This window comes from Haloarcula japonica DSM 6131, from assembly GCF_000336635.1.
In the GTDB taxonomy this organism is placed as follows: domain Archaea; phylum Halobacteriota; class Halobacteria; order Halobacteriales; family Haloarculaceae; genus Haloarcula; species Haloarcula japonica.
In genome coordinates this window covers 56,173-104,232 of the sequence record NZ_AOLY01000002.1, presented here as the reverse complement: position 1 = coordinate 104,232, position 48,060 = coordinate 56,173, and the positions used below count along the sequence as shown (strand labels likewise).

Below are 48,060 nucleotides of genomic sequence, written 5' to 3'. Positions count from 1 at the left end.
CTCCCTCGCGCCATCAGAGATGTGTATAAGAGACAGGTAGAACTCGTGGTCCACTTCGGGGAGCCCCTCCTTCGGCTCGACGAGGATCATCCCGAACATCCCCGAGGAGATGTGCATATCGAGGTTCGGGACGGCACAGTGGTAGATGAACGCGCCGGGGTAGGTGGCCTTGAAGCGGAACGTCTTGGTCTGGCCCGGCGTGACCATCGACGCCTCTGCACCGCCACCGGGGCCGCGGACGGCGTGGAGGTCGATGTTGTGGGGCATCGAGTTCCCCTCCTCGTTCGTGATGGTGAGTTCGACGGTGTCGCCCCGGCGGACCCGGATCATCGGACCGGGAATCTGGTCGCCGAACGTCATGTACGTGTAGGTGACGCCCGGCTCGACCTCTGCGACCTGCTCTTTGGTGGTCATCTCGACCGACACAGTCTTTGGCTCCGACCGGTCGATAGGGTCTGGGATTGCGGTCGGGTCGGCGGCAATGCGGTCGACGTCGGTCTGTTGTGCGGCGTTCATAGCTGGCTCCTGAGGGGTCGTCTCCGCTTCGGTCGCTTGCTCTTTTGCGCCCGGTGCGCTGGCACAGCCCGCAAGTGCGGCCGTGCCGACGCCCAAGGCTTCTAACACCCGCCTCCGCGTCGCCGTCGGAATGGTTGACATTGGGAGGTCACTTCCTACAGATAGAAGTCGGAACGGGAACGATATATACCGGCCTGCGTACTCTCAGCCTATGAGATGGGTTCTCAATCGGTAGGAACGCCGATAACATGTTCGGACAGATGCTAATATGGCCCCACTGGATACGTACGAAACCCGGGCCAGCGGGGCTGATGTCGTGGCGGTCGCCGAATGCTTTCGCCCCATTCATGGCTTGATTCAGACAGGCCCCTGGTGCTACTGGGTCTGGACACGACCCCGAGTCGGCATCCATTTCAGCGCTGACCGCCTTTCTCTCACTATGACTGCAATTTCGCCGCCTTTCGGCGTTCGAGACATACGCGGTGTGAGGTAACTATGTCGGGCAAAGACGACTACTACAACAGAGCGAAGCAAGAGGGGTATCGCGCGCGGTCGGCCTACAAGCTCCAGCAGCTGGACGATACGGCCGGTCTGCTCGGTGAGGGCCGTACCGTCGTCGACCTTGGCGCGGCACCCGGCGGCTGGATGCAGGTCGCGGCCGAGCGAATCGGTGAGCGCGGGACGCTGGTCGGCGTCGACCGCCAGACAATCGATGACTTGGAAGACCCCGAGCCGACCGTCGAATACGTCCGCGGCGACATGACCGAGGACAGCACGAAAGACGAGATCCGTGAGATTGTCGGGGAGAGCGACGGCAGCGGGGGTCCGGTCGATGTGGTCATCTCCGATATGGCCCCGAACATGACCGGCCAGTACGATCTCGACCATGCTCGGTCGGTCCATCTGGTCCGGCAGGCCTTCGAGGTCGCGACGGACCTGCTCGACGCTGGTGGGGACTTCTGTGCGAAAGTGTTCGACGGCCAGGACCTTGACGACCTCATCGCCGACATCGAACCGGAGTTCGAGTACGTCCGCGAGGTCCGGCCCGACGCCTCCCGTGACTCTTCCTCGGAGCTGTATCTGGTGGCGAAACACCGCCTGACCGGGCCGGTCCGCGAGGGTGACATCGTGGAGGTCACCATTGACGACATCGGCGAGGAGGGCGACGGTATCGCCAAAGTCGAAAACTTCACTGTGTTCGTCAGTGGTGTCGAAGCGGGCGAGACCGTCGAGGTCCGAATCGACGACGTGAAGCCCCGGTACGCGTTCGCCGAACCGGTCGAGTAAGCCGCTCGCAGTCGTTTTTCAGTCGGCGCTCACCGGGGTCGTAACGACGTCGTTTCGCCGGGCGAAGCCGACGACGGCGTAAACAAAGGGCGTATCCACGACGGCGATAGCGAGTTTCAGCAGGTACTGGCCGACGATGAGCGCCAGCGCCTCGGCCGGCGGGACTCCCTGAAACAGGACGAAGCCGACGCCGACGAAGATGATCGTATCGATGAGCTGGCTGGTGGCTGTCGAGCCGATGTTTCGGAGCCAGAGCTTCTCACCGTCCGTTCGGTCCCTGAGCCAGTGGAAGACGAACACGTCCAAGTTCTGGCTCACGACGTAGGCCGACAGGCTGGCGACGACGATTGCCGTGCTGGCCCCGAGCACATTGCGGAACGCCGCGAGGTCGACGGGCTGAGCAGCCTGCGGGAGCCCGGGGGCGAAGATGGTACTCCAGACCAAGGCCAGCAGGACGAAGTTCATCGTGAAGCCGACGTTGACGACAACCGTCGCGGCCCGGCGGCCGTACAGTTCGGCGTAACAGTCGGAGGCGAAGAACGTCAGCGCGTACGCCAGCGCGGCCCCGGGAAGGACGAGCGTCGACCCGGCGAGCGGGAGCGAGAACGGCAGCGAGAACGCGAGTAGCTTCGAGGCGGTCACTTGCGAGGTGACCAGCGCTGTCACGAACAGCGCGACGAGCCCGACGCGCACCGCCTCCGACCGCTCACTGCTCATCGTCGAGTCGTCCCTGCCGTTCATCGATGTCGTCGAGCATGTCAAGCGTCTTTCGTACTGAGGCCCGAATGGCCTCGCTTCGGTTGACGAACTTCCCGTCCTCGCCGACGTGCTTGTCGATGTCGTTCAGCAGTTCAGCAGGGACTTCGACGCTTATCTTGGGCATATCTGGGGAATATATCGAGCATATGCTTAGCCACTGCGGTTTGCCGACCGGACGTATCAGCTCGCAGGCGGTCTCCGGGCATCACGAGAGCTACTGCACTCACGACAGGCCGGATGGAGAAAATCCCAGATTTCGGCCAGTAGAGAAGCGTCTCGCGGGGTTGTTATCGAGGTTACGGGCCGTTACGAGTATCACTGCGCGTTCCACGACCGGGACGGTGGCGCGATCATCGTCGAATAACACTCCCCGACTCGTCTCCGCGAACAGCTATCAGTCGGCCGGTTCGCTGCGCCGGTTCGTCGTCCGCCGGCCGCCGAGCGTGTACACCCAGAGGATGCCGAGACCGAGCATGTACGAAAACGCCGTCGGAATGCCGACGATGAACATCGTGAAGATGCCGCTCGGTGAGAGAATTGCCGAGAGGGCGACGATGGCGATGACGACCTCTCGCCAGCGCTCGTACATCAGGCGGAACGGGATGATGCCGCCCTTGTGGAAGAGGAACATCGTCACCGGGATCTCCGCCAGCAGGCCAATTCCGATAGTGAGGAAGAACACGAGCCAGCCGAACTTGCTCACCCGGTAGGCGATAACCATGTTCGAGTTCAGTTGGTCGTAGGCGATCCAGGAGATGGTCATCGGGGCCACGTAGAGGAACCCGAGCAGGCTCCCGCCGATGAGCGCGGCGAACAGCGTCCCGCCCCAGATGCCCAGGATGTTGCGGTTGCCGATGACGAGGCCGCGCTCGCGCATTGCCGGCCACGCGAAGTACAGCACCACGGGGATGACCGAGACGGCCCCGAGTATCGTCGAGAACTTGACGATGAACACCAGGTGCTCGACGGGGTGGAGCGTGACGATGCTCACGTCGGCGGCCATCTCCGGCGGGAGCCGGCTGACGAACGTCCGCTGTATCGATCCGATGCCGCCCTGATAGAGGAACAGGAATCCGGCGGCCAGCACCGCGCCGAAGATGCCCAGAATCACGAACGCCCGGGAGGCCAGCGCGCTGAGGATGAACTGGATGTCGTAGTAGTAGCCGCCGATCTCGTCTTCAGTGGTCTCGTCCTCGGTGAACGCGTCGACCATGCCGGCGGTCGTCGAGGTGAACACGCCGGTCTCTTCTTCGGGGTCCCCCTCGGGGGCCCCGTCCGCGCCATCGCCGGTCTCGCCCGCCGTGTCGTCCTCGTGGGCCATGTCCCAGCGGTCGAGGACGGCCTGGGCCTTCTCCTTGTCGTCGTTTGCCAGCGCGGTGTCGGCGTGGGCCAAGGCCTCGTGTTCGGCCATCTCCTCGAACACTTCAGGGGGCGCGACCTCGACGGCCGAGGCGTTGAGTTCATCGATGTCGATGGCCGTCGGGTCGCCGACCTGACCGGGGCCGGCCTTCTCCGAGAGGGCGGTCAGGACGTGATAGTAGAGGACGACGACAGCACCGATGACACCGAACACGGTGGCGAGAAGCAATGCCGTGCTCTCGACGGGGAGCCCGAACAGCGCCGGCGGCTGGATGTCGCCGGTGAGCCGGTCGGAGGGGAACACCTCGGCGAACCGCTGAATGTACTGGAACGCCGGCGTCGCCAGGAAGTAGTACACCATGCCGCCGCCCAGTACTGCACCACCGAGAATCGTGTTCCAGTGCCCACGGGCGACAGTACTGGTACTGACGAGGTCACCGGAGCGCCTGACCAGCATCGCGAGCTTCGCCAGCGCGAGGCTGATACCGTAGAGGCCACACAGCGGCGCGGCCCACATAATCTGCGTAAAGGGGTCCGGCGGCGAGAACAGCGCACCGAAGGCGAAAATCCCCATCACCGCGTAGCGCCACTTGTCCCGGAACGTCTCGTAGGGGACAATTTCGGTGTAGGAAAGCACCGTCATCACGAGCGGCAACTGGGCGGCGAGCCCGAAGGAGACGGCCAGCAGGAACACGAACTGGAACCACTTGACGATGGAGTACTGCGGCGTGAAGCCGGCCTTGAACGCGTCCCCGGCCAGGAAGTTGAACATCAGCGGGAAGAACAGCTCGTAGGCGTAGGCGACGCCGCCGAAAAACAGCCCCAGACTTATGCTGACGAACAGCGCGCCCTTCCAGGTCGGGATGTGTTCGGCCGGCCACCAGCCGCGCTGGCGGAGCCCGTCGCGGCCGAAGTAAATCAGCAGCGGAAGCGACATGAGAATCCCGATAACGGCTCCGATTTTCACCTGCAGGAGGATGACGTCGAACGGCGTGACCGCGACGATGCTCGTGGCCTCCTGCGTGGTGAGGTCCATCTGCGAGTACAGGAGATCGGCACGCAGCGTGTCCCAGACGCCGTACTGCAGTCCCATGATCGTGCCGATCATCCCGATGACGAAGACGATGAACACCTTCTGAAGGTGCACCTGTGCCGAGCGGAGCATCGCGCCGAGCGTGGCGCGCCCGCTCTGGACCGTCTGGACGGTGTCCTCGTCGATAGCACTCGCCATCTTCTCTGTGCCTAGCCCAGTGGGCGTTATCAATTTATTCATCCCGGTGACGGCCACTGCTCGAAAAGAAAGTTTACAACACCCACCGTCTAAGCCCGGGACAGATGGAGGACGGTGACGCAGACGACGAGCGGCGCGGGCCCGATGAGCCGCCACTACCGTCCGACGACGAGTCCGATGATTCGTCACTCCCTACCGACCCCGTGGCCGAAGCCGATGCCAATCGGGAGACGGACGATGTGACGGGTCCCGGACCCGCACCGGCCGGCGGCGACGAGCATACTATTGGCTCACACGCCGGGCCGACTGAAGCCGAATCCAGCGACGGGCTGTTCGACCGCGACGCGTCGGAGGTCACCGCGGCTGTGCCGGCGGACGTTCCGACCGACTGGGGCAAGTCGACGCCGTCACCGGCCGGTGCCGGTGGTGCTGCGCCGACGACCGGCGGCGGGAACGCACCGACATACGACCCGGACGACGACATCGTCGACCAGGGCGCGCCCGACGACGAGGAGATGCCCCTGGCCGACCACGTCGAGGAGATGGCGATGCGGCTGTTCGTCGTCGTCGGCGTGATGGCCGTCGTCGCCGTTATCGCCTTGCCGTACTCCGACGAACTCATCAACTTCCTGTGGTACTCCTTCCTCGACGGACCGGCCGAGGCCTGCGGCCAGGTCGCGACGAACGTCGACGGTAGCGTCGTTGAGGGCGCTGACTGTCCGAACGTCTACAACCCGCTCGCGCTCATTCTGGCACGGCTCAAGGTGTCCTCGCTAGTCGGCTTTATCGCTGCCTTGCCGGTGTTCGTTTACCAGACGTACCTGTTCATGCGGCCGGGGCTGTACCCCCGCGAGCGGCGCTACTACCTCGCCGCGGTGCCGACGAGCCTCGTGCTCGCAGCCGTCGGCGTCGGCTTCGCGTACTTCGCCGTGCTGCGGGCGATGTTCGATTACTTCATCACCTACTCCGACCGCGCGGCCGACCTGGCCTTCGGCCTGAGCGAGACGTTCAATCTCATTATCCTGATGCTCGGGCTGTTCGCGCTCATTTTCCAGATCCCGCTGTTCGTGATGCTCGCGGTGATGATGGGCGTGACGACCCGCCAGTGGCTGCAGGACCGGCGGCTGTACTTCTGGGGCGGCTTCGCCGCCGTGGCGTTCCTGTTCAGCCCGGACCCGACTGGGATGGCCCCGCTCATGGTCGCCGTGACGATGATCGGGCTATTCGAGGGCACCCTGTTGCTCCTTCGCTGGACCGGCAGCACGTCGCCGGTCCCGACGGCCGATGACCTCGCCGCACGCCGTCCCGCAGCGTGGGCGGTGTTCGGCATCGCCGGCTACGTCCTCAGCCCCGCGCCGGTGCCCACGGGCTACTACGAGCAGCTCCCGGCCGCAGTGACGGAGACGCTCGCAGCCGTCGGCCTCGGCAACGCCACGCCGATGCTCGTCGGCGGCGGGATGATCGTCCTGTTTGAGGCGCTGGCGTACGTGAACAAGAACTACTACGGCTCGGTCAAACTCTGGCGCGGGTTCCGGGCCGCCCGCCTGCCGGTGTGGGCCGTCGCCATCGTCGTCGGCTACCTCGGCAGCCCCGACCCGACGCTGTTCCGCCTCGTCAACCAGTTCAGTCTCCCGAGAAACGCCGCAATCGCCGTCGCCGTCGGCCTCGTCCTCCTCTACGAGGGGACCATCGCCGTCGCGCGCTGGCGAAGTGGGGAGGAGGCCTAGCATGGGGACGCTGCTCGTGGCCCGGCACGGCGAGACGACGTGGAACCGCGACGGGCGCATCCAGGGGTGGGCCCCGAGTCGGCTGACCGAACAAGGACAGACGCAGGCCACAGCTCTCGGAACATGGCTCGGTGAGCGCTACGGCATTGACCGCGTCTTCGCGTCGGACCTCCGGCGCACACGCGAGACGGCCGCCGCGGTCGGCGACGGCTACGGTGGGTTACCCGACCCCGAGTTCGATACCGACTGGCGCGAGCGCGGCTTCGGCGTCGTGCAGGGCCTGTACGCCGAGGAACTGCTCGATGAGTTCCCCGACCACGACCGGGACGCGAGCGTCATCTCGCTCGATGCGGCCCCGGAGGGCGGCGAGGGTATCCCGACCTTCCGCGGGCGGGTCGAGTCGGCGTGGGACCGGGCGATCACGGCCACCGACGCCGGCGAGACGACGCTGGTGGTCACCCACGGCGGCGTCATCAAGGTCCTGCTGGCGAAGCTCACGGACAGCGACCCCGACGCGGCGCTGGCCGAGGACTCACAGCCGAACTGCGCCGTCAACGAGATTCGGCTCGGCGGGGACGAACCGGAACTGGTCGGCGAGGAACTGACCGGTTGGCGCGCGCTGTTGGACTGAGCGGGTACCGAGAACCTTGTTACTGTGCGGCCGGACAACTGTCGTTTCGCGGCCTCAGTCGACGGACGGATAGTCGGCGTCGAAAACGTTGCTGACAACATCTTCAGTCTCTTCTTCGGCCCCCTCCTCTGTCTCCGGGCTCACACTGCCGGTTTCGTACCCGTGGAGGTCGAGCGTCACGTGGTCGAAGCCACAGTCCTCGATGTGGTCGCGGGCGGTGCGGACGAAGTCAGGGTCGAGCGCGGTTTCGAGTTCCGCCTCGCCGACCTCGATGCGGGCGAGGCCGTCGTGGTCGCGCACGCGGAACTGCTCGAAGCCCCACGTCCGCAGGAGGCGTTCGGCCTTCTCGACGCGGGAGAGCCGTTCTTCGGTCACTTCGAGGCCGGTCGGAATCCGCGAGGAGAGACACGCCATCGAGGGCTTGTCGGCGACCGAAAGATCGTACTCGTGAGCGATTTCACGGACCTCGGATTTCTCGATGTTATGTTCCAGTAGCGGTGAGTAGGCGTCCAGTTCCTCGACGGCGCGCAGGCCGGGGCGGTGGCCCTCGCCCACGTCGGAGGCGTTCGTCCCATCACACACGACGTCTATGTCGAGTTCACGGGCACGGTCGTACATTGCGCCCAGCCGCATCGACCGGCAGTGGTAACACCGCATGTCGTCGTTCTGGATGAACTCGTCGCTGTCGAGCTCGGAGAACTCCACGATCTCGTGGCGGATGCCGATCTCCTCGGCGACGCGGGTGGCGTCCGTAAGCTCTGCGGCGGGGAGCGTCTCAGATTTGGCAGTACAGGCGATGGCGTCGTCGCCGAGGGCATCGTGGGCCAGCGCGGCGACGACACTCGAATCGACACCACCGGAGAAGGCGATCAGCACGCCGTCTCGCGATTCGAGGTCTTCGCGGGCGGCCGTTAGCTTCTCCGAAACAGCAGACATGGGACTTCCTTCTCGGCGGAGCGCAAAAACGCCTTCGCGTTCGGTGTTCGGCTGGGGGCGCTCCGGCGGCAGTGAACCGATGGTCGCGTCCGGCGCGGGCGACGGGTTTTTTCTCGCTGGCGTCGAATGAGCGGGCAGATGGAGCTCGAATCGGTTCCGGGGGTCGGGGCGAAGACAGCCGCGGCGCTCCGGGAGCTAGACGACCCGGAGGCGGCACTCCGGGACGGCGACGTGGCGTCGCTCGCGCGCGCACCGGGCATAAGCGAGGGTCGGGCCGCCCGCATCGCTCGCGGTGCGATCCGGGCCGAACATGACGACCCCGGTGGGTTCACCGCAACGAAACGCGCCCGGGAGATCCACGAGGACGCGCTGGCGCTGCTGACCGACCGGACGGTGACCGACTACGCCGCGAAGCGGCTGGAGACGATCTATCCCAGCGGCGTCCGTAGCCGTATCGAGGAAGTCCGCTCGTTCGCCGAGTCGGCGATGGCCCGCGAGCCCGACCCGGCAGTTCTCGACGCCCTCTCGGCTGTCGAACCACTGGCCCAACCCGGCGACGTGCGGGTCCGTGACCGCTGTCTGGCGACCCGCGACGCCGAGCGCTACGCCGACGCACAGGCCGCGATCCCGGAGGTCAGCGTCGAGGTCGTCGACGACGCCCGCCAGTTGGCTGAACTCGCACGTTCGTACTCGACGGTCGTCGCGCTGGACGAGGCCTTCGCCGGCGTCGACATCGAGGGCGACGTGCGGGTGGAACCGAACGCGTTGGAGGAGCCCGAATCTGTCGTGCCCGAGCGCGTGCTCACATTTTTCGCCCGCAACCGCGACCGGATACGGGCCGCCGCGGAGGTCCACTGCGTCGCCGACCTCGACGCGCCGTGTGACCTGGAGACGCTCCTATCGGCGCTGGACCAGCTCGACGAGGACGGCAGCGTCACCGGCGACGAGGAGCTCGACCGGCTCACCACCGCCGTCGACGACCTCGATGCGGCGGTGTCCACGGCCGAGAGCGTCGCCAACGACCACCTCCGCGAGGCCATCGAGGAGCAGGACGTGACCATCGAAGGGACGGACCTGCTGTCGCTGGTCGAACGCGGGGCGGGCGTCGACTCGTTGCTCCAGCGGGAACTGGCCGACGAGTACGCCGCGGCTGTCGAGAAGGCCCGCGACCACCTCGTCGACGCGCTGGCGCTCCGGGACATGGAGGCGACGGCGCGCCGGGCGTTTCCCGACGAGCCCGCCTATCCCGTCGAACACAGCGAAGACGTCGTCGCCCGCCTCCGCGAGGAACTCACCGCCGCACGCGATCAGCGAGCGACCCGCCGGAAGCAGGAGCTGGCCGACGACCTGGCCGAGATGCGCGAGGCTGCCGCGGCGCTGGTCGACGCCGCGCTGGAACTCGACGTGGAGCTGGCGATAGCCCGTTTCGCCGACGACTTCGACTGCACGATGCCCGAGGTGACCGAGTCCGAGGGCGTCGCCATCGAGGGCGGCCGCTCGCCGCTGCTGGATGTTCCCTTTGACGAAGTCGAGCCAGTCGACTACGCCGTCGAAGGCGTAACGGTCCTCTCAGGCGTCAACAGCGGTGGGAAGACCTCGACACTCGACCTCGTGGCGCTGGTGACGACGCTGGCGCACATGGGCCTGCCCGTTCCCGCGGCGTCGGCCCGTATCGGTCGGATTTCCGAATTCCACTACCACGCCAAGACCCAGGGGACGCTCGACGCCGGTGCGTTCGAAGCGACGTTGCGGGAGTTCGGGGACCTGGTCGCCGACGTGGACCATCGGTCAGCGGCGGCAGCGGACGGGGCACCTGCTGACGGCGATGCGACCGCGGACGGCGACGGGCCGGCGGCCGGGACCGACGACCGGCCGGTGATGGTACTGGTCGACGAACTCGAATCGATCACCGAGCCCGGTGCCAGCGCGAAGATCATGGCGGGCATCCTCGAAGCGCTGGGCGAACGGCAGGCCACGGCCATCTTCGTTTCACACCTCGCACGCGACATCCGCGAGGCCGCCGAAACCGACATCAGCATCGACGGCATCGAGGCGAAGGGGCTGAAAGACGGCGAGCTGCGCGTCGAGCGCTCCCCGGTCAAGGGAAAGCTCGCCCGCTCGACGCCGGAGCTCATCGTCGAGAAGCTCGCCGACGACGGTGCCGACGATGCCGATGGGTTCTATAGCGACCTGCTCGGGAAGTTCGAGTAGCGACGGCCAGCGAAACCGTGGGGCCTCGCGCACCTGTCACTGCTCGTGAAGCTGTGGCAAATGGTTAAGTGCGCCGCGAAGCTCGGTGAAAGTGATGAGCGACGATCCCGAGGACCGGATGCTCGGCTGGGACGAGTCCGTCTTTCGGGACGAACACGTCTTCGAGATCGACTGGCTCCCGGAGACGTTCAAACACCGGGACACCCAGATGGAGACGCTGAAGTACGCGCTCCGGCCGGCCGTCCGGGGGTCGCGCCCGCTCAACGTCATCGCCCGCGGGCCGCCCGGAACGGGGAAGACGACGGCCGCTCAGATCCTCTTCGACGAACTCACCGCCCAGACGGATGTCAAAACCGTTCGGGTGAACTGCCAGATGGACTCGACGCGCTATGCCGTCTTCTCCCGCCTGTTCGCCGAGATTTTCGACTACGAACCGCCCTCGTCTGGCATCTCCTTCAAGAAGCTGTTCTCCCAGATTACGGATAAACTGGTCGAGGAAGACGAGGTACTCGTCGTCGCCCTCGACGACGTGAACTACCTGTTCTACGAGAGCGAGGCCAGCGACACGCTGTATTCGCTGCTGCGCGCCCATGAGGCCCACTCCGGCGCGAAAATCGGCGTCATCTGCGTCTCCTCGGACCTCGAACTGGACGTCATCGACGCGCTCGACACACGCGTCCAGTCCGTGTTCCGGCCCGAGGAGGTGTATTTCAACCCGTACGGCCAGGCCGAAATCGCAGATATCCTGGGTGAGCGCGCCGACCGGGGGTTCAACGAGGGCGTGGTCGGCCCCACGGTGCTTGACCGCGTCGCCGAACTGACAGAAGAGCAGGGCGGTGACCTCCGGGTCGGTATCGACCTCCTGCGCCGGGCCGGGATGAACGCCGAGATGCGCGCCTCACGCTCCGTCGAAACCGAGGACGTCGAGGAAGCCTACGACAAGTCCAAATACGTCCACCTCTCCCGCCGGCTGCGGGAACTATCGGACTCAGAAACGGCGCTCGTGGAGGTCATCGCCGCCCACGATGGCCAGCAGGCCGGCGACATCTACGACGCCTTCTCAGAGCAGACGGACCTCGGATACACGCGCTACTCCGAGATCATCAACAAGCTCGATCAGCTCGACATCATCGACGCCGACTACACCAATGTTGAGGGTCGCGGTCGGTCCCGCGAGCTGACGCTCAACTACGACGCCGACGCGGTGCTTGAGCGGCTGTAAGACGCTGTATTCTGGCGTAAACGCAGAGAATCGCGGGGCCGAACGGTCTCAGGCGCGACCGTTCAGCGGACAGACGAAGAAGTTCGGCGGGCCGAAGCCGGGCCGACCGAGACTCGTCTCGATGTAGTCGGCGTCGAGGACGGCCGTGTCGTCCGTGACCGGGGCGTCCTCGTTGAACGCCTCGATGTCCGTCACCTCGGCACTGAAGTGGGTCCACTGGCCACCGTTCCAGTCACGGTCACCGGGGGCCGATTCAGAGACGAACGGGGACAGCTGGCCCGCGTTCACGTTCTCGTTGGCCGTAATCGGGTCGCTGCCGTCGTGGAGGAAATATATCCTGTCCTCGGGGTCCGGTCGCTCGTCGAGGACGTGCACGACGTTCGTGCGCCACAACACGTCGTCGGCGTAGACGCGACCGAACTGTTTGCCGTTGTCGTTGCCTGCACCGGCGGCCGCGGTGCCGGTGGCACCCACGCCGACCGCGGCCATCGTGAGGGCCCCGGTCGCGCGAAGGAGTCGTCGTCGGGTCGGAGTGGGCTCGTCCATGTGCTCTCGGGAGGGTGACCTCCCGACTGGGACGACGTGAGGCGGGTAAAAGGCCGTTTTTCGAAGTATCGACTGAGTTCGTTCCGGGTTCGAACCGACTCTCTTCCAATTTCGCCCCCTCAGTCCATCTTCTCGAAGGTTGTCTCGGCCCACTGGACAGCGTAGTCAGCGCCATGTTCTAGATAGGCGTCGGTGTCAAGCGCGTCGAAGGGCGCGGGCAGGCCAAGCCCGTGTTTGATACCGCTACAGGCGAGTTCGGCGGCCGCGGCGAATTCCGTCTGCCCCTGTGCAATCTCGCTCGGGAGGTCGCCGAGGCGGGGCTGCAGTCGCTCGCCCGCGTCCTCCCACGCCGCGTATAGGTCCGGGTAGTCGCCGGCCCAGCCGGTGAACTCTACCCGAGTCTGTCGTCCGAGATACGCGGTGTATAGGGCTGCTGCGAGCTGGTACCGTGCGTTCGCGTCGAGGTAGTCCTCGGTCGCGGTCACGAACGCCGGGTACTGATCGCGGAAAAAGCCAAGGAAATGCTCGGGTTCGTCGAGGCTGACCTCGACGAGCGCCTCGGCGACGAGAAACGAGACGAAGTCATCCGGCGAGGTCTCTAGCCGCGGCTTGACGAACACGCAGGGCGGCACCGTCTGGCGAGTCCAGGCGACGCCGCCGTCGCCCGGCATCCCGATGGTGAGATTCTTCCCGATGTACTCCTGTAGCACTTCTGGCGCTGTGGTCGGGAGCCACGCACCGTCGTAGGAAATCTGATCGAGGCTGTCGGTCACCAGCAGCAACTCTTCCGCGACTGCGGGGTCGAGCGTCTCGAAATCGCGGTCACAGTTCAGTACGAGCGCCTCCGGGGCGTAGGCCTCACGTACTGCCGGCAGCTCGCCGGTCAGTGAACGCTCGGTGAACATCTACGCCGAGAACAGGACGAGGTTGATGACGATGCCGATTGACAGCAGCGCTGACGCGCCGATGGTTCCGAGGACGATTTTCGTGGCCTTGCTCATGCCAATGGGTATCTCGGGCCGGACATTAAAACTTGAGAAACGACTTTCGGGCCCCGCTCCGACCCCTGGGTATGCGCCGCGAACGCGTCTCGACGGGTACATCCTGGGAACAGCAGGTCGGCTACTCACGGGCGATACGTGCGGGTGACACCGTCCGCGTCGCCGGCACCATCGCCACCGACGAGGACGGCGAGGTCGTCGCGCCGGGCGATCCCTACGAACAGACGAAACACGCCTTCGGCATCGCCGCGGACGCGCTGGCGGGCCTCGACGCCGCTATCGCGGACGTGGTCCAGACACGGATGTACGTTACCGACATCGACGACCAGGAGCGGGTCGGCGAGGCCCACAGCGAGTTCTTTGACGACGTGCGCCCTGTGGCGACGATGGTCGAAGTGAGCGGGCTGGCGACGCCGGACGCCGTCGTCGAGGTCGAAGCCGTCGCACAGGTCGAGTGAGCGGTCGTCGGCGGTCCGGAGACGGGCGGCAGCGTCAGTCGTCGGCCGTACCGACGCCCGACCGCCTGGCGACGTCGCGCCACCCGCCGGACCAGAACCGGCCCGCGTTGACCGCGGCCTTCAGGTAGAAGTCGCCCACGAGCGCGGCGAAGATCGCGGGCAGTCCGAGCCCGAGTCCCGGCGAGACGGCGATACCGAGGACCGGAACCGTCACGACGAACGACGACGGGAGGGCGAGGGCGGCCACCGGGAGCCGGTAGCAATAGCCGCCCAAGAACGTGCCGTACAGCGGCCAGCGTGTGTCGCCGGCCCCGCGAAGGCTGCCCCGCATTGTCCGGGAGATAGAGAAGCCGGCGACGAGCAGGCCGAACACCCGGACGAACGCCGCTGCCAGGTCGGGATAGGCGGTCCCGAACAGGGCGACGATGGGGCGGGCGAAGGCCACGAGCAGGACCGCCGCCACGATCTGGACGGCGAGCGCTACGCGAAGCGTCTGCCAGCCGTAGGCGGTCGCCTCTCCTTCGTCACCGGCCCCCAGCGACTGCCCGACCAGCGTCGACGCGGCGGTCGCGTACCCCCACGCTGGCATCAGCGCGAGCAGCATCACCCGGCGGCCGATGGCGTAGGCCGCGAGCGTCGGCGTTCCCAGCACGCCCAGGATGAACAGGAACGGGAAGCGGGCGAACGTCTGAAGCAGCCGCATCCCGGACAGCGGGAGAGCGACGCGGACGATTTCACGCATGAGGCCGGCGCTGAACTGCGTCCCGCCGGGGCGGAGCGTGACGACGTAGCGCCCGGACAGCAACAGTCCGAGGAAGATCGCCGCCGCGAGCGTGTTCGCGATGGTCGTCCCCCACGCCGCGCCGGCGATGCCGAGTTCTGGGAACGGGCCGACGCCGAAGATGAGGACGGCGTTGAGCAGGACGTTCGTCGGCAGCGTCAGCAGGCGGACGTACATCGGCGTTTTCGTGTCGGCGCTGCCGGCCAGCGCGCGGGCGGCGACCATGCTCCAGAACCGCGGGGCCAGCGACAACATCACGATGGCGAGATACGTCGCGCCCAGACGAATCGTCGTCGAGTCGTCTGTGAGGACTCCCACGAGTAGCTCCGGATAGCGCCAGCAGACCGCCGACAGCGGAACGGAGACGAGCAGTGCAATCCACAGCGACTGCTTGACGGCGAGGTTCGCCCGCTCGGGCCGGTCAGCCCCCTGGAGCCGTGAGACGACGCTGATCGTCCCGGAGGAGACCGCAAGCGAGAGCCCGAACCCGACGAAGTAGTACTGGAAGCCGAGTTCGAGGCCGGCGATGGCCGCGTCACCGAGCGCTAAACCGACCATCAGGAAGTCGGCGAGGCGCAGCAGGATGCGGAGGCCGCCCGTGACCATCACCGGTGCGGCGAGGTCGGTCGCAGTCGTTGCCTTCTCTCTATCGACGAGGCCTGCACTGGCTAGCAATGCGGGGAACGCAGTCAGAAGACGGCGGAGGGGACCACCAGTCGACATCGCTCTGACCTGAGGTGCCCAGCCTCCTGTGGGTTTCGGGACGAGGCCGTGGCTTTTTGCTGCAAAGCGCCGACAACCCAGCATATGCCTCCCGTCGAAGTCGGTGAGACGTTCACCGAGACGCGGACGTTCCGGCCCGAAGACGTCGACCAGTTCGCCGCCCTCTCCGGCGATGACCAGGCCCGCCACACGGAGCCCGACGCCGAAGGTCGGCGGATGGTCCAAGGGCTGCTCACCGCGTCACTGCTGACCAGCATCGGCGGCGACCTCGAAGTGCTCGCCTCACGGATGGAGCTGCAGTTCCAGCGTCCGGTGTACACCGGCGAGACACTGGTCTGTGAACTGGCGGTGGCAAGCGTCGACCCACGGACGGACGGCGGCGTCGATATCGTCGGTGACGTAACCGTCCAGCGCGTCGACCGCGGCGATGAAACCGAGCAGGCCGACACGGCGGCCGCGGACTCGGCTGTCGGCGACGCCGTCGGCACCGTTGTACTCGAAGCGACTGTCGAAGGACTAATCAGGGAATGAGCTGTTCGCCGTCGTCGTCGTAGATCGTGATGGCGTCGACCGGACAGGACCGGGCCGCGAACTTCGCGTCCAGTTCGGCGTCGTCGGGCACGTCTCGGACGAACACGTCCGCATCGGTTTCCTCGCTGTCCGCCAGCACCGCCTTGCCGGCGTCCTCGTCGCGCTCGAAGGCGTCCCACTCCGCGACACACTGGAACATGCCGATACAGGTGTCGTAGTCGTACTCGACTCGCATACCACGTCTTGGCCGCTCGCGGGCAAAGGCGTTCCCCTCGGCGATTGACCCGGGAGCGTGGCGAGGCGGTTGCAGTGCGACAGTTTAAATCGGGCCAGGACCCAAGCGAGGTGTAATGGACGTTGCGGACCTGCCGGGCGTGCCCGAGTGGCTCCCGGACCACCTGCGCGACGACGGTATCGAGGAGCTGTACCCGCCCCAGGCCGAGGCCGTCGAGGCCGGCGTCACCGAGGGGGAGAACCTGGTCGCGTCGATTCCGACGGCGAGCGGGAAGACCCTTATCGCCGAGCTAGCGATGCTCTCCTCGGTCGCCCGCGGCGGCACGGCGCTGTACATCGTTCCGCTGCGGGCGCTGGCCAGCGAGAAGCAGGCCGACTTCGAGGAGTTCGAACAGTACGGCCTCGACATCGGCGTCTCGACAGGGAACTACGAGTCGGAGGGGGGATGGCTCGCGGACAAAGATATCGTCGTCGCCACCAGTGAGAAGGTGGACTCGCTTGTCCGGAACGACGCCCCCTGGATAGAGGACCTCACCTGCGTCGTCACCGATGAGGTCCACCTGGTCGATGACGGCGAGCGGGGGCCGACATTGGAGGTGACGCTGGCGAAGCTCCGCCGGCTCAACCCCGACCTGCAGACCGTCGCGCTGTCGGCGACCATCGGCAACGCGGAGGCGCTGGCGACGTGGCTCGACGCGGGGCTCGTCGACTCGGACTGGCGGCCAATCGACCTCCAGAAGGGGGTCCACTACGGGCAGGCGCTGCATCTCGAAGACGGGAGTCAGCAGCGGCTCTCGGTGCAGAACAACGAGAAACAGACGGCGGCTATCGTCCGTGATACGCTGGAGGACGACGGCTCGACGCTGGTGTTCGTCAACTCCCGGCGCAACGCCGAGGCGGCGGCGGGCCGGCTTGCCAACACCGTCCGACCCCACCTCACCGACGAGGAGCGGGCCCAATTGGCCGATATCGCCGAGGAGATACGGGACGTGAGCGACACGGAGACAAGCGATGACCTCGCGGACGCCGTCGCGGACGGGGCGGCGTTTCACCACGCCGGCCTCTCGCGGGGCCATCGCGAACTTGTCGAGGACGCCTTCCGGGACCGGCTCGTGAAGGTCGTCTGTGCGACGCCGACGCTCGCGGCCGGGGTCAACACGCCCTCCCGGCGCGTCGTGGTCCGCGACTGGCGGCGCTACGACGGTTCGGCCGGCGGGATGGCCCCGCTCTCGGTGCTCGAAGTCCACCAGATGATGGGGCGGGCCGGCCGCCCGGGACTCGATCCCTACGGCGAGGCGGTCCTCATCGCCTCCAGCCACGACGAGGTGGACGAGCTGTTTGAGCGCTATGTCTGGGCCGACCCGGAACCGGTCCGGTCGAAACTCGCGGCCGAGCCGGCGCTACGGACCCACATCCTCGCGACGGTCGCTTCCGGTTTCGCCCGTTCCCGCGAGGGACTGCTTGAGTTCCTCGAACAGACGCTGTACGCCAGCCAGACCGACGAGGGCGGCCAGCTCGAACGGGTCGTCGACGACGTGCTTACGTACCTTCAGCGGAACGACTTCCTCGAAATCGAGGGCGGCGAACTCGACGCCACTTCGCTGGGCCACACCGTCTCGCGGCTCTATCTGGATCCGATGAGCGCCGCCGAAATCGTCGACGGCCTCCGGGACTGGGAGCGGGGAGCCAGCGACAGTACGTCGGCAAGTGGAGCGCCGTCTGAGACGCCCCCGGAACCGCCGGCTGACAGCGGATTCACCACGGCAAGTGAACTGGCCGAGGACGCTGACGAGAGCGCCGACGCCGACAGGGACCCGGACGACATCTCCGCGCTGGGCCTGTACCACCTCGTCTCGCGGACGCCGGACATGTACCAGCTGTACCTCCGCTCGGGCGACCGGGAGGAATACGAGATGGAGCTGTTCGAGCGCGAGGACGAGCTGCTGGGCCCCACGCCCTCGGAATTCGAGGAGGGTCGCTTCGAGGACTGGCTCTCGGCGCTGAAGACCGCCCGCCTGCTCGAAGACTGGGCGACGGAGGTCGACGAGGCCACCATCACGGAGCGATACGGGGTCGGCCCGGGCGACATTCGTGGGAAAGTCGAAACCGCCCAGTGGCTGCTGGGGGCCGCTGAATCGCTGGCCAGTGAGGTCGATCTGGACGCCGCCCGGGCCATCAGCGAGGCCCGCATTCGCGTCGAACACGGCGTCCGCGAGGAACTGGTCGACCTGGCCGGCGTCCGCGGCGTCGGCCGCAAGCGCGCACGACGGCTGTTTCAGGCCGGCATCACCGACCGCGCACAGCTCCGGGACGCGGACAAAGCCGTCGTGTTGGCGGCGCTCCGGGGCCGCCGGAAGACGGCCGAAAACGTCCTCGAAAGCGCCGGCCACCGTGACCCGTCGATGGAGGGCGTCGAGCCCGCGCCCGACGTGTCTGTTGACCTTGACGACGGTGAAGATGGGGACACGAACGCCGAATCGACAGCCAATGATGACCAGTCGAGTCTGGGTGATTTCTGATGCGGGTCGTCGAAGGCACTGCTGAAATCGACGACGTGGGGGCGTTCGTGGCGACGCTCAGTGCAATCGGCGATCGCCACGGCGTCACGGTGCAGGCGTTCGACGCCCGATACGTCGTAGACCGCGCCCATCTCGAACTGGCCGTCGAACTCGCGACCCGGGCCCACGACCGGGGCGACGCCATCGCGGAGGATTTCGGCGTCGAAATCCTGCTGTACGCGGCCGGCCGCCGTCAAATCAACCGCGCGCTGACGATGGGCGTCAGCGAGGGGACCTGCCCCGTCGTCGCCGTCATCGTCGACCACGACCGGACGGATACTCACGTAGGAAAAAGCCAACAGAACGGTATTGAGGCAGCTAAAGACGACGTTCGCGAGGAGCTTACGACGACGTCCACCTTGGGCGAGTACAACGCCGACCGCATCCGGGCCTTTTTCGACGTGACGGACACTGAACTCGACGCGACGGCCGGGGGCCTTCCCGACGCCGTTCGGGAGCGTGTGGCGTTGCTCCCGGTCGAGAAGTAACGGCAGTATTTTTGTCGACGGATATGCTAGTGTTGCACATGGATCCACAGCGGACGGCACGGCAGCGGGCCAGCGAGCGCGCCCGCCGGGTCGAGGCGACGGTCGACCGCACCACCGGCGGGGCCGCGTACCCGGTCCGCGTGGAGGAACTGGCAGATGAGTACGGCAGCGCCGCCCCACCCGCAGAGGATCTTTCGGCCGCAATCGAGCGGAGTACCGACGGCGAGTTCGACTCGCCGACGGAAGTCCGGGCGGCCATCCAGCAGGTGACACCACAGGATAGCGCCCGCACCGAGGCGACGTTCGACGAGCGCGAGCAGTCGTGACCGCGCTGGAGACGCCGCTGCAGATCGGTGGCGTCGAGGTCCCCAACCGGCTGTATCGCGCACCGGTACTGGAGTGTGCGGGCAACGGCGAGGCCGCCGTCGACACACTTATCGACGAACTCGAACCGACGGCGGCCACGGGTGTCGGCCTCCTCTTCCAGGGGGCGAGCATCGTCACCGACCGTGGTGGCTGTGCCGCGCCGAACATGACGCGGGTTCACGACCCGGCCTTCGTCGAGCGACTCGAACGGCTCACCGGGGCGATTCACGACCACGGCGGTCGCATTTTCCTGCAACTGGCCCATGGCGGCCTCCGGAGCATGGCGACGTGGCATGCCGAGTACCGCCGCCAGCACCCGGATCAGCGCCAGCTTGCTGTCAGCCGTCCGCCGTGGCAGCTCCGGGCGCTGGACCGGGCTGGGCTGATTTCGCTGCAGCCGGACGTGCTCTCGACGAGCGAGGTATGGGAACTGGCCGAGCAGTTCGGGCGCTGTGCTGGCTACGCCGTCGACGCGGGCTACGACGGCATCCACCTCTCGGCGGCGAACATGAGCATAATCCAGCAGTTCCTCTCGCCGTTCTACAACCGCCGGAGCGACGAGTTCCGGGACGGCGTTCGGTTCCTCGAAGCAATCCACGACGCCGTTCGAGAACACGCCGGCAATGTCCCACTGGTCACGAAAGTTCCAGCCGAGACCGCTGCGCCGAGTTTCGTTCGACGGCATCTTTCCCGGAGAGATGGCGTGGCCATTGCGACCCGAGCGGCGGCCATCGGCTATGACGGCCTCGTTCCGGTTGAGGTGTCCCCGTTCTGGGACATGAGTATCGTCCGCGGCGCGTTCCCGGACCGAGCCTGGGATGCCAGTGACCTACAGGACGACTACGCGGCGGTCTTCGGTAGCCGACTTCGAGCGCGTGCTGTTCGATTGCTCAATCAACTGCAGGCTCGACGTTTCGGCCGCGACCCAGGCTGGAACGCCGACTTCTGCCGGGCTGTCCGCGAGCGTGTGGACGTGCCGGTCCTGCTAGAGGGCGGGCTTCGGACGCGGGCCGACTGCGACCGGTTTCTCGGAGCGACCGGAACGACCGCTGCCGCCGACGCGGTCGGGATGGCCCGTCCGTTCTACGCCGAACCGCGACTCGGCGCGCGCCTGCTCGCCGGTGCGGACGCGCTGTGTGAGAGCTGTAACAACTGTACTGTGCCGCAAGTCACCGGCGAACCGGGCCGCTGTCGGACGCCGGCTATCGTTCGCGAGCAGGCCCGACTCCGACGAGATGGTGCCTACGAGCGAACCGAGTGACCGCCCTCGGATACCGCGGCCGTCGTCATTGAGTCGATACAAAGGCTCATACGCGCTCGGTCCCGAACGAACGCCGATGACCACAGGGATTTCGTCCGAACGCGTCGAGCTGTCCGTCGACGGCGAGGACGTCGATATTCACTACCGGACCGGCGGCGAGGGGCCGCCGATGGTGTTTCTCCACGGTATCGGGCTGGACGCCGCGACCGTCTCTTGGCGACACGCACTGCCCGCACTTGCGCCGGAGCGAACGGTGTATGCACTCGATTTGCCGGGCCACGGCGACAGCGACAAGCCCGACCGCGCGTACACGACCGACTACTACCTGGAGACCCTTGCCGAGTTCATCGATGCGCTCGGCATCGAAGAACCCGCGTTAGCCGGCCTCTCGATGGGCGGTGCAATCGCGCTCGGTCACGCGCTCGATGGCGGCCCCGTCGAGCGACTGGTGTTAGTCGACAGCTACGGGCTGGGAGCCGATGCCTACTGGCGCACAGCGGCCAGTAGCGTCTTGCAGACGCCGATATTCGGCAACATGCTGTGGCAGGGCGTCGGGTCGTCCCAGTCGGCGATCAGAAACAGTCTCCGAAGTATGGGTCCCGGAGAGCCGCCCCAGCAACTGGTCGAGGACATCGACAGCGTCGTCGATCGACAGACCGTCCGGGCGATGCGGCGCTGGCAGCGCAGCGAGTTCCGGTGGTGTGGCTTTCGAACGGACTACTCCGACCGGCTAACTGAGATAGACGTGCCGACGATGCTGATTCACGGGGCCGTCGACCCGCTGCTCCCCCGTCGGTGGTCCGAGCAGGCGGCTGGAACGGTTACTGATAGCACACTGAAGATCTTCGAGAACTGCGGGCACTGTCCGCCGCGGGAACATCCCGACCGTTTCAACCGGGCCGTTCAGGCGTTCTGCTGAGTTATTCCGGCAGGTCGTCGATGAGGACGACCGCTTCGCCGTCGATGACAACTTCATCGGCAACGAGGACGCGCGTAGTCAGGCGATACTGTTCGTCGCCAAGGTCCTCGACGATCTCACATTCGGCAGTGAGTCGGTCGCCGATACGGACCGGGTTGTGGAACTCCAGATCCTGCGAGAGGTAGATCGTCAGCCCAGGTAGCCGCGCCAGCGCCGCACTGATGAGGCTCCCGACGAGCGTTCCGTGGGCGATACGGCCACGGAAGCGTGTCTGCTCCGCGAACTCGTCGTCTAAGTGAAGCGGGTTCGTGTCGCCGCTCGCGGCGGCGAACTGTTGCACGTCGTTTTCCGAGATTGTCTTCGTGAAATCGACGTGGTCGCCGACGCCGAGGCGGCCCGGGTGGTCTTCGGAGATCGAGACGTGCCATTCCGGGAGGTCTTCGTCCGGTTCGATACGGTCTGCGGGCGTTACGCCGTTCTCATCCTCCTGCTGGACGCCAAACGCGGCGAACGCTGCCCGGTTAGCTGCGACGACGCTGTTGAACATATGTGACGATGTTTCAGTCCATGTGTCTAACAGCGGGTTTCGTGGCGATTCAGAACTCATCTGTTCTGGTAGTTTATTGGTCGGAGTATTAAACCTTGGTGTTGGTTTCGTCTCAGTTGTCGGTACACGCCGTCTAACGGGCGTCAGACGCGTATTTGGGTTGCAGTTATCGGTGCTGCAGGGCGTAGCATGCCCATCGACGCTCCTGAACGGCTAATACCATCTTTTGCCATTCAATGGTATTCAATGGTGTTCAGCGGAAGGTTTATACTGTTGAGGAGCGAACATGTAGTTGACCGATGGCCGACGAGGATGATGGCCTGATGTGGCCTCCGATGTTCAAGGGGATGCAACAGGCGAGCGAGAACGCGATGGAACAGCAACAGCAGCTGATGAAACAGATGTTCGCCAACGGTGGCATGCCGAGTTTCGATATGAATCAGCTCGGTGCCATGAGTCAGATGGCGACGTTCAAGACCCGCGTACAGAGCGGGGGTCGGATCAGCATCCCCGATGCGGAGCGAGAGGCGCTGGGCATCGACGAAGGCGATATCGTTCAAGCCGTCGTCCTCCCGGTCACTAACAACAACAGCGAGTAATCCAACAATGGTAGACTACACAACCCCCGTCACGACAGCGTTCGAGATGCAGCGTGCCACGATTGAGCAGAGCCAGAAGGCGCTCGAACAGAGCGTTTCCTTCCAACAGAACGTCAACAGTGCGGTCATCGATAGCCTCGACACGCAGGAGTCGGCACAGCGCCGCGGTGTCGAGCTCCAGCAGACCGCGTTCCACAGCTATCTCGACGCGATGGCGTCGACGATGCCCGGCATGACCGAAACCGTCGAGCAGATCCGCGAGACCGTCGACGAGCAGTTCGACTTCCTGCTCGAGAACCACGCCGAGGTCTTCGACAACATGGAAACCGAACTGGAAGAGGGTGTCGACACCTACGACGAGATGACTGACGAGTACGTCACGGCCGTCAACGAGCAGGTCGACATGCTCGTCGAGGCCCACGAGGAACTCGAAGCGCAGTCCGTCGAGGCCGCCGAACAGTTCGGTGAGCAGCTCGAAGAAGTGCAGGAACAGGTCGAGGAAATTCAGGAGCAGGTCGAGGAAGTGCAGGCCGAAGCCGCCGACGCTGTCGACGTCGAAGCGTAAGAACGACAGTCGGTTTTTTTGTGCGCCCGCCGCCGAGGTACTATTATGAGTAATCCAAACAACATTCAGGAGGAATGGACGGAGATGGTTGAGGAGATGAACAACGCGGTCGCTGACTCGATGGAGCAGAACATGAAGGCCCAGGCGGCCTTCGTGGAGTCGTGGGCCGATGCCGTCGAGGATACGATCCCGGAGCAAGAGGACCTTGCCGACGGGATGGACGGCTACAACCGCGCCTACGAGGAGTGGATCGACGCTGCCGAGCAGATGGTCGAACGCTCGACCGACGCCGCACAGGGCGAGGACGTCGACCCCGCCGAGTTCCGTGACATCTGGCTGCAGTCCGCCAACGAGGCGTTCAAACACGTCATGGGCACCTCCGCATTTGCGGCCGCGAACGGCCAGCTCGTCGAGTCGATGATGGAGATGCAACAGGAAGCGGACGACCTGAGCCAAGACACGCTGGAACAGCTTGGGTTCCCAACGCGAAACGACGTCGACGAGATCGGCGAGCGCCTCATCGAACTGGAGCGCCGCCAGCACGCGGTCGAACAGAAGCTCGACCGCATCCTCGAACACCTGGAAGAGTAACCCATGTCCAGCAACCCTTTCAACCCGTTCGAGGCCGCGCTCAACTGGCAGCGCAAGACGCTTGAGAACATGACTGACGCCGCCGAGACCAGTCAGATCGCCGGCGAGCGCCTGGAGCTGATGGAGTCCGTCGAAGTCGGCCAGACGCCGAGCGAGGTCGTCTACGAGGAGAACAAGCTCGAACTCCTCCATTACGACGCGGAGGCCGCCGGCATCGAAGTCGCCGAGGCGGACAAGGAAGCCGTTCCGATCCTCATCGTCTACGCGCTGATCAACCGGCCGTACATCCTCGACCTGCAGGAGGAGCGGTCGGTCGTCCGACGCCTGCTGGAGGCGGGCCACGACGTGTACCTCATCGACTGGAACGAGCCCTCGCGGCTCGATCAGCACCTCACACTCGACGACTACGTCAACCGCTACATGGACAACTGCGTCGACGTAGTCCGCGAGCGGTCCGGCCAAGACGCGATCAACATCCTCGGCTACTGTATGGGCGGCACGATGTCGGTGATGTACTCCGCGCTCCACAAGGAGAAAGTCAATACCCTGGGCCTGATGGCTGCCGGGCTATGCTTCGATCACACCGGCGGCGTCCTCGAAGAGTGGGGCTCTGAGGAGTACTACTCCCCGCAGGACGTCGTCGACACGTTCGGCAACGTCCCCTCGGATATGCTCGATATCGGGTTCGCGCTGATGGATCCGGTCGAGAACTACGTCACGAAGTACATCCGGTTCGCGGAGAACATGGAGAACGAGGGCTTCGTCGAGAACTTCGGCCGCATGGAGCGGTGGCTCGGCGACGGCATCGACGTGGCCGGTGAGGCCTACGTTCAGTTCCTCGAAGACGTGTACCAGGACAACAAACTATACAAGAACGAACTGGAACTCAACGGCAAGCACGTCGACCTGGACAACATCGACATGCCTGTCCTCCAGCTCATGGGTGAGTACGACCACCTTATCCCGCCGGAGGCCTCCAAGCCGTTCAACGACGTCATCGCTAGCGACGATACCCGGACCATCGAGTTCTCGACGGGCCACATCGGCCTCTCCGTCTCGTCGTCGACCCACGCTGACCTCTGGCCCGAGGTCGCCAAGTGGTACTCCGAGCGCAGCAAAGGGAGCGAGGAAGTCGATATCGAGGTCGAATCCCCCGAAGCGGCTGGAGACGACGCGGTAGACCAGTCGGAACTCACCGACATCGACGTCGACGCGACTGACGATGTCGATGCCGACGCTACCGAGGACAAAGACGATTCGACCGACGAACCCGTCGATGTCGATTCCGTCTCCGGCATCGGCCCGACATACGCCGATCGGCTGCACGACGCCGGCATCCACAGCGTTGCAGACCTGGCTGACTACGACGCGGCCGAACTGGCCGACATCGCCGAGACAACCGAGTCCCGCGCGCAGGACTGGCTCGACCAGCTGTAATCCGGCGCTGTTTTTCTGTTTCCCGCTGCACGACCAGCCATGCGCGTTTCGGTCATCGGCGGCTCGACAGTTACCGACGAACAGTACCAGCAGGCACGGGAGGTCGGGCGACGACTCGGTGAGCATGGCCACGATGTGGTCTGTGGCGGTCTCTCCGGCGTGATGGAAGCCGCCTGCCGCGGCGCAAGCGAGGCCGGCGGTCACACCATCGGTATCTTGCCCGGCGAGCGTCGGGCTGCCGCGAACGACTACGTCGAAACGGTGATAGTGACCGAGATGGGCAATGCCCGGAACGTCCTCGTCGTGATGAACGGTGCGGCCGTAATCGCTGTTGACGGTGGCACCGGGACGCTCTCGGAACTCGGCCACGCGCTCGACATGGGCCGGCCCGTCGCCGGTCTGGGAACCCACCGTCTGGACAGCGCGGCTGGCGGCGACGCCATCGCACACGTTGAGACGCCCGCCGAGGCCGTCGAATACGTCGAGTCCGCCGTGCAGTAGCTCGCTGTCAGTCGAGTATCCGTTTCAGTACTGCCGCAACGACGAGATTCCCCACGCCGAGCAGCCTGACCCGGCGACGGGCCCCGTCCTGTGGCGTAAACTCTACCGACAGTACCCAGCGATAGCCAAGCCGCGCCAGCGACAGTAACAGTCCCGGAACGAGTACATGTAGCACGCCCGCCAGCGCCGTTCCAGTCCACAGCAGTCGCCGTTCAGCCCGTGTCAGGTCCATACCGATTCAAGGGGGCGCGTCGGTTTGACCGTGGCGTCTGCTTGTGATATGTCTGCTTCATACTCGGGCTAGCCGTTTGGATTGAGGCCACTACTCAAACAGCGTCGACACTAACCCAGATTGACGATAGAAAATATAGAACCGCGGTGATTGTCGCTTTAATCGACGAGTAGGGCAAGCATCCGGCGCGCGAAGCGCGCCGGTTCAATCGCAGCGAGTGACTACCGCGCCGCGAAGCGGCGCGACAGGAACGAGCAGCGATTTTTCCCCACGTTTTTGCCTGAACGAGCGCCGCGAAGCGGCGCGAGTGAAGTGCAAAAAGTGGTTTTACATCATGCCGCCCATACCGCCGCCCATGCCGCCCATGCCGCCGCCCATTCCGCCGGGCGCGCCGCCTGGGCCGCCAGGTCCGCCTTCGTCCTCGTCGTCGTCGCCCTGGCCACCCTTGAGGTCGCCAGCAGCGATGACATCATCGATACGGAGGATCATGACGGCTGCTTCGGTTGCGCTTTCGACAGCCTGGGTCTTGACACGGAGCGGCTCGACGACGCCGTCCTCTTCCATGTCGACGACCTCGCCGGTGTAGGCGTCAAGCCCGGAGGTGACTGCGCCACCGTCGTGCTTGCTGCGGAGGTCGACCAGCGAGTCGATCGGGTCGAGACCGGCGTTCTCGGCGAGGGTGCGCGGGATGACGTCGATGGCGTCGGCGAACGCTTCGACGGCGAGCTGTTCGCGGCCACCGACGGAGTCGGCGTGGTCTCGGAGACCGAGGGCGAGCTGCGTCTCGGGGGCACCGCCGCCGGGCAGGACCTTGCCGTCCTCCAGCGTGGCGGCGACGACGCCGAGCGAGTCCTCGATGGCGCGCTCGACTTCGTCGACGACGTGTTCGGTGCCGCCGCGGAGAATCATCGTGACAGCGCGGGCGTCCTCGACGTCCTCGACGAAGATGCGCTCGTCGCCGGCGATGTCCTTCTGGGCGACGGAGCCGGCGAAGCCGAGGTCGTCGGCTTCGATGTCATCGATGTTCGAGATGATGCGCGCGCCGGTCGAGCGCGAGAGCGCTTCGATGTCGGACTTCTTGGCGCGGCGCACGGCCAGGATGCCTTCCTGGGCGAGGTAGTGCTGGGCCATGTCGTCGATGCCCTTCTGGCAGAAGACGACGTCAGCACCGGCTTCTTTGAGCTTGTCGACCATCTCCTTGAGCTGTTTCTCTTCCTGGTCGAGGAACTGCTGGAGCTGGTCGGGGTCGGTGACGTTGACCTCGGTGTCGAGCTCCGTTTCCGGAACCTCGATGGCCGTGTCGAGCAGGGCCACGTCGGCGTCCTCGACGGCGAAGGGCATGTTGTCGTGGACGCGCTCCTTGTCCACGATGACGCCCTCGACGAGCTCGGATTCGTCGGTCGCGCCGCCGACGACGGTTTCGAGCTGGATGTTGTCGGTGTCGACGGTGCCGTCGTCGTCGACGACGGACTGAGCGGCACGCACGACGAGTTCGGCGAGGACGTCCTTGGAGGACTCCGCGCCCTTGCCGGTCATCGCGGTCGCGGCGACCTTCTCGAGGGTCTCCGTGTCGTCGGCCGCGACGTCGATGGCGTTGTCTTCGAGGATCTCCTTGGCTTTCTCGGCGGCCTGGCGGTATCCCTGGGCCAGGATGCTGGCGTGGATGTCCTGGTCGAGGAGTTCCTCGGCCTTCGAGAGGAGTTCGCCGGCCATGACGACCGCCGTGGTCGTGCCGTCGCCCACTTCGTCTTCCTGGGTCTGGGCGACCTCGACGATCATGTTGGCGGCGGGGTGCTCGATGTCCATCTCGTCGAGGATGGTGACGCCGTCGTTCGTGACGACGACCGAGCCCGAGTTGTCGACGAGCATCTTGTCCATGCCCTTCGGACCCAGTGTCGTCCGAACGGCCTCGGCGACGGCCGTCCCGGCCGTGATGTTCATCGACTGCGCGTCCTTTCCGGATGTCCGCTGGGACTCCTCGGAAAGTACAATCATGGGCTGGTTGCCCATCTGCTGTTGAGCCATAGTCAAACGATGATTGAATGTGATTCTATATAAAAGCTATGGTCATGGCCGGCATATCGCCTTACTACATGCCACACTCGACGGTGTGATACTACTTAGCGTGGGTGGTTTATATACCCGTTCAGGGCCGCTCAGCGACCCATTCCGAACCGCCGATGGCGCAGTTCCGGCGTAATCTGGATGCGAGAAATGTCCTGCCCGGTCCGGTACCAGACGAACGCCGCCCTTGTGAACAGTTCGCGACACTCGATGCGGACTTCCCGGGGATTGCCATCGGTCCGCTCGTGGATATCCTCGATTGCGGCCCGGGTGAACAGGTCCGGGGCCTGCCCCTCGTAGGGTTCGTCCCGGAAATACGCAAGCGAGCGGGCGGCGTACTCGGCCACGTCCTCCGGCGAGAAGGGGTCGATACCCTCGTAGTACCGCAGTCGGGAGTCGAGCGTCCCACGAATCTCCGCCACCCGTCGTTTCCCCTCCGGTGTCCCGGTGAGGAACAGCCGAACGCCGGCGTCGCCGGCCACCTGCAGCGGCGACAGCAGGTCCGCCTCCAGCACCTCGATTTCGTCGACGACCAACAGGAGCGTTTTCTCGTCCTCGCGCACGCGACGGACGATCTCGTGGACGGCGTCTTTCGCCTCCGCAGTCGCCCACGGAATGCCGTCGCGGACCTGTGAGTAGTTTCGCTGGTCAATGGAGTAGCCCGCGGCGTAGGCGGCTGTCAGCACCGTCTGGTACAGTTTCCGGGGCGTCGTTTCGCGTGGGTTGTCCAGGTGTGTGATGACAAAGCCCTCGTGTTTCGAGAGGTCCCGCAGCACGATCTCACGGAACGCCGTCTTTCCCGTGCCGTAGGGACTCACTAACCCGATGTGCTGGTCTTGGAGGAGCCACGACGTGACCTGATTCAGCATCTCGGTGTCGTGGCGGACGTACAGCGGTTCGGGCATGTGGTCCAGCCCGGCTTCCTCAGTAAACGGAAGGTCGGTCACGGTGTCGGCGGTGCCGCCCAGCGCCTCGCCGAAGGCCAGCAGCCGCTGTTCGACCTCTTGGAGCTGGTCCAGCAGGACGCCGGCGGTGGCGCTCTCGGCACGGTCCTCCTCCTCGGACCGGAGCGATTCGAGCCGATCCATCACCTCAGAAACCGACTGCCCTGAGCTGCTGGTCTTCGGTTGCTCTGTGTCGTCCACCACGGCTATCTCTCTCAGCCTTGCCGGTCCGGCGCGTTATATGTTACGCCCCGAATTTCGGGGAAGATAACGTGATCTGCTGTATTAAAACGGTAGCGGGAACGGAACCGAGCCGTAGGCATACCCTTCCATGCTGCCGTCCGGTCGAGCGCGGAACACGATGGTCGGCGAGTACCCCACGTCTGGCTGTTCGCCGTAGACCCGACGCCAGTCGTCGTCTGGGAAAGAACTGCAGTCGACTACGAGGACCGCACCGGGGTGGGCCGCTAGCTGGTCGCGTGTCTTCGCATCGCCGGACGCCTTCACCGCACCGACAGCAGTGTCGACCTGCCGTCGGGACGGTGGCCGGGGGCGCGTGACCTCGACGAGCGTGTCTTCGACCCGGAAGTCGACGGAGTGACCCGAGTCCAGTTCGACCTCGGGGGTGATGTCATTGCCCGCGTCGACGAGCAGTTTGGCGACGTTGAACTCGCCCATCGTCGCCCGCATCCGCGACAGGTCAAAGCCCTCGCTGGTCCCGAGTTTGCTCGCCATTGTGTAGCGATAGTCGTCCAGCGCGCCGGTCGCGAGGAAGTCGTCGTAGAACGCCAGCCCGTTCGCTCGCTCGGCGTCGGGGAAGCCGCCGGCGTGGTCCCGGAAGAACCTCCGTGTCGACTCCCGGCCGTCCTTCGAGAGGAACACGGGCAGGAAAAAGTGCGCGAGCGTCTCGTACTCGGTGAGCCACGGGTCTTCCACCTCTAGCTGGGCGAATAGCTCGCGCTGGACCCACTCGCTAATCTCGTCGGGCACCTCGTCGAACGTGTACTTCTCTGTCCGCCACAGCGTCTGCGGTGTCTCCGTATTTCCGACCCAGTACGCCCGCTGGCCGTTCCAGCAAAACAGCGCTAGGTCACCGTTGTCCATCTCTAGTCGGCGCGCGGCCCACCCCTCCGGCGGGGCGAACCACGGACCGCTCATCGTCGCACCGAAGGTGTTCTGCAGCGGTGTCAGCAGGTCGTTCCGGACCCGCTTCTCGCTCCATCGCTCGTTCGACTGTCGCAGACGTAAGGGACCAGCCACAGGGGCGTGTAGACGGTCGGTGGTCTTGGGCGTTCCGCCCTGTCGAAACACCCCCTTTTGCACCGCTTGACAGCTCTACCGCCTGTGTGGTACGGGTTCTGTGACCACCGTTACATTGATAGTCACTACCAGCCAAGGTTTACCGTGGTAACCTATGTCGATGGGAGCGTACGACGACGACGAACACGAACGCCGTGAGCGCAAGAACAGCGAGGTCGACCTGTCGGAAGACGACGGTCGGAGTACCTATCACGGAAGCGTCGACTACGACGGCGAGGAATCGACAGAAGAGTTGCTCGACCAGTTCAAACAGATCAACTCTGACTGACGCCGGCCGTTCTTGACCGGTAGCGTAACAGCCCGACAGAGACGGCCGTCACGGCTGTGACGGCTATCACGTGGCCGACAAGCGCTGCGAGCAACACCGGCTGGTCGAGCACGAACGGCACGAGCACGAGCTGGAGGACGCCAAAGCCCCATATCTCCAGGTCGGCCCGCATGAACACCCGCGCCGTCTCGGGGTCGAACCGGTAGCGAGCCGACCGCCACAGGCCCGTGACGCTGGCCCACCAGCCCGTCCCGATGCGGTAACTCACGTCCCAGAGGATGAGCAGCGTCAGGTACACAACCAGTACCGGCGGTTCCGACCCGAACAGCCGGTCGAGCAGTGGCATCGAACTGACCTGCGGGTCGAACACGAACAGATGTGTGAGCAGGGCGATGTACGCGAGCACGGACAACACGACCTCGACGTTCGAGGCGAACAACAGCGCACGGTAGGTCGGTGGCACGTCGATACGGCGGATAAGCGTGCTGATACGGAGCATCTCCGCGCTTCCGATGGTCGCGACGAACACGACGACCGTCCCGGCGATGGCGGCGCTCCAGACCTCGTAGTACCACGACAGAGCGACGATGGCGACCTCGAAGATGAGGAGTTGAATCGCCATCGCCGCCCACGTCGGGAGTCGAATCCCCGGCAGCGCACCGATGATGCTCTCGTAAACCCACGTCTCGCCGTACTCGGGACGGGCGCTGTCACCGCTCATCTGCCTGCACCACCTGTAGCTGCGGCCACCCGTGCCGCGTCTCGACTCCGAGACTCGCTGAGGGCCAGCCTGACCGCATCTGCGAACGATGTCGGGTCAACGGCGAACTGTGCCTGAGCCGCCTCGGTGTCTGCGACCACCGGCGTCTTCAGGCCGTGGATGAGCGGGCGGGCGACGCTCGATGGCACGTCGGTCATGAGGGCGACCCAGTACGCCGACAGCTTCGGCGTCAACACCGGTATCGGCACGATTGTCGGCTCACCAGCTCCCATGAGTCGGCCTGTCTGCTTCAGGATCTCCGCGTATGTCAGTACCTCCGGCCCGCCGATCTCGTAGGTCTCGCCGGCCGTTTCCGGCTTGTCGAGCACATCGACCAGGTACGAAATGACGTCGTCGATAGCGATCGGATGACAGTCTGTCCGCACCCAGCGCGGTGTCAGCATCACGGGCAGTCGCGTCGTTAGCTCGCGTATCATCCGGAAGCTCGCCGAGCCCGCACCGATGATGATGGCCGCCCGGAACGTCGTCAGGTCGTACTCGCCGTCCCGGAGAATGAACTCGACCTCCCGGCGCGACCGGAGATGCTCGGACAGCGTCTCGTCGTCCTCGCCGAGTCCACCGAGATAGACGACTCGGTCGACACCGGCCTCGTCGGCCGCCCGACGGAAGTTCCGCGCTGCCCGCCGGTCCCGTTCGGCGTAGTCGCTTCCGGCACGCATCGAATGGACCAGATAGTAGGCGACGTCGACGCCGTCGAGGCCGGCGTCGAAACTGCCCGCGTCGAGCAGGTCACCTGTCACCACGTCGACGCCGTCGGGTGGGTCGTACTCGCTCCGGTCGCGAACGAGCGCGCGGACGCTGTGACCGGCCGCGAGGAGCGCCGGGAGGAGATGGCTCCCGACGAACCCCGTCGCACCGGTCACGAGCACGTGCATACCCTTCCTGCAGGACGGGACGAGGTTAAAACCGTGGTCTGTTCGTGTCGCCCCTCAGGACTGTCGGACGAGCGGCTCGTACCAGTCACGGTTATCCCGATACCAGTCGATGAACTTCGCGACCCCCTCCCGGATAGTGTGGTCCGGGTCATAGCCGAGCAGTTCCTCGGCGCGCTCGGTTGCGGCGTGGGTGTGTTCTGCGTCGGCGTCGTGGCGTTCCTCGTAGACCAGATCGAGGTCCGGGTCGATCTGATCGCGGATTTCCGTCGCGAGCGTCTTGATCTCGATGTTGTCCGTCGACCCGATGTTGATCGCCTGCCCGTCGGCGGCGTCCTCGTGCAGCAGCGTCATGTTCGCGTCGATGACGTCCTCGATGTAGGTGAAATCGCGCGTCTGCGTCCCGTCGCCGTAGATGACCGGCGGCTCGCCGTTGTGACACCGGGAGACGAAGTTCGAGATCGCCATGTTCGGTCGCATCCGTGGGCCGTAAACGGTGAAATAGCGGAGGGCGACGGCGGGGAGGTCGTACACTTCGCTGTACGCACAGGCGTAGCGCTCGGCGGCGAGTTTCGACGCACCGTAAGGTGAGACGGGCGTCGTCGGGTGCTGCTCGTCGTAGGGCAGGTACTGCGGCTTGCCGTAGACTGAGGAAGAGGACGCCATCACGAACCGCTCGATGCCTTCGTCGCGGCAGGCGTCGAGGAGGTTCAGCGTCCCGTCGACGTTGACCTCGTCGTACTTGCGGGGGCTCTTGACGCTCGGGCGGACGCCGGCCTGGGCGGCCTGGTGGTAGACGTAGTCGGCGTCGGCGACAAGCTCAGTCACCAGTTCCGCGTCACGCACGTCGCCCTCGATGAACTCGTAGCTCCCGTCGCTGTTCCGGGCGGCGTCCCGCCCCGCCTCGATGTTGTGTTGCTTGATATCCAGATCGTAGAACGGGTCGCGGTTGTCGAGCACGACGACATCGTGGCTGTCGGCGGCGAACCGCTGTGCCAGGTGACCGCCGATGAACCCGGCACCCCCTGTGACCAGTATTTGCATTATCTGGATGGTGCCCATCGGACGACAAAAGTATGTCGAGAGTTAATCACGCTGACCTGTTCGAAGGAGCCAGCTACCTTGAAGTGTATACAGCGTATAAATATCGGCTAATGGCCTCCAGAGCCTGCGACGGGTGCGATACGAACGTTTCGATAGCTGGCGGCATCGCCAACATCTGGTCGCAGGAGTCCAGACCGACCGAAGGTATTGTCCTCGAACTCGGCGACGATACGGAACACTTCCTTTGTTATGACTGTATCGACCGGCTACCCGACGATCAAGAAGTGACTGCGGCGGATGTAGCCGCCCTCTAACGTCGTCACGTCTCCCGCTCGGCTCTTGGCGTCCACTGCGTCACGCGCTCGTCGATTCTGAGACGGCCGTCGCGCCAGCGAACGTATGCCAGCAACAGAAGCCCCCCGATGACAGCAAAGACAGTGAAGATGGTCCCTTCCTCGCCGACCCATCGAGGTGGACCGACGATTTCGACGGCGAGCAGTTCGGGGGTCTGCTGTGAGTGACCGAGACCGAACACCGCGCTTTGGGTAAAGTTGTACCAGACGTGAAAGCCGATCGGGAGCGCGAGGTCGCCGGTGAGCACGTATGCACCGCTCAAGACGAGTCCGGCGAGCAGGTAGTAGCCGTACTGGCTCGGGTGATCGATCTTCCCGCCGTGCAGGGAGGCGAAGACGAGCGCACTCAGGAGCACCGCGAGCCCGACCGCCGCCCACCGCGGAACCAGTCCATCCGCCCCTTCAGCGAGGTTCTTCAGCATCGCGCCGCGGAAGACGACTTCCTCCCACGCTGCCGCGAGGGCGATGTAGGCGAAGACGACGACCATCGCCGGGAGGAACGGGAGGTCGCCGGCCCCCTCCGCGACCCCGACGACCGTAGCCCAGCCCGCACTGACAGCGACGGCGAGCGCCCCGGCGTTGATGGCGGTCGCTATCGCGCCGCCGACGGCGAACGACCGCCACCAGCGGCGGTCGAGCGACAGCCCGTACTCGCCGATGGGGCGACGGTCGAGGAGACGAGCACTGATGAACACTGTGGCGACGAGAATCGCCCCGATCCCGGCCGCTTCGATCGGTTCTCGGACCGGATGTGTGAACCGGGCTCGAACGACGGGCTGTAGCGCCGCGAGGGCCAGAAACGACAACACCGCCGGAAACACTGCACGCAGCGGTGCTCTGATCCTCCTGTCTGCATTGTTCCAGACCGGCCAGCGGAGTCCCGAAGCGGCCCGCGCGACCATGCTCGTGGTCGCCTGGCTGTCCCTTTGCTCCGGTGGGTTCGGTGACACACATGGACGGCCGGCCGGAGCCGACGTATCACCGCGGGCACCGCTTCCGGGTTGGAAGCCGGTGAGACTTTTTATTATACTCCGCTCGCTGGAGCGACTATGGACGCGGTCGGCGACGACGAACTGCTCGCGCTACTCGAAGACGAGTACGCGCGGGCCATCATCGCTGAACTCACCACTGGACCGATGTCTGTCTCTGAACTCTGTACGGCCTGCGAGATGTCTGATCCGACGGCATACCGCCGCCTTGAACGACTGGAAGCTGCTGACCTTGTCGCCGAGCGGCAGGCTGTCGACCCCGACGGCCACCACTACAAGCGCTACGTCGCGACCGTCGAGGACGTGACAGTCACGTTCGTCGACGGGACATACGACATCGCCGTCACGCGATCCTCGCAGGACCCGGCGGATCGATTTACCGACCTGTTTCAGGGGCTGTCCTGAGATGCTCGCGACACTACTACAGATACGCACTGGCTGGACCGACCAGGGGATCGCGCTGGCCGTTATCGCGCTCTCGCTCGTCACAGTTGCACTCTCGGCCGCCATCGCCATCGTCTTGATCCGTGGCTACTGTCGCGGCCCCGGCCGGACGGGCATGCTGACCCTCGCTGTCGGGCTCCTCCTCCTCACGACCGTCCCGGAAATCCTCCGTATCGCACTCCCCACGGCCACTGCCGTCGGTGCCGTCGGGCGCTCGTTCCTCGTCAGCGCCTGCGAACTGTTCGGACTCGGAACGATTCTCTGGACCGTCTACGGCGGTGAGTCGTCGTGACGGTGGTCCTCGACTTGCTCGCGCCGGATCTCGTCGCGGAACTCTCGCGGGCCCTGACAGCCGCCGTCGGACTGTTCGTCGCATCGCTGGCCTATCGCGGCTACCGGCGCAACGACGCGTCGAAGATGCGATGGCTCGCCGTTGGTATCGCGTCGCTGACTGCCGGCGTTTACGCCGCCGTCACTGTCGCTGACTGGGCGGGTGCCGGAGATGGGGTCGTGTTACTCGTCAGGGGTCTCGTGACCGTCGCAGGGCTCTGTGCCGTGCTGTACGCGCTGCTCGTCGAGTGAGCTTCGATAAGAACAAGTGTCAGATACGGTCGCTGATCGACCGGAAATCTGCCTTAGTTGCGGACGACGTTCGTCGCGCGGGGGCCCTTGTCGGCCTGTTCGATGTCGAATTCGATCTCCTCGCCTTCTTCGAGGTCAGGGCCGCCAACGTCTTCCATGTGGAAGAAAACGTCATCGTCCGCGTCCTCAGTCGAGATGAAACCGTAACCGCCTGTGTCGTTGAAGAAATCAACCTTACCGTTTGCCATTGCAAATATACGTACAGGGGGTATATGTATAAGCATTCCGAGAGTAGCAGTACCACGACCGTGTGCATGTGAACATGACTCACACCATCGTCACGGATAGCTGCTGACGCACATCCGGCGACAAGAAAGGTTTAGGCCGCCTCGTCCGTTGCTTTCTCGCGTGTACCCCGCACGGATTACCGACGAGTTCCCCGCCCCATCCTACCGGGGCAACCAAAAGCAGGCTCTGGCTGACATCCGTGCGGCCTTCGAGCGCGGCAAGGACGTTGTCCTCGTTCGCGCGCCGACCGGCAGCGGCAAATCGTTGCTCGCTCGGGCCATCGCCGGGTGTGCCCGGACTGCCGGCGATGCCGCCGCCGAGCAGGTCATCGACGCCTACTACACCACGCCACAGGTCTCCCAGCTAGACGACGTGGCTGAGGACGCTCTGCTGGAGGACCTTTGTGTCATCCGCGGGAAGAACAACTACGACTGCATCCTCCCCGGCGAGACGGACACGCCGGTGAACCAGGCCCCGTGCGTGCGCGAACGGAAGTTCGACTGTCAGGTCAAGCACCGCTGTCCGTACTTCTCGGACCGCGCTATCGCCTCGAACCGGCGCATCGCCGCGATGACGCTGGCCTATTTCATGCAGACCGCCGGCAGCGACGTATTCGGCAAGCGCGACGTGGTCGTCATCGACGAGGCCCACGGCCTGGGCGAGTGGGCGGAGATGTACGCCACTATCGACCTCTCGCCGCAGTCCATTCCGATGTGGAACGATATCGACGTGCCCGACATCGACGGCCTGGACGACGCCGTCGCCTTTACCGAACGCGTCGAGCACCTCGCCGAGCGCCGCGTGAAGGAACTGCGAAACAAGGCGGAACTCACGGGCGAGGAAGTGGCCGAGCGGGACTCGCTGAACACGCTCCGGCAGGACCTCGGGTGGTTCCGCGAGGACTACACCGACACCGAGAGCGCGACCACGTGGGTCGTCGACCAGGCCGACGGCGAGCACGCACCGGTGACGATCAAACCGATGAATCCGGAGCGGTACCTCAAACACACCGTCTGGGACCGTGGCAACCGCTTCGCCCTGCTCTCGGCGACTATCCTCAACAAGGAGGCGTTCTGTGCCAACGTCGGTCTCGACCCCAGCAACGTCGCGCTCGTGGAGGTCGGCCACACCTTCCCCGTCGAGAACCGGCCGCTGTACGACGTGGCCCAGGGGAAGATGACCTACGAGCACCGCGACGACACGCTGCCCGACATCGCCCGAACCATCGTTCGCATCATGGCCCAGCACACGGACGAGAAGGGACTGATTCACTGCCACTCCTACGCCATTCAGGAGCAACTGAAGGCCCTGCTCGACGACTTCGGCGTCGGCGCTCGCGTCCGCACCCACGACAAGGAGGGTCGAGACGGCGCGCTGTCCGCCTGGAAGCGCAGCGACAACCCCGACGTGTTCCTTTCGGTGAAGATGGAGGAAGCTCTCGACCTCGAAGGCGACCTCTGTCGGTGGCAGGTGCTGTGCAAGGCTCCTTACCCCAATACCCGAGATTCCCGCGTCGCCAGACGGCTCGAAGACGACCGGTGGGGCTGGTACTACCGGACGGCGCTCCGGACGGTCATTCAGGCCTGTGGCCGCGTCGTCCGCGCGCCCGATGACTACGGCGCGACCTACCTTGCGGACTCGTCGCTGCTGGACCTGTTTGAGCGCGCCGAACACGACATGCCAGACTGGTTCCGTGCGCAGGCCGACCGCCTCTCACAGCCCGACCTGCCGCGATTCGCGCCGGACCAGGCGCTCTCGTCGCTCAGTTCGGGCACGAAACGCCGCCACGACCGCTCACGCTCGCGGTCCGGTGACGGAAACCACCCGCTCTCCGACGTGTGGGACTAGAAGAAGGCGAAGGCTAATCCGTAGACCACTGATGACCCGACCATCAGGCCGACGAGGATTATGCTGATAATCTGCTGTCTGTTCATGCCCTCTCCTTGAGGACTCGGCTAATTAGGCGTTACGACGTCCGCTCAGTCCATCGTGACCCACGTCAGAAAGGCCAGCGCGGCCGTTTCGAGGACGTGGAACGCGGCCATCGCCTGCCAGGCAGGGTCGGGCACCTGGTTGCTGAACCAGGCCGTCAGTATTGGGTCGAGGAAGTAGACGTAGAGGGCGAAGCCGTTCTCGACGCAGAGCAGCGCCGCGAACACCAACATTCCGAGCGTGTGCTTCGAGCGCAGCCGGAGGTAACTCCGTGCCCACACTGCTCCGAGTGCGAGGAGCAACAGGACGTTCAGGGCGCTCGCGATGCGGGCCAGGTCGAGCCAGAGACTCATCGGCGCGCCTCCGTCCGTGGATCGCCGGTCGTCTCGGGGCTGTGGGGATTCTCAGTCATTGTCTAGTGTCTCGAGTATCTCTTCGACGAGTGACCAGTGGTTCCGGGCCGTCTCCGACGGCAAGTACACCGCGCCGTAGTCGTCGCCGCTGGCGGTCACCACCTCGTTGTCGGTCAGCACGTCAAGGTGGTGTCTAACGGTGTCGTAGTTGAGGTCTAAGTCCTCCGCGAGCTGATTTGGATTCCGGGGGCGCTCGTCGATGCCGCGCAGGATACGAGCGCGGTTGTACCCGCCACGCGTCCCTGCGAGCACGTACCAGAGGACCGCCTCCATTGCTATGGCCCACTCAAGCAGCCTACCTAAGACCGTCGACTCCGCCGACGTTCCATTGCACCCGCCTCACGCTCAGTTTTCGACGATGAACTGGCCGGCGATTTCGGTGACCTCGGCCATCGTCTGGGGCTCGTCGACGCCGTTGGGGAAGGGTGATTCAGCGTTGAGTTCGTTGAGCATGGCGGCGTGGCGGGCCTCGACGCTGTGGATGCCGATTGCGGCCGAGAACACCTGGTCGTTCGATACCGTCGGTGCCGCACCCTTGTAGGCGGCGACGCCGGTGTTCTCCAGGGCCCTCGCGACGCCGAAGAATTCGCTGGGGGTCTCGTAGCCGAAGTCGTATTCGGCCTCTTCGACCGGCGTCCCGCCGAGCTTCTCGACCGTGTCGCTGAGAGCGGTCACGTGGGCGGCCTCGTGGTCACCGACTGTTCGGATATGGTCGGGCACTATCGTTCGGACCCCGTCGCCGAACGAGGATAGAACATCGGCCTCGATCAGTTCGTCGTCACTGAACGTCTCCAGGCCCTCGCGGTAGAAGGCGTTCTCTAAGTGTTCGAGCGTCAGCGCGTAGTTCAGGACGTCCACGTCGGAGGTGTCGTCGTCAGCCTTCCGATCTGGGGTCGCGCGGTCGTCGTCGAGTTCGTAGACGCTCGCATCAACCTCGCTCGTGACGAATTGCCCGGCAACCTCTAGCACCTCGCTCATCGAACTGGCCTCGTCGACGGCCGCTGGGAACGGCGAGGTACCGTTGACGAGGTTCAGGAAGGCGGCGTGTCGGGCCTCGACGCTGTGGATGCCCGCGGCCGCGGCCAGCACGTCGTTGTTCACGACCTTTGGTGCGGCCCCGGCGTAGGCGGCGACGCCGGTGTTTTCGAGCGCTTCGGCGACAGCGAGGAACTCGCTGGGGGTCTCGTAACCGAAGTCGTACTCGGCCTCCTTGACCGGCGTCCCGTTTAGTTGCTCGACGGTGTCGCTGATGGCGCTGACGTGGGCGGCCTCGTGCTCGCTGACGGTGCGGAGGTAGTCGGGCACTTCCATTCGCACGCGCTCACCGAAGTCGGCGAGGACATCGGCGGTCATCAGCTCGTCGTCACTGAACGTCTCCAGGCCCTCGCGGTAGAAGGCGTTCTCTAAGTGTTCCAGCGTCAGCGCGTAGTTCAGGATGGGCACGTCGTCGGCCGGCGGCGTCGGCGTCTCGGTCTCCGTCTCCATCATCTCCGTCTCGGTTTCCATCGGTTCCGTCTCCATCGCATCGGTCTCCGTCGTGCCCGCATCGCTGTCGCCGCTCCCCGCGCACCCGGCCAGCGCGGCCAGGCTCAGCGAGGCGGTCGTACCGAGGAATGCGCGTCGCGTCCGGTCGGATGTGTCGGCGGATGGGTTCATGGCTACATCACTACCGAGACAGGCCCACCCTAAACCAATTTTCCGAAATTTGACATGATTTCCTCGGGACTGGGCCGGGACTCCGTCCGAACTCTCTCCCAATTTCCCCTGTCGAGGGAACCGTCAAAACCGAGCACCGTTCACTATAATCCTTTGAGAGGGACTAAAACGATGGTTTCAGAAACTAAGTTCATGTCAACTTATTCTCTCGACCGCCGCGAGCGGCTTGTCTGTGTCGCCGCTCGAAGTAGTATTACTTTCTTTACACAGATGCGGATACGGTGACTTCGCGGGCCCTGTGCTGTCACGGTCTACACAGCAGTCACTCGATTCTGGCGTCGATGACGACGTGGGCGACGCCCTCGCTGTACTCCTTGACGCGGCGGGTGTCCAGAATCTCCACGTCCCGACCCGCTTCGGCTGCCGCCGCTTCCAGCCGCTCGATGGGGCGGTCGAACACCAGCGCGTCCGGCGTCGCCTCGTGCATGTGGAGGACGCCGCCGGGCGCGAGCGCCTCAAGCGCGCTGTCGAGGTATTCGTGCGCCTCGTAGTACCCCATCACCACTCGGTCAGCTCGCCCCTCCTCGGCGAACCTCGGAACGACATCACGACAGTCGGCCCGGTAGGGGTGGACTTGTGCGTCTACGTCGTTCAGCATGACGTTCTCGACGAGAAACCGGAACGCGGTCGGATTGCGTTCGACGGCGGTGACGTTCGCGCCGGCGCGGGCCATCGGGAGGGTGAAGTAGCCGATGCCGGCGAACATGTCCAGTACGCGCTCGCCGTCCTCGCTCGCGGCTTCACCGCTCGTCCGTTCCGAGGGCCGGGTCCCCCGCCCCTCGCTGACGACGTCACCCATCCGTGCCCGCTCGGCCTTATTGCCGGGCGAGAACATCACTTCCGCGAGGTCCATCGCGTAGCGCGTGCCGTGTTCGGTGTGGACCGTCTCGGTGTCGCCGTCGCCGGCGATAACCTCGACGCTGGGCTCGCGGTGTTCGCCGGAGATTCCGTGGCGGGCCAGCACCGTCTCGGCTTCGCCGTGGAGCGCCAACAGCGCGTCGCCGACTTCTGCTGGCCGGGGGCTGTCGCCGATGTCGACCAGCACGACGGAGCCAAGGACGGCCCAGGAACTCGGGGCGGCATCGATTTCCGCGTCGGTCCAGCCGCGCTCCCGGAGGTGGTCATCGAGCGTTTTGAGACGTCGCTCGCCGACCTGTCGGACGATCTCCCGGAACTGCGTCTCCTGGGGTGGGGCAGTTACCGGAATAGCGACGCTGTCCTCGGTCCACTCGGTGACGCTTCTGGTGTCGTCGTAGACGCCCTCGGCCCGCAGGGATTCGATGGCCGCCTGCGAGCGGAGTTTATCGACGACGGCGGCGAGGCGCTGGTCGTCCGTCTCGCCCGACTCGCGGCCAGCACCGTCCTCACTCATCGGTATCCGTGTCGGCTTCCTCGTCCGGAAGGATGTGCAACCCGGTGTGACTCTTCAGCACAGGCACTTCGTCAGCGTCGGTGTCGAGGTAGTCCGGCCGCGGGACGGTCTTGCTCTCGAAGGTTTCAGGGTCGAGGACCTGGACGGCCCTATCGTCCTCAACGGCGACGAGCGTCGTCGTCTGGGCGTCTTCTTGGAACCCCAGCCGGCGGGCGTCGGGCGTCTCGCCGTCCTCGAAACTCGCCTCGTAGTCCTCGCCGGTCGCCAGCCGGACGCCCTTGAGGTTCCCCTGGACCGAGCGGACCAGCACCGGCCCGTCGCCGTCCTCCGGGTCGATGACCTCGCCCTGTCGGTAGCGAGGCAGGCGGACGGCGTAGGTCATCCGGTACAGCTCCTGGCCGTCTTCGTCTTCGGAGATAAGCCGCCGCGAATCGGAGTACGAGCCCCCAAGCTGGGCGGTGATGCGCTTGGCGATGCCCAGCCCCATCTGGTTGGTTGAGATCTTCATGTCCAGCCCGTCGTCGACGGACTTGGTCTCGGTGATGAAGGCGTTGCGGTCGCCGGTCTCCTCGCGGGCGGCGACGTACTCCTGGGCGATTTCTTCGGCCCGCTCGCGCTCATCGTCGGTCGGCACGCGCCCGTCGGCCCGCACCTGGACGATGCTGGCGAAGGAGCCCCCGGCGATCTTCCCGCAGCGCTTGCACGTCTGCCGGGAGATGCGGACGGGGACGGTGACCTCCTCGGTGACCGGCGTCCCGCGGATGACGCCGGAGAACTCCGCGTGCATCCGGATGTTGTTCTTGTCGAGTTGCTCGGGAGCGACCTGCCAGGCGACCGACTGGGCGTCGACGTGGATGCCCAGCGCCTCGCTGACCTGCTCGACGGCGATGTCGGTGTAGTCCTCCGCGCCGATGTCGACCCAGCGGTTCCCCTTGTGGACCGCGCCACACCGCGAACAGACCCGCACCTGAATGGTGTCGGGGGCGTCCACCAGATCGAACTCCTCGAAGTAGCAGGCGTCACAGAGGACGTGCTCGGAGTTGCGCTGGCCGCCAGCACCCGCAAGCTCCGGGCGCTCATCGGTGCCCTCCGGTATCTCGTCGCCGCAGCGTGGACAGAACTCTCCCGACCGGCTCATTACCGGTCCTACTGTACTGAACCGTTTAAGCCGTGTGTTCCGACTGCCGGGGCCGCTCGCCTGCCGTGTGGTACTTTCCCATGATAGCGAGGTTTTAGAGTGTCGACCGTCTATCACTGCGTATGGAATGGCAAACAGACTGGGGGCTCCGTGGCCGGATGGCCCTGACGATGTTCCTGCTGTTCGCGCTATATCTCGTCTTTATCGGAGCGCTCACGCTGTATTTCGAGAACCTCGCGCTCATCGTCGTCGTCATGGGGCTGTTCCTGGGCGCGCAGTTCTTCTTCAGCGACAAGCTCGCCCTGTACTCGATGGGGGCCCGGACGGTCGAACCGGAGGAGTATCCGGAACTCCACCGGACCGTCGACCGCCTCGCCCAGCAGGCCGACCTCCCGAAGCCGAAAGTCGCCGTCGCCGACTCCCGGGTGCCCAACGCCTTCGCCACCGGCCGGTCAAAGAGCAGTTCGGCTGTCTGCGTGACGACGGGCATCATGGACACGCTGGACCAGGACGAACTGGAAGGCGTCATCGCCCACGAACTGGCCCACATCAAGAACCGCGACGTGATGGTGATGACCATCGCGTCGTTTCTCTCGACGATTGCCTTCCTCATCGTCCGCTGGGGTTGGCTGTTCAGCGGCGGCCGCGAACGCGGCGGGCAACAGGTCCCCGTCATCGTCGCCATCCTCATCTCGCTGGTCGTCTGGATCATCTCGTTCCTGTTGATTCGGACGCTCAGCCGCTACCGCGAGTACGCTGCCGACCGCGGCGGCGCGATGATTACCGGCAAGCCCGCCGCCCTTGCGAACGCGCTGATGAAAATCGACGGTCGGATGGACAAAGTCCCGAAAGACGATATGCGTGACCAGGCTGAGATGAACGCTTTCTTCATCATCCCGATCAGCGTCGGCTGGATCGGCCGTCTGGCCAGCACTCACCCCTCGACCGAGAAGCGCATCGACCGCCTCCAGAACCTCGAACGCGAACTCGAAGGCCGCTAATTTTAGCTGGCGTTCTGGCTGTTCGAATACGCGTCACCGAATACAGACCCACCGACTAGTCGAGACGCAAACCACCTTGGGCTCCGGCCCGTAGGGGCTCGCATATGGGACTGCTCGACGGACTCAAGAGCGTTCTCGGGGTGAAAGCCGAGGCCGACGCGACGCGCGATGCCGACCCTGATGACCTGTTCGGGATGAGTACCGCCTACATCACGATGGAGGCCGACCTGGGGTACGAGTCGACCGGCGAGGCGGCGCTGTGTTTCGCCGACGTGGATAGTACAGACTTCCAAGATGCCGTCGACGAGGTCGAGTCCATCCTCGACGCGGGGATGGTCGAGACGGGGACACGGGCGACCTTCGAGACCGACGACCACGGCTACCAGTGGGTCGTCCTGCACGACAACGACTTCGAGGACCTGCTCACGTCGATTCACTTCGCCGCGGACACGCTCGTCGAGCGGCGCTACGGCTCGCGCCTGCTCGCGGCGCTGTTCGCGTTCGAGCACACGCGCGACGACCAGACCGTCTACTGGGTGTACTCCTTCCGACGGGGCGCGTACTATCCGTTCGCGCCGGACCCCCACGACAGCCACGAGCGCAACACCTCCGCAGAATTCAAACTGGACAGCAATCTCAGCGACGAGATCTCCGTCGAGGACGACAAGGAGTACTGGTATCCGCTGTGGCCTGACCGCCCCGGCTACCACCCCTGGGAGTGACATGACCGACGGCGGCGTCGATCCCGGCAATCACGTCCGGCCGACTGCGGCCGGCCCCGACAGCCGCGTTCCCGACGGTGTCTACCGCATCGTCGGCACGGACGATGATTCCGTGACGCTGCTGTTAGTCGGCGACGCGGCCGGCCGTCGGGTCCACACCGGCGAAGTGGTGACGGTCGCTCGCGGGGACCTCGATACGCTCGAGCCCGCCGAGAACCCGGACGCACGTCGCTCATTTGCGACACGCATTATCTCACAGCTTGACGGCCTCCAGTGGTCGCTGTGGCTGCGTTGGCACTCGATCCGCTCCAGACCGGTTCCCGGTATGGCTGCCATTACCCTCCTCCTTGTCGGTGCGTTCGGCGAAGGGATACTACCAGTGTCCGAGAGGGTGTTGACTGGGCTCTTTTTGCTAGGGGCGCTGTTGCTCTTCTCCCTTGGTCGGGCGGTCCCCGGTTTGAGTCCGTTTTGACCGCACTTCCACTCCCCTCCCCATCTAAAACTCCCGATTCCGTCCCGAACCGTCCCGCTGCCGTCCCACACTTTCACTTTCACTCTGGTGTTAACGAGGCTTTATACCCCCAGATGCACAAGGCATGTCCATGTCCGCAAGTGAGGACCTCGAAGAGCTGCCGGGTGTCGGTCCGGCGACAGCAGAGAAACTCGAAGACAACGGCTACGACTCCTACCAGGGGATTGCGGTCGCCTCGCCCGGCGAACTGTCGAACACGGCCGACATCGGCGAATCGTCGGCAGCCGACATCATCCAGGCCGCCCGCGAAGCGGCCGATATCGGTGGCTTCGAAACCGGATCGACGGTGCTCGAACGCCGCGAACAGATCGGGAAACTCTCCTGGGGCGTCGACGAGGTCGACGACCTGCTCGGTGGCGGCGTCGAGACCCAGTCCATCACCGAGGTGTACGGCGAATTCGGAGCCGGGAAGTCCCAGGTAACCCACCAGCTCTCGGTCAACGTCCAGCTGCCGGCCGAACACGGCGGTCTGGAGGGTAGCGCTATCTTCGTCGACTCCGAGGACACGTTCCGACCCGAGCGTATCGAACAGATGGTCAAGGGCCTCACCGACGAGGTACTGGCAGACACGATGGTCCTCCACGGCATCGTCGAGGAGGAGGCCGACGCAGACCCCACCGACGAGGACCTGCTTGATGACCTCGTCGCCTCCGTGCTGGAGAAGATCCACGTCGCGAAGGCGTTCAACTCCAACCACCAGATCCTCCTGGCCGAGAAGGCCCAGGAGATCGCCAGCGAGAGTCAGGAAGAGGAGTTCCCCGTCCGCCTGCTTGCCGTCGACTCGCTGACCGCCCACTTCCGGGCCGAGTACGTCGGCCGTGGCGAACTCGCCGACCGTCAGCAGAAGCTCAACAAGCACCTCCACGACCTGATGCGGGTCGGCGACCTCAACAACACCGCCGTCGTCGTCACGAACCAGGTCGCCTCCAATCCGGACTCCTTCTTCGGCGACCCGACACAGCCCATCGGTGGCAACATCCTCGGCCACACCTCCACGTTCCGGATGTACCTTCGGAAGTCCAAGGGGAACAAACGGATCGTCAAACTCGTCGACGCGCCGAACCTTCCGGACGGCGAGGGTGTCATGCGTGTCGAAGAGGACGGCCTGCTGAACGAGTAACCCGGACCTGCTAGTAGCAGTTATTACCCGACCCGATGATTGCAGACTATTTTTCCGGCAGTCTCTGACACCTGCTACCGCTTCATCCGGACAGGCATGTGAAACGGTCTCGCGCCTCGAACCCCTTCGTTTCACCTCGAACCGACTCCCGTCTGGCGTCTTGCGGCTGTCAGACGAACCGTGGTGAATGTGAAACTTCGCCACCCCAACCGCAAGACGGCGGTACATCTCCTGTTGAAACAGAGGGGTGCCAGCCGAGAACCGACAGACGGCTGTTTGGTTGCCGGTGTTCTTCGGGGGTAAACTGTCAACTGGAGATTTAGTGTCCAACCGCCGTGTTCGGACGGTGCGAAAATCAGGTGAGCGGCGGTAGAAGTAGCTGCCCACCTGGTCTACCGTGGCCTGTGGGTCGGCGCTCCAACGCCTTGCCGTCAGTCCCCAGCAGATTTCATGCCCGTCTCTTCGAGGTCCGCACCGCCGACCGACGAGCGCAGGGCGTCCATCCCGTCGTCACGGTCGATGCCGAAGTTGTCCTGGTACAGCTCTTGCACGCGGTCGTACTCTTCGTCGCTGAGCGGCGGCGTGTCGGACGCGCCGGCCCACTCGTCGATGTCGGCGTTGGTCCGGAACGTCGGGGTGACCGACGCCACCTCGTCGTGGTAGAGGAGCCACTGGATAGCGGCCTGGCCCATCGTCCGCTCGCCGTCGCGTTCTCGCGGCTGTTCGCCGCTCGAATCCTCCGCGGAACGCTGTTCCGCGCGTTCGAGGAACCGCAGGGTCTCCAGTTTCTCGAAGCCGGTCTCGTACCACTCCGTCGGCCGGTGCGCGCGGTGGTCGTCGGCCTCGAACTCCGTCTCGGGGGTGACCTGCTCGTTCAGCAGGCCCGAGGAATGGGGGACGCGAGCGAGCACCGACGTGTCGGCGTTTTGCTCACGGATGGTGTCGATGAAGTGCTGGCCGGGGGTCTGCTCGAAGAGGTTGAAGACGGTCTGGAGCGCGTCGAACTCGTTGGCGACGGCGGCGTCGCCCTCGGCGAGCCAGCCGATGGAGGGGCCGAGCGCCCAGCCGATGGCCTCGACCTTGCCTTCCTCGCGGAGTTCGTCGAGCGCCTCCAGCACGTCTTCGTCGACCTCGTCGACGTTAGCGTTGTGGAGCATCAGCAGTTCGACGTGGTCCATGCCGAGGCGGTCGAGCGAGCGGTCGACGGCGGTGTGGACCCACTCCGGCGTGACCTTCTTCGGGAGTTCGCCGTGGCCGGCCTGTGGGTTGTTGTAGAAATCGTAGCCGATCTTCGTCGACACCGTCACCTCGTCGCGGTGTTCCGCCAGCGCCTCGCCGATGATCTCCTCGCTGTCGCCGTGGCCGTATACGTCGCCGGTATCGAAGAACGTCACGTCCTCGTCGAGCGCGTGCTGGACCATGTCGATGGCATCGTCGCGAGTGCGGTCGCCCCACCAGTCCGTACCGACAACCCAGGCACCGAACCCGACTTCCGAGACTTCGACGCCGGAGTTTCCGAGTGTCGCATATTCCATACCCGACGTAGCGGCGCTGTCCACTTAGCCGTCTTGGTTTGCCGTGTCGGACCGCGTCCGAACCCGGAGCTGTGGGGTCGCAATGTCGTCGAGCAACTCGACCGCACCGTACTCCCGGCGGACCCACCAGTACAGTCCGGCTCCGCCGACGGCGAGCAGCGGCAGGGCGATGAGTCCCCCTTCGGGACCGAACCCACCCCCGGTCACCAGTTCGGGGCCGGTCGCAGTCGTCGAGAGTAGGGCGACGCCCATCCGGAGGCCGCTGACGGGGAAGCCAAGCAGTGCCAGTGTGTAGTTCCAGGCGATGTGGAAACCGCTGGCGACCCCGAGTCGCCCGGTCAGGACGTAACACGCACCGAGCAGGAGGCCGTAGAGGGTGATGTTGGCCACACTGAGCAGCGATGCGCTGGGAT

General features: G+C 65.0%; 54 protein-coding genes (1 of these 54 only partly in view). 27 read left to right on the top strand and 27 right to left on the bottom strand.

Features of this window, described 5'->3' with window-relative positions; translation table 11 throughout:
* The coding region (locus tag C444_RS00525; protein WP_004590090.1) for a multicopper oxidase domain-containing protein at positions 1 to 657 on the bottom strand (657 nt) is incomplete at its 3' end.
* A 354-nt stretch (positions 658 to 1,011) separates the two neighbouring features.
* On the opposite strand from C444_RS00525, the gene C444_RS00520 reads away from it, so the two are divergent.
* Positions 1,012 to 1,803: a 23S rRNA (uridine(2552)-2'-O)-methyltransferase gene (locus tag C444_RS00520; RefSeq protein WP_004590089.1), complete on the top strand. Its 792-nt coding sequence runs from the start codon at positions 1,012 to 1,014 to the stop codon at positions 1,801 to 1,803.
* Positions 1,804 to 1,821: 18 nt separating this feature from the next.
* On the opposite strand, the gene C444_RS00515 is transcribed toward C444_RS00520, so the two are convergent.
* The 3 genes from C444_RS00515 to C444_RS00505 form a co-directional block, all read right to left on the bottom strand.
* On the bottom strand, positions 1,822 to 2,520 hold the full coding sequence (locus C444_RS00515) for a queuosine precursor transporter (protein WP_004590088.1): 699 nt from the start codon (positions 2,518 to 2,520) through the stop codon (positions 1,822 to 1,824).
* Positions 2,510 to 2,686, bottom strand: a complete 177-nt coding sequence (locus C444_RS00510) for a ribbon-helix-helix domain-containing protein (RefSeq protein ID WP_004516031.1) — start codon at positions 2,684 to 2,686, stop codon at positions 2,510 to 2,512. Before C444_RS00510 ends, C444_RS00515 begins: the two co-directional genes overlap by 11 nt.
* 270 nt (positions 2,687 to 2,956) lie before the next feature.
* Positions 2,957 to 5,152, bottom strand: coding sequence for a twin-arginine translocase subunit TatC (locus tag C444_RS00505; RefSeq protein WP_004590087.1), 2,196 nt, complete (start codon positions 5,150 to 5,152; stop codon positions 2,957 to 2,959).
* 104 nt (positions 5,153 to 5,256) lie between these two features.
* On the opposite strand from C444_RS00505, the gene tatC reads away from it, so the two are divergent.
* Together tatC and C444_RS00495 are read left to right on the top strand one after the other, a co-directional pair.
* On the top strand, positions 5,257 to 6,879 hold the full coding sequence (gene tatC, locus C444_RS00500; RefSeq protein ID WP_004590086.1) for a twin-arginine translocase subunit TatC: 1,623 nt from the start codon (positions 5,257 to 5,259) through the stop codon (positions 6,877 to 6,879).
* Position 6,880: 1 nt separating this feature from the next.
* A complete protein-coding gene (locus C444_RS00495; protein ID WP_004590085.1) occupies positions 6,881 to 7,510 on the top strand; it encodes a histidine phosphatase family protein in 630 nt (209 codons plus the stop codon).
* 54 nt (positions 7,511 to 7,564) lie between these two features.
* Here the strand turns inward: C444_RS00495 and larE are convergent, their stop codons facing one another.
* Positions 7,565 to 8,446 (bottom strand): ATP-dependent sacrificial sulfur transferase LarE, encoded by an 882-nt coding sequence (gene larE, locus C444_RS00490; protein ID WP_004590084.1) that lies wholly within the window; start codon positions 8,444 to 8,446, stop codon positions 7,565 to 7,567.
* Between the two features lie 138 nt (positions 8,447 to 8,584).
* Between larE and C444_RS00485 the strand changes: the two genes are divergently transcribed.
* Together C444_RS00485 and C444_RS00480 are read left to right on the top strand one after the other, a co-directional pair.
* Complete coding sequence (locus tag C444_RS00485) at positions 8,585 to 10,657, top strand: helix-hairpin-helix domain-containing protein (protein WP_004590083.1); 2,073 nt, start codon at positions 8,585 to 8,587, stop codon at positions 10,655 to 10,657.
* A 94-nt stretch (positions 10,658 to 10,751) separates the two neighbouring features.
* Positions 10,752 to 11,879, top strand: a complete 1,128-nt coding sequence (locus C444_RS00480) for an ORC1-type DNA replication protein (protein WP_004590082.1) — start codon at positions 10,752 to 10,754, stop codon at positions 11,877 to 11,879.
* A gap of 48 nt (positions 11,880 to 11,927) precedes the next feature.
* Here the strand turns inward: C444_RS00480 and C444_RS00475 are convergent, their stop codons facing one another.
* From C444_RS00475 to C444_RS23200, 3 genes are all read right to left on the bottom strand, one after another.
* The gene (locus tag C444_RS00475; protein ID WP_004590081.1) at positions 11,928 to 12,425 is read right to left on the bottom strand and encodes a hypothetical protein; all 498 of its coding nucleotides are present in this window, start codon (positions 12,423 to 12,425) and stop codon (positions 11,928 to 11,930) included.
* 119 nt (positions 12,426 to 12,544) lie between these two features.
* Complete coding sequence (locus C444_RS00470) at positions 12,545 to 13,330, bottom strand: DUF7089 family protein (protein ID WP_004590080.1); 786 nt, start codon at positions 13,328 to 13,330, stop codon at positions 12,545 to 12,547.
* The gene (locus C444_RS23200) at positions 13,331 to 13,426 is read right to left on the bottom strand and encodes a hypothetical protein (RefSeq protein ID WP_004590079.1); all 96 of its coding nucleotides are present in this window, start codon (positions 13,424 to 13,426) and stop codon (positions 13,331 to 13,333) included. It abuts the gene before it with no gap.
* A 71-nt stretch (positions 13,427 to 13,497) separates the two neighbouring features.
* Between C444_RS23200 and C444_RS00465 the strand changes: the two genes are divergently transcribed.
* Entirely contained in the window at positions 13,498 to 13,884 is a 387-nt protein-coding gene (locus C444_RS00465; protein WP_004590078.1) for a Rid family hydrolase, read from the top strand.
* Positions 13,885 to 13,918: 34 nt separating this feature from the next.
* On the opposite strand, the gene C444_RS00460 is transcribed toward C444_RS00465, so the two are convergent.
* Positions 13,919 to 15,388: an MATE family efflux transporter gene (locus C444_RS00460; RefSeq protein ID WP_004590077.1), complete on the bottom strand. Its 1,470-nt coding sequence runs from the start codon at positions 15,386 to 15,388 to the stop codon at positions 13,919 to 13,921.
* An 84-nt stretch (positions 15,389 to 15,472) separates the two neighbouring features.
* Between C444_RS00460 and C444_RS00455 the strand changes: the two genes are divergently transcribed.
* Complete coding sequence (locus tag C444_RS00455; protein ID WP_004590076.1) at positions 15,473 to 15,919, top strand: hotdog family protein; 447 nt, start codon at positions 15,473 to 15,475, stop codon at positions 15,917 to 15,919.
* On the opposite strand, the gene C444_RS00450 is transcribed toward C444_RS00455, so the two are convergent.
* Positions 15,909 to 16,154, bottom strand: coding sequence for a ferredoxin (locus C444_RS00450; RefSeq protein ID WP_004590075.1), 246 nt, complete (start codon positions 16,152 to 16,154; stop codon positions 15,909 to 15,911). The genes C444_RS00455 and C444_RS00450 overlap by 11 nt on opposite strands.
* Before the next feature lie 115 nt (positions 16,155 to 16,269).
* Here C444_RS00450 and C444_RS00445 point away from each other — a divergent pair, with 115 nt between their 5' ends.
* The 5 genes from C444_RS00445 to C444_RS00425 all read left to right on the top strand — a co-directional run bounded on the left by C444_RS00445 (position 16,270) and on the right by C444_RS00425 (position 21,745).
* Positions 16,270 to 18,672, top strand: a complete 2,403-nt coding sequence (locus C444_RS00445; RefSeq protein ID WP_004590074.1) for an ATP-dependent DNA helicase — start codon at positions 16,270 to 16,272, stop codon at positions 18,670 to 18,672.
* On the top strand, positions 18,672 to 19,199 hold the full coding sequence (gene cgi121, locus C444_RS00440; protein WP_004590073.1) for a KEOPS complex subunit Cgi121: 528 nt from the start codon (positions 18,672 to 18,674) through the stop codon (positions 19,197 to 19,199). The genes C444_RS00445 and cgi121 overlap by 1 nt, the downstream gene beginning before the upstream one ends.
* 38 nt (positions 19,200 to 19,237) lie before the next feature.
* Positions 19,238 to 19,525 carry a hypothetical protein gene (locus tag C444_RS00435; protein ID WP_004590072.1) on the top strand — a complete coding sequence of 96 codons (288 nt, stop codon included), beginning with the start codon at positions 19,238 to 19,240 and terminating at the stop codon, positions 19,523 to 19,525.
* Positions 19,522 to 20,826 carry an oxidoreductase gene (locus C444_RS00430; protein WP_004590071.1) on the top strand — a complete coding sequence of 435 codons (1,305 nt, stop codon included), beginning with the start codon at positions 19,522 to 19,524 and terminating at the stop codon, positions 20,824 to 20,826. Before C444_RS00435 ends, C444_RS00430 begins: the two co-directional genes overlap by 4 nt.
* A gap of 76 nt (positions 20,827 to 20,902) precedes the next feature.
* Positions 20,903 to 21,745: an alpha/beta fold hydrolase gene (locus tag C444_RS00425; protein WP_004590070.1), complete on the top strand. Its 843-nt coding sequence runs from the start codon at positions 20,903 to 20,905 to the stop codon at positions 21,743 to 21,745.
* 1 nt (position 21,746) lies between these two features.
* Here C444_RS00425 and C444_RS00420 read toward each other — a convergent pair whose 3' ends face one another.
* Positions 21,747 to 22,292 carry a MaoC family dehydratase gene (locus C444_RS00420; RefSeq protein ID WP_004590069.1) on the bottom strand — a complete coding sequence of 182 codons (546 nt, stop codon included), beginning with the start codon at positions 22,290 to 22,292 and terminating at the stop codon, positions 21,747 to 21,749.
* Positions 22,293 to 22,591: 299 nt separating this feature from the next.
* On the opposite strand from C444_RS00420, the gene C444_RS00415 reads away from it, so the two are divergent.
* The 5 genes from C444_RS00415 to C444_RS00395 are packed head-to-tail and all read left to right on the top strand — an operon-like array spanning position 22,592 to position 25,985.
* Positions 22,592 to 22,891 (top strand): AbrB/MazE/SpoVT family DNA-binding domain-containing protein, encoded by a 300-nt coding sequence (locus C444_RS00415; RefSeq protein ID WP_004590068.1) that lies wholly within the window; start codon positions 22,592 to 22,594, stop codon positions 22,889 to 22,891.
* A gap of 7 nt (positions 22,892 to 22,898) precedes the next feature.
* Entirely contained in the window at positions 22,899 to 23,456 is a 558-nt protein-coding gene (locus C444_RS00410) for a hypothetical protein (RefSeq protein ID WP_004590067.1), read from the top strand.
* A gap of 45 nt (positions 23,457 to 23,501) precedes the next feature.
* Positions 23,502 to 24,047 carry a poly(R)-hydroxyalkanoic acid synthase subunit PhaE gene (locus C444_RS00405; protein ID WP_004590066.1) on the top strand — a complete coding sequence of 182 codons (546 nt, stop codon included), beginning with the start codon at positions 23,502 to 23,504 and terminating at the stop codon, positions 24,045 to 24,047.
* 3 nt (positions 24,048 to 24,050) lie between these two features.
* Positions 24,051 to 25,484, top strand: a complete 1,434-nt coding sequence (phaC, locus tag C444_RS00400; protein WP_004590065.1) for a poly(3-hydroxyalkanoate) polymerase subunit PhaC — start codon at positions 24,051 to 24,053, stop codon at positions 25,482 to 25,484.
* Between the two features lie 39 nt (positions 25,485 to 25,523).
* The gene (locus tag C444_RS00395) at positions 25,524 to 25,985 is read left to right on the top strand and encodes a TIGR00725 family protein (protein ID WP_004590064.1); all 462 of its coding nucleotides are present in this window, start codon (positions 25,524 to 25,526) and stop codon (positions 25,983 to 25,985) included.
* Between the two features lie 7 nt (positions 25,986 to 25,992).
* On the opposite strand, the gene C444_RS00390 is transcribed toward C444_RS00395, so the two are convergent.
* The 4 genes from C444_RS00390 to C444_RS00375 form a co-directional block, all read right to left on the bottom strand.
* Complete coding sequence (locus C444_RS00390; protein ID WP_004590063.1) at positions 25,993 to 26,217, bottom strand: hypothetical protein; 225 nt, start codon at positions 26,215 to 26,217, stop codon at positions 25,993 to 25,995.
* A 327-nt stretch (positions 26,218 to 26,544) separates the two neighbouring features.
* On the bottom strand, positions 26,545 to 28,227 hold the full coding sequence (gene thsA, locus C444_RS00385; protein ID WP_004590062.1) for a thermosome subunit alpha: 1,683 nt from the start codon (positions 28,225 to 28,227) through the stop codon (positions 26,545 to 26,547).
* Positions 28,228 to 28,373: 146 nt separating this feature from the next.
* On the bottom strand, positions 28,374 to 29,369 hold the full coding sequence (locus tag C444_RS00380; RefSeq protein ID WP_004590061.1) for an AAA family ATPase: 996 nt from the start codon (positions 29,367 to 29,369) through the stop codon (positions 28,374 to 28,376).
* Positions 29,370 to 29,510: 141 nt separating this feature from the next.
* Complete coding sequence (locus C444_RS00375) at positions 29,511 to 30,485, bottom strand: DUF5784 family protein (RefSeq protein WP_004590060.1); 975 nt, start codon at positions 30,483 to 30,485, stop codon at positions 29,511 to 29,513.
* Positions 30,486 to 30,639: 154 nt separating this feature from the next.
* Between C444_RS00375 and C444_RS22115 the strand changes: the two genes are divergently transcribed.
* On the top strand, positions 30,640 to 30,813 hold the full coding sequence (locus C444_RS22115; protein WP_004590059.1) for a DUF5786 family protein: 174 nt from the start codon (positions 30,640 to 30,642) through the stop codon (positions 30,811 to 30,813).
* Here C444_RS22115 and C444_RS00370 read toward each other — a convergent pair.
* The 3 genes from C444_RS00370 to C444_RS00360 are packed head-to-tail and all read right to left on the bottom strand — an operon-like array spanning position 30,800 to position 33,510.
* Positions 30,800 to 31,534 carry a DUF7530 family protein gene (locus C444_RS00370; protein ID WP_004590058.1) on the bottom strand — a complete coding sequence of 245 codons (735 nt, stop codon included), beginning with the start codon at positions 31,532 to 31,534 and terminating at the stop codon, positions 30,800 to 30,802. The two genes, C444_RS22115 and C444_RS00370, sit on opposite strands and share 14 nt — an antisense overlap.
* A complete protein-coding gene (locus tag C444_RS00365; protein ID WP_004590057.1) occupies positions 31,531 to 32,469 on the bottom strand; it encodes an NAD(P)H-binding protein in 939 nt (312 codons plus the stop codon). The genes C444_RS00370 and C444_RS00365 overlap by 4 nt, the downstream gene beginning before the upstream one ends.
* 54 nt (positions 32,470 to 32,523) lie before the next feature.
* The gene (locus tag C444_RS00360) at positions 32,524 to 33,510 is read right to left on the bottom strand and encodes an SDR family oxidoreductase (protein WP_004590056.1); all 987 of its coding nucleotides are present in this window, start codon (positions 33,508 to 33,510) and stop codon (positions 32,524 to 32,526) included.
* Positions 33,511 to 33,620: 110 nt separating this feature from the next.
* Between C444_RS00360 and C444_RS00355 the strand changes: the two genes are divergently transcribed.
* Positions 33,621 to 33,824: a DUF7561 family protein gene (locus tag C444_RS00355; protein ID WP_004590055.1), complete on the top strand. Its 204-nt coding sequence runs from the start codon at positions 33,621 to 33,623 to the stop codon at positions 33,822 to 33,824.
* A gap of 5 nt (positions 33,825 to 33,829) precedes the next feature.
* Here the strand turns inward: C444_RS00355 and C444_RS00350 are convergent, their stop codons facing one another.
* Entirely contained in the window at positions 33,830 to 34,813 is a 984-nt protein-coding gene (locus C444_RS00350; protein WP_049908985.1) for a CPBP family intramembrane glutamic endopeptidase, read from the bottom strand.
* A 99-nt stretch (positions 34,814 to 34,912) separates the two neighbouring features.
* On the opposite strand from C444_RS00350, the gene C444_RS00345 reads away from it, so the two are divergent.
* From C444_RS00345 to C444_RS00335, 3 genes are read left to right on the top strand one after another with little or no spacing between them, the layout of a single operon-like run.
* Positions 34,913 to 35,257 carry an ArsR/SmtB family transcription factor gene (locus tag C444_RS00345; protein ID WP_004590053.1) on the top strand — a complete coding sequence of 115 codons (345 nt, stop codon included), beginning with the start codon at positions 34,913 to 34,915 and terminating at the stop codon, positions 35,255 to 35,257.
* A gap of 1 nt (position 35,258) precedes the next feature.
* Positions 35,259 to 35,588, top strand: coding sequence for a hypothetical protein (locus tag C444_RS00340; RefSeq protein WP_004590052.1), 330 nt, complete (start codon positions 35,259 to 35,261; stop codon positions 35,586 to 35,588).
* Positions 35,585 to 35,878: a DUF7521 family protein gene (locus C444_RS00335; protein ID WP_004590051.1), complete on the top strand. Its 294-nt coding sequence runs from the start codon at positions 35,585 to 35,587 to the stop codon at positions 35,876 to 35,878. The genes C444_RS00340 and C444_RS00335 overlap by 4 nt, the downstream gene beginning before the upstream one ends.
* A gap of 53 nt (positions 35,879 to 35,931) precedes the next feature.
* On the opposite strand, the gene C444_RS00330 is transcribed toward C444_RS00335, so the two are convergent.
* Positions 35,932 to 36,126, bottom strand: coding sequence for a cold-shock protein (locus tag C444_RS00330; protein ID WP_004516469.1), 195 nt, complete (start codon positions 36,124 to 36,126; stop codon positions 35,932 to 35,934).
* A gap of 160 nt (positions 36,127 to 36,286) precedes the next feature.
* On the opposite strand from C444_RS00330, the gene C444_RS00325 reads away from it, so the two are divergent.
* Positions 36,287 to 38,014, top strand: a complete 1,728-nt coding sequence (locus C444_RS00325) for an ATP-dependent DNA helicase (RefSeq protein WP_004590050.1) — start codon at positions 36,287 to 36,289, stop codon at positions 38,012 to 38,014.
* Positions 38,015 to 38,145: 131 nt separating this feature from the next.
* On the opposite strand, the gene C444_RS00320 is transcribed toward C444_RS00325, so the two are convergent.
* From C444_RS00320 to C444_RS00300, 5 genes are all read right to left on the bottom strand, one after another.
* The gene (locus C444_RS00320; protein WP_004590049.1) at positions 38,146 to 38,451 is read right to left on the bottom strand and encodes a hypothetical protein; all 306 of its coding nucleotides are present in this window, start codon (positions 38,449 to 38,451) and stop codon (positions 38,146 to 38,148) included.
* 51 nt (positions 38,452 to 38,502) lie between these two features.
* Positions 38,503 to 38,784: an ArsR/SmtB family transcription factor gene (locus tag C444_RS00315; RefSeq protein WP_004590048.1), complete on the bottom strand. Its 282-nt coding sequence runs from the start codon at positions 38,782 to 38,784 to the stop codon at positions 38,503 to 38,505.
* A 72-nt stretch (positions 38,785 to 38,856) separates the two neighbouring features.
* A complete protein-coding gene (locus C444_RS00310; RefSeq protein WP_004590047.1) occupies positions 38,857 to 40,167 on the bottom strand; it encodes a ferritin-like domain-containing protein in 1,311 nt (436 codons plus the stop codon).
* Between the two features lie 322 nt (positions 40,168 to 40,489).
* Positions 40,490 to 41,599, bottom strand: a complete 1,110-nt coding sequence (locus C444_RS00305; RefSeq protein WP_004590046.1) for a class I SAM-dependent methyltransferase — start codon at positions 41,597 to 41,599, stop codon at positions 40,490 to 40,492.
* The gene (locus tag C444_RS00300; protein ID WP_004590045.1) at positions 41,592 to 42,737 is read right to left on the bottom strand and encodes a 60S ribosomal export protein NMD3; all 1,146 of its coding nucleotides are present in this window, start codon (positions 42,735 to 42,737) and stop codon (positions 41,592 to 41,594) included. Before C444_RS00300 ends, C444_RS00305 begins: the two co-directional genes overlap by 8 nt.
* Before the next feature lie 122 nt (positions 42,738 to 42,859).
* On the opposite strand from C444_RS00300, the gene htpX reads away from it, so the two are divergent.
* From htpX to radA, 4 genes are all read left to right on the top strand, one after another.
* Entirely contained in the window at positions 42,860 to 43,738 is an 879-nt protein-coding gene (htpX, locus tag C444_RS00295) for a zinc metalloprotease HtpX (protein WP_004590044.1), read from the top strand.
* A 104-nt stretch (positions 43,739 to 43,842) separates the two neighbouring features.
* Positions 43,843 to 44,460, top strand: a complete 618-nt coding sequence (gene pspAB, locus C444_RS00290) for a PspA-associated protein PspAB (protein WP_004590043.1) — start codon at positions 43,843 to 43,845, stop codon at positions 44,458 to 44,460.
* Between the two features lies 1 nt (position 44,461).
* A complete protein-coding gene (locus tag C444_RS00285) occupies positions 44,462 to 44,932 on the top strand; it encodes a hypothetical protein (RefSeq protein ID WP_004590042.1) in 471 nt (156 codons plus the stop codon).
* Between the two features lie 130 nt (positions 44,933 to 45,062).
* Positions 45,063 to 46,112 (top strand): DNA repair and recombination protein RadA, encoded by a 1,050-nt coding sequence (gene radA, locus C444_RS00280; protein WP_004590041.1) that lies wholly within the window; start codon positions 45,063 to 45,065, stop codon positions 46,110 to 46,112.
* A 431-nt stretch (positions 46,113 to 46,543) separates the two neighbouring features.
* Here radA and C444_RS00275 read toward each other — a convergent pair whose 3' ends face one another.
* Together C444_RS00275 and C444_RS00270 are read right to left on the bottom strand one after the other, a co-directional pair.
* A complete protein-coding gene (locus tag C444_RS00275) occupies positions 46,544 to 47,647 on the bottom strand; it encodes an aldo/keto reductase (protein WP_004590040.1) in 1,104 nt (367 codons plus the stop codon).
* A gap of 24 nt (positions 47,648 to 47,671) precedes the next feature.
* Positions 47,672 to 48,060, bottom strand: partial view of a CPBP family intramembrane glutamic endopeptidase gene (locus C444_RS00270; protein ID WP_004590039.1) — the 3' end only. 625 nt of this gene lie beyond the right edge of the window; 389 of the gene's 1,014 nt are visible here — the last part of the coding sequence; its start codon lies beyond the right edge, outside the window — the gene reads right to left on this strand; it ends in the stop codon at positions 47,672 to 47,674.

Coding starts and splice junctions, on each gene's coding strand:
- C444_RS00520 (WP_004590089.1), top strand. CDS start 1,012: ATGTCGGGCAAAGACGACTACTACAACAGAGCGAAGCAAGAGGGGTAT.
- C444_RS00515 (WP_004590088.1), bottom strand. CDS start 2,520: ATGAGCAGTGAGCGGTCGGAGGCGGTGCGCGTCGGGCTCGTCGCGCTG.
- C444_RS00510 (WP_004516031.1), bottom strand. CDS start 2,686: ATGCCCAAGATAAGCGTCGAAGTCCCTGCTGAACTGCTGAACGACATC.
- C444_RS00505 (WP_004590087.1), bottom strand. CDS start 5,152: ATGGCGAGTGCTATCGACGAGGACACCGTCCAGACGGTCCAGAGCGGG.
- tatC (WP_004590086.1), top strand. CDS start 5,257: ATGGAGGACGGTGACGCAGACGACGAGCGGCGCGGGCCCGATGAGCCG.
- C444_RS00495 (WP_004590085.1), top strand. CDS start 6,881: ATGGGGACGCTGCTCGTGGCCCGGCACGGCGAGACGACGTGGAACCGC.
- larE (WP_004590084.1), bottom strand. CDS start 8,446: ATGTCTGCTGTTTCGGAGAAGCTAACGGCCGCCCGCGAAGACCTCGAA.
- C444_RS00485 (WP_004590083.1), top strand. CDS start 8,585: ATGGAGCTCGAATCGGTTCCGGGGGTCGGGGCGAAGACAGCCGCGGCG.
- C444_RS00480 (WP_004590082.1), top strand. CDS start 10,752: ATGAGCGACGATCCCGAGGACCGGATGCTCGGCTGGGACGAGTCCGTC.
- C444_RS00475 (WP_004590081.1), bottom strand. CDS start 12,425: ATGGACGAGCCCACTCCGACCCGACGACGACTCCTTCGCGCGACCGGG.
- C444_RS00470 (WP_004590080.1), bottom strand. CDS start 13,330: ATGTTCACCGAGCGTTCACTGACCGGCGAGCTGCCGGCAGTACGTGAG.
- C444_RS23200 (WP_004590079.1), bottom strand. CDS start 13,426: ATGAGCAAGGCCACGAAAATCGTCCTCGGAACCATCGGCGCGTCAGCG.
- C444_RS00465 (WP_004590078.1), top strand. CDS start 13,498: ATGCGCCGCGAACGCGTCTCGACGGGTACATCCTGGGAACAGCAGGTC.
- C444_RS00460 (WP_004590077.1), bottom strand. CDS start 15,388: ATGTCGACTGGTGGTCCCCTCCGCCGTCTTCTGACTGCGTTCCCCGCA.
- C444_RS00455 (WP_004590076.1), top strand. CDS start 15,473: ATGCCTCCCGTCGAAGTCGGTGAGACGTTCACCGAGACGCGGACGTTC.
- C444_RS00450 (WP_004590075.1), bottom strand. CDS start 16,154: ATGCGAGTCGAGTACGACTACGACACCTGTATCGGCATGTTCCAGTGT.
- C444_RS00445 (WP_004590074.1), top strand. CDS start 16,270: ATGGACGTTGCGGACCTGCCGGGCGTGCCCGAGTGGCTCCCGGACCAC.
- cgi121 (WP_004590073.1), top strand. CDS start 18,672: ATGCGGGTCGTCGAAGGCACTGCTGAAATCGACGACGTGGGGGCGTTC.
- C444_RS00435 (WP_004590072.1), top strand. CDS start 19,238: ATGGATCCACAGCGGACGGCACGGCAGCGGGCCAGCGAGCGCGCCCGC.
- C444_RS00425 (WP_004590070.1), top strand. CDS start 20,903: ATGACCACAGGGATTTCGTCCGAACGCGTCGAGCTGTCCGTCGACGGC.
- C444_RS00420 (WP_004590069.1), bottom strand. CDS start 22,292: ATGTTCAACAGCGTCGTCGCAGCTAACCGGGCAGCGTTCGCCGCGTTT.
- C444_RS00415 (WP_004590068.1), top strand. CDS start 22,592: ATGGCCGACGAGGATGATGGCCTGATGTGGCCTCCGATGTTCAAGGGG.
- C444_RS00410 (WP_004590067.1), top strand. CDS start 22,899: ATGGTAGACTACACAACCCCCGTCACGACAGCGTTCGAGATGCAGCGT.
- C444_RS00405 (WP_004590066.1), top strand. CDS start 23,502: ATGAGTAATCCAAACAACATTCAGGAGGAATGGACGGAGATGGTTGAG.
- phaC (WP_004590065.1), top strand. CDS start 24,051: ATGTCCAGCAACCCTTTCAACCCGTTCGAGGCCGCGCTCAACTGGCAG.
- C444_RS00395 (WP_004590064.1), top strand. CDS start 25,524: ATGCGCGTTTCGGTCATCGGCGGCTCGACAGTTACCGACGAACAGTAC.
- C444_RS00390 (WP_004590063.1), bottom strand. CDS start 26,217: ATGGACCTGACACGGGCTGAACGGCGACTGCTGTGGACTGGAACGGCG.
- thsA (WP_004590062.1), bottom strand. CDS start 28,227: ATGGGCAACCAGCCCATGATTGTACTTTCCGAGGAGTCCCAGCGGACA.
- C444_RS00380 (WP_004590061.1), bottom strand. CDS start 29,369: ATGGATCGGCTCGAATCGCTCCGGTCCGAGGAGGAGGACCGTGCCGAG.
- C444_RS22115 (WP_004590059.1), top strand. CDS start 30,640: ATGTCGATGGGAGCGTACGACGACGACGAACACGAACGCCGTGAGCGC.
- C444_RS00370 (WP_004590058.1), bottom strand. CDS start 31,534: ATGAGCGGTGACAGCGCCCGTCCCGAGTACGGCGAGACGTGGGTTTAC.
- C444_RS00365 (WP_004590057.1), bottom strand. CDS start 32,469: ATGCACGTGCTCGTGACCGGTGCGACGGGGTTCGTCGGGAGCCATCTC.
- C444_RS00360 (WP_004590056.1), bottom strand. CDS start 33,510: ATGCAAATACTGGTCACAGGGGGTGCCGGGTTCATCGGCGGTCACCTG.
- C444_RS00355 (WP_004590055.1), top strand. CDS start 33,621: ATGGCCTCCAGAGCCTGCGACGGGTGCGATACGAACGTTTCGATAGCT.
- C444_RS00345 (WP_004590053.1), top strand. CDS start 34,913: ATGGACGCGGTCGGCGACGACGAACTGCTCGCGCTACTCGAAGACGAG.
- C444_RS00340 (WP_004590052.1), top strand. CDS start 35,259: ATGCTCGCGACACTACTACAGATACGCACTGGCTGGACCGACCAGGGG.
- C444_RS00330 (WP_004516469.1), bottom strand. CDS start 36,126: ATGGCAAACGGTAAGGTTGATTTCTTCAACGACACAGGCGGTTACGGT.
- C444_RS00320 (WP_004590049.1), bottom strand. CDS start 38,451: ATGAGTCTCTGGCTCGACCTGGCCCGCATCGCGAGCGCCCTGAACGTC.
- C444_RS00315 (WP_004590048.1), bottom strand. CDS start 38,784: ATGGAGGCGGTCCTCTGGTACGTGCTCGCAGGGACGCGTGGCGGGTAC.
- C444_RS00310 (WP_004590047.1), bottom strand. CDS start 40,167: ATGAACCCATCCGCCGACACATCCGACCGGACGCGACGCGCATTCCTC.
- C444_RS00305 (WP_004590046.1), bottom strand. CDS start 41,599: ATGAGTGAGGACGGTGCTGGCCGCGAGTCGGGCGAGACGGACGACCAG.
- C444_RS00300 (WP_004590045.1), bottom strand. CDS start 42,737: ATGAGCCGGTCGGGAGAGTTCTGTCCACGCTGCGGCGACGAGATACCG.
- htpX (WP_004590044.1), top strand. CDS start 42,860: ATGGAATGGCAAACAGACTGGGGGCTCCGTGGCCGGATGGCCCTGACG.
- pspAB (WP_004590043.1), top strand. CDS start 43,843: ATGGGACTGCTCGACGGACTCAAGAGCGTTCTCGGGGTGAAAGCCGAG.
- C444_RS00285 (WP_004590042.1), top strand. CDS start 44,462: ATGACCGACGGCGGCGTCGATCCCGGCAATCACGTCCGGCCGACTGCG.
- radA (WP_004590041.1), top strand. CDS start 45,063: ATGTCCGCAAGTGAGGACCTCGAAGAGCTGCCGGGTGTCGGTCCGGCG.
- C444_RS00275 (WP_004590040.1), bottom strand. CDS start 47,647: ATGGAATATGCGACACTCGGAAACTCCGGCGTCGAAGTCTCGGAAGTC.